40 protein-coding genes and 1 tRNA gene are annotated in these 43,968 nt (G+C 69.2%); 19 read left to right on the top strand and 22 right to left on the bottom strand.

Features of this window, described 5'->3' with window-relative positions:
• Positions 1 to 1,935: sensor histidine kinase (locus tag QSG27_RS08465; protein ID WP_306705102.1), on the top strand; the 1,935-nt coding region annotated here is incomplete at its 5' end.
• A 1-nt stretch (position 1,936) separates the two neighbouring features.
• On the opposite strand, the gene QSG27_RS08460 is transcribed toward QSG27_RS08465, so the two are convergent.
• From QSG27_RS08460 to QSG27_RS08450, 3 genes are all read right to left on the bottom strand, one after another.
• Entirely contained in the window at positions 1,937 to 3,313 is a 1,377-nt protein-coding gene (locus tag QSG27_RS08460; protein ID WP_306705100.1) for an NAD(P)/FAD-dependent oxidoreductase, read from the bottom strand.
• A 124-nt stretch (positions 3,314 to 3,437) separates the two neighbouring features.
• Positions 3,438 to 4,844 carry an ATP-binding protein gene (locus QSG27_RS08455; RefSeq protein ID WP_306705098.1) on the bottom strand — a complete coding sequence of 469 codons (1,407 nt, stop codon included), beginning with the start codon at positions 4,842 to 4,844 and terminating at the stop codon, positions 3,438 to 3,440.
• 1 nt (position 4,845) lies between these two features.
• Positions 4,846 to 5,571, bottom strand: a complete 726-nt coding sequence (locus QSG27_RS08450) for a response regulator (protein WP_306705096.1) — start codon at positions 5,569 to 5,571, stop codon at positions 4,846 to 4,848.
• A 187-nt stretch (positions 5,572 to 5,758) separates the two neighbouring features.
• On the opposite strand from QSG27_RS08450, the gene QSG27_RS08445 reads away from it, so the two are divergent.
• Positions 5,759 to 6,343, top strand: coding sequence for a Spy/CpxP family protein refolding chaperone (locus QSG27_RS08445; protein ID WP_306705094.1), 585 nt, complete (start codon positions 5,759 to 5,761; stop codon positions 6,341 to 6,343).
• Positions 6,344 to 6,418: 75 nt separating this feature from the next.
• Here QSG27_RS08445 and QSG27_RS08440 read toward each other — a convergent pair whose 3' ends face one another.
• Positions 6,419 to 7,441 carry an NAD(P)/FAD-dependent oxidoreductase gene (locus QSG27_RS08440; protein WP_306705092.1) on the bottom strand — a complete coding sequence of 341 codons (1,023 nt, stop codon included), beginning with the start codon at positions 7,439 to 7,441 and terminating at the stop codon, positions 6,419 to 6,421.
• A gap of 217 nt (positions 7,442 to 7,658) precedes the next feature.
• Here QSG27_RS08440 and QSG27_RS08435 point away from each other — a divergent pair, with 217 nt between their 5' ends.
• From QSG27_RS08435 to QSG27_RS08385, 11 genes are all read left to right on the top strand, one after another.
• On the top strand, positions 7,659 to 8,096 hold the full coding sequence (locus QSG27_RS08435) for a hypothetical protein (protein ID WP_306705090.1): 438 nt from the start codon (positions 7,659 to 7,661) through the stop codon (positions 8,094 to 8,096).
• A gap of 61 nt (positions 8,097 to 8,157) precedes the next feature.
• A complete protein-coding gene (gene tsaE, locus QSG27_RS08430) occupies positions 8,158 to 8,676 on the top strand; it encodes a tRNA (adenosine(37)-N6)-threonylcarbamoyltransferase complex ATPase subunit type 1 TsaE (RefSeq protein ID WP_306705088.1) in 519 nt (172 codons plus the stop codon).
• Positions 8,673 to 9,686, top strand: coding sequence for an aminoglycoside phosphotransferase family protein (locus QSG27_RS08425; RefSeq protein WP_306705086.1), 1,014 nt, complete (start codon positions 8,673 to 8,675; stop codon positions 9,684 to 9,686). Before tsaE ends, QSG27_RS08425 begins: the two co-directional genes overlap by 4 nt.
• A 2-nt stretch (positions 9,687 to 9,688) precedes the next feature.
• Positions 9,689 to 10,474: a nucleotidyltransferase family protein gene (locus QSG27_RS08420; RefSeq protein ID WP_306705084.1), complete on the top strand. Its 786-nt coding sequence runs from the start codon at positions 9,689 to 9,691 to the stop codon at positions 10,472 to 10,474.
• Between the two features lie 186 nt (positions 10,475 to 10,660).
• Positions 10,661 to 13,639: a double-strand break repair protein AddB gene (gene addB, locus QSG27_RS08415; protein ID WP_306705083.1), complete on the top strand. Its 2,979-nt coding sequence runs from the start codon at positions 10,661 to 10,663 to the stop codon at positions 13,637 to 13,639.
• A gap of 90 nt (positions 13,640 to 13,729) precedes the next feature.
• Positions 13,730 to 17,200, top strand: coding sequence for a double-strand break repair helicase AddA (addA, locus tag QSG27_RS08410; RefSeq protein WP_306705081.1), 3,471 nt, complete (start codon positions 13,730 to 13,732; stop codon positions 17,198 to 17,200).
• Between the two features lie 211 nt (positions 17,201 to 17,411).
• The gene (trxA, locus tag QSG27_RS08405; protein WP_014238663.1) at positions 17,412 to 17,735 is read left to right on the top strand and encodes a thioredoxin TrxA; all 324 of its coding nucleotides are present in this window, start codon (positions 17,412 to 17,414) and stop codon (positions 17,733 to 17,735) included.
• Positions 17,736 to 17,828: 93 nt separating this feature from the next.
• Positions 17,829 to 18,725 carry a transcriptional regulator GcvA gene (gene gcvA, locus QSG27_RS08400; protein WP_306705072.1) on the top strand — a complete coding sequence of 299 codons (897 nt, stop codon included), beginning with the start codon at positions 17,829 to 17,831 and terminating at the stop codon, positions 18,723 to 18,725.
• Between the two features lie 107 nt (positions 18,726 to 18,832).
• Entirely contained in the window at positions 18,833 to 19,030 is a 198-nt protein-coding gene (locus tag QSG27_RS08395) for a DUF1127 domain-containing protein (protein WP_306705070.1), read from the top strand.
• A gap of 88 nt (positions 19,031 to 19,118) precedes the next feature.
• Complete coding sequence (locus QSG27_RS08390; protein ID WP_306705068.1) at positions 19,119 to 19,655, top strand: low molecular weight protein-tyrosine-phosphatase; 537 nt, start codon at positions 19,119 to 19,121, stop codon at positions 19,653 to 19,655.
• Between the two features lie 94 nt (positions 19,656 to 19,749).
• Positions 19,750 to 20,886, top strand: a complete 1,137-nt coding sequence (locus QSG27_RS08385) for a HAMP domain-containing protein (RefSeq protein WP_306705066.1) — start codon at positions 19,750 to 19,752, stop codon at positions 20,884 to 20,886.
• Here the strand turns inward: QSG27_RS08385 and QSG27_RS08380 are convergent.
• Together QSG27_RS08380 and QSG27_RS08375 are read right to left on the bottom strand one after the other, a co-directional pair.
• Complete coding sequence (locus QSG27_RS08380; protein WP_306705064.1) at positions 20,855 to 22,834, bottom strand: glycosyltransferase family 2 protein; 1,980 nt, start codon at positions 22,832 to 22,834, stop codon at positions 20,855 to 20,857. The genes QSG27_RS08385 and QSG27_RS08380 overlap by 32 nt on opposite strands.
• Positions 22,834 to 24,045, bottom strand: coding sequence for an HlyD family secretion protein (locus QSG27_RS08375; RefSeq protein ID WP_306705062.1), 1,212 nt, complete (start codon positions 24,043 to 24,045; stop codon positions 22,834 to 22,836). The genes QSG27_RS08380 and QSG27_RS08375 overlap by 1 nt, the downstream gene beginning before the upstream one ends.
• A gap of 195 nt (positions 24,046 to 24,240) precedes the next feature.
• Between QSG27_RS08375 and cobB the strand changes: the two genes are divergently transcribed.
• Together cobB and QSG27_RS08365 are read left to right on the top strand one after the other, a co-directional pair.
• Complete coding sequence (gene cobB / locus QSG27_RS08370; RefSeq protein WP_306705060.1) at positions 24,241 to 24,990, top strand: Sir2 family NAD+-dependent deacetylase; 750 nt, start codon at positions 24,241 to 24,243, stop codon at positions 24,988 to 24,990.
• A complete protein-coding gene (locus tag QSG27_RS08365) occupies positions 24,987 to 25,586 on the top strand; it encodes a uracil-DNA glycosylase family protein (protein ID WP_306705058.1) in 600 nt (199 codons plus the stop codon). Before cobB ends, QSG27_RS08365 begins: the two co-directional genes overlap by 4 nt.
• Position 25,587: 1 nt before the next feature.
• Here QSG27_RS08365 and QSG27_RS08360 read toward each other — a convergent pair whose 3' ends face one another.
• Positions 25,588 to 25,941 carry a metallopeptidase family protein gene (locus QSG27_RS08360; RefSeq protein WP_306705056.1) on the bottom strand — a complete coding sequence of 118 codons (354 nt, stop codon included), beginning with the start codon at positions 25,939 to 25,941 and terminating at the stop codon, positions 25,588 to 25,590.
• A gap of 167 nt (positions 25,942 to 26,108) precedes the next feature.
• On the opposite strand from QSG27_RS08360, the gene QSG27_RS08355 reads away from it, so the two are divergent.
• On the top strand, positions 26,109 to 26,411 hold the full coding sequence (locus tag QSG27_RS08355) for a 4a-hydroxytetrahydrobiopterin dehydratase (protein WP_306705054.1): 303 nt from the start codon (positions 26,109 to 26,111) through the stop codon (positions 26,409 to 26,411).
• A 58-nt stretch (positions 26,412 to 26,469) separates the two neighbouring features.
• Here QSG27_RS08355 and modD read toward each other — a convergent pair whose 3' ends face one another.
• From modD to QSG27_RS08330, 5 genes are read right to left on the bottom strand one after another with little or no spacing between them, the layout of a single operon-like run.
• Complete coding sequence (gene modD, locus QSG27_RS08350; protein WP_306705052.1) at positions 26,470 to 27,297, bottom strand: ModD protein; 828 nt, start codon at positions 27,295 to 27,297, stop codon at positions 26,470 to 26,472.
• A 23-nt stretch (positions 27,298 to 27,320) separates the two neighbouring features.
• Entirely contained in the window at positions 27,321 to 28,313 is a 993-nt protein-coding gene (locus QSG27_RS08345; RefSeq protein WP_306705050.1) for a magnesium transporter CorA family protein, read from the bottom strand.
• Complete coding sequence (folD, locus tag QSG27_RS08340) at positions 28,310 to 29,218, bottom strand: bifunctional methylenetetrahydrofolate dehydrogenase/methenyltetrahydrofolate cyclohydrolase FolD (protein WP_306705048.1); 909 nt, start codon at positions 29,216 to 29,218, stop codon at positions 28,310 to 28,312. The genes QSG27_RS08345 and folD overlap by 4 nt, the downstream gene beginning before the upstream one ends.
• Complete coding sequence (locus tag QSG27_RS08335) at positions 29,211 to 29,555, bottom strand: DUF167 family protein (RefSeq protein WP_306705046.1); 345 nt, start codon at positions 29,553 to 29,555, stop codon at positions 29,211 to 29,213. The genes folD and QSG27_RS08335 overlap by 8 nt, the downstream gene beginning before the upstream one ends.
• Entirely contained in the window at positions 29,555 to 29,839 is a 285-nt protein-coding gene (locus QSG27_RS08330) for a YggT family protein (protein ID WP_306705044.1), read from the bottom strand. The genes QSG27_RS08335 and QSG27_RS08330 overlap by 1 nt, the downstream gene beginning before the upstream one ends.
• A 194-nt stretch (positions 29,840 to 30,033) precedes the next feature.
• On the opposite strand from QSG27_RS08330, the gene QSG27_RS08325 reads away from it, so the two are divergent.
• Positions 30,034 to 30,109, top strand: a tRNA-Ala gene (locus QSG27_RS08325).
• Positions 30,110 to 30,156: 47 nt separating this feature from the next.
• Positions 30,157 to 31,794, top strand: coding sequence for a site-specific integrase (locus QSG27_RS08320; protein WP_306705042.1), 1,638 nt, complete (start codon positions 30,157 to 30,159; stop codon positions 31,792 to 31,794).
• A gap of 9 nt (positions 31,795 to 31,803) precedes the next feature.
• Here the strand turns inward: QSG27_RS08320 and QSG27_RS08315 are convergent, their stop codons facing one another.
• The 9 genes from QSG27_RS08315 to QSG27_RS08275 all read right to left on the bottom strand — a co-directional run bounded on the left by QSG27_RS08315 (position 31,804) and on the right by QSG27_RS08275 (position 42,836).
• The gene (locus tag QSG27_RS08315; RefSeq protein WP_306705040.1) at positions 31,804 to 32,721 is read right to left on the bottom strand and encodes a restriction endonuclease; all 918 of its coding nucleotides are present in this window, start codon (positions 32,719 to 32,721) and stop codon (positions 31,804 to 31,806) included.
• Positions 32,721 to 33,461, bottom strand: a complete 741-nt coding sequence (locus QSG27_RS08310) for a M48 family metallopeptidase (RefSeq protein WP_306705038.1) — start codon at positions 33,459 to 33,461, stop codon at positions 32,721 to 32,723. The genes QSG27_RS08315 and QSG27_RS08310 overlap by 1 nt, the downstream gene beginning before the upstream one ends.
• Positions 33,462 to 33,465: 4 nt before the next feature.
• Complete coding sequence (locus tag QSG27_RS08305; protein ID WP_306705036.1) at positions 33,466 to 36,489, bottom strand: type I restriction endonuclease subunit R; 3,024 nt, start codon at positions 36,487 to 36,489, stop codon at positions 33,466 to 33,468.
• Positions 36,490 to 36,513: 24 nt separating this feature from the next.
• The gene (locus QSG27_RS08300) at positions 36,514 to 37,773 is read right to left on the bottom strand and encodes a restriction endonuclease subunit S (protein ID WP_306705034.1); all 1,260 of its coding nucleotides are present in this window, start codon (positions 37,771 to 37,773) and stop codon (positions 36,514 to 36,516) included.
• Positions 37,770 to 38,792: a virulence RhuM family protein gene (locus QSG27_RS08295; protein WP_306705032.1), complete on the bottom strand. Its 1,023-nt coding sequence runs from the start codon at positions 38,790 to 38,792 to the stop codon at positions 37,770 to 37,772. The genes QSG27_RS08300 and QSG27_RS08295 overlap by 4 nt, the downstream gene beginning before the upstream one ends.
• A gap of 7 nt (positions 38,793 to 38,799) precedes the next feature.
• Positions 38,800 to 40,299: a type I restriction-modification system subunit M gene (locus QSG27_RS08290; protein WP_306705030.1), complete on the bottom strand. Its 1,500-nt coding sequence runs from the start codon at positions 40,297 to 40,299 to the stop codon at positions 38,800 to 38,802.
• A gap of 109 nt (positions 40,300 to 40,408) precedes the next feature.
• Positions 40,409 to 40,855, bottom strand: coding sequence for an IS1096 element passenger TnpR family protein (locus tag QSG27_RS08285; protein ID WP_306705028.1), 447 nt, complete (start codon positions 40,853 to 40,855; stop codon positions 40,409 to 40,411).
• Positions 40,856 to 40,891: 36 nt separating this feature from the next.
• A complete protein-coding gene (locus QSG27_RS08280; RefSeq protein WP_306705027.1) occupies positions 40,892 to 41,779 on the bottom strand; it encodes a hypothetical protein in 888 nt (295 codons plus the stop codon).
• Between the two features lie 31 nt (positions 41,780 to 41,810).
• A complete protein-coding gene (locus QSG27_RS08275; protein WP_456062064.1) occupies positions 41,811 to 42,836 on the bottom strand; it encodes an EamA family transporter in 1,026 nt (341 codons plus the stop codon).
• A gap of 147 nt (positions 42,837 to 42,983) precedes the next feature.
• Here QSG27_RS08275 and QSG27_RS08270 point away from each other — a divergent pair, with 147 nt between their 5' ends.
• Entirely contained in the window at positions 42,984 to 43,319 is a 336-nt protein-coding gene (locus tag QSG27_RS08270) for a hypothetical protein (RefSeq protein WP_306705023.1), read from the top strand.
• 6 nt (positions 43,320 to 43,325) lie between these two features.
• Here the strand turns inward: QSG27_RS08270 and QSG27_RS08265 are convergent.
• A partial coding sequence (locus tag QSG27_RS08265; RefSeq protein ID WP_306705021.1) for a DUF6538 domain-containing protein occupies positions 43,326 to 43,968 on the bottom strand: 643 nt, incomplete at its 5' end.

Raw genomic sequence — 43,968 nt, 5'->3', positions numbered from 1 at the left:
CCGGGAAACGGCGCCGAACCCGCGGGCCACCAGGACGTCGTCTGGCTGGAGGACATCACCGACCGCTGCGCCGAGCAGGACGGCCTGACCCGCGGGCGGCAGGACGCCGAATCGGCGCTGGCCGAGCTGCGCGCAGCGGTGGACGCCCTGCCGCTGCCGGTGTGGCTGCGCGGCGCCGGGCTGACGCTGTCCTGGTGCAACCGCGCCTACGCCCGCGCCGTGGATTCCGAACCCGCCGCCGTCCTGGAAGGTGGCAGGGAGCTGGCCGCGGGCGGCGGCGGGCGCGCCCTGGCGGAGCGGGCGCGGGACAGCGGGGTCGCCCAGTCGGAGCGGATCTCCGCCGTCATCGGAACGGAGCGGCGCCTTCTGGAGGTGACCGAGGCCCCACTGCCCGCCCCGGACGGCAACGGCACGCTGGTCGTCGGCTACGCGCTGGACCTCACCGCGGTGGAGGAGATGCGGGGCGAGCTGAACCGCCACCTCGCCGCCCACGCGGAGGTGCTGGAGCGGCTGGGAGCGGCCATCGCCATCTTCGGCGCCGACACGCGGCTGACCTTCTTCAACCAGGCCTACGCCCGTCTGTGGGACCTGGAGGAATCCTGGCTGCGCAGCCAGCCCACCCATGGCGAGATCCTGGAGGAGCTGCGCACCCGCCGCCGCCTGCCCGAATACGCCGACTACCAGAGCTACAAGCGCGAACGGCTGAGCCGCTACACCCGCCTGCTGGAGCCGGTCGAGGAGCTGATGCACCTGCCGGACGGCACGACGCTGCGCAGCCTCGCCGCCCCGCACCCGCTGGGCGGGCTGATGCAGATCCTGGAGGACGTGACCAACACGCTGGCTCTGGAGTCCTCCTACAACACGCTGATCGCCGTGCAGCAGGAGACGCTGGACAATCTGGCGGAGGGCATCGCGGTGTTCGGCGGCGACGGGCGGCTGAAGCTGTCCAACCCGGCCTTCGCCCGCATCTGGGACCTGCACGACGACGACCTGCTGGGCGAGCCGCACATCTCCGGCCTGTTCGAGCACATGCGGCCCTTCCTGGAGAATGGCGGCGACTGGGACAGCCTGAAGGACGAGATGATCGGCGCGACGCTGGAGCGCGCCGTGCGCTCGGGCCGGCTGGAGCGGGCGGACGGGTCGGTCGTGGAGTTCTCCACCCTGCCGCTGCCCGACGGGGCGGTTCTGAACAGCTATCTGGACGTCACCGACGGCGCCCGGCTGGAGCAGGCGCTGCGCGCCTCGAACGCCGCGCTGGAGGCCGCCGACCAGTTGAAGAGCGAGTTCATCGCCAACGTCTCGCACCATCTGCGCAACCCGCTGAACGGCATCATCGGCTTTGCCGAAGTGCTGGCGAACCAGTATTTCGGGGAGCTGAACCCGCGGCAGCTCGACTATGTGAAGGGCGTGCTGAACGCCGGCGAACGGCTGCTGGAGCTGATCGACGACGTGGTGGACATGACCAGCCTGGGGGCCGGGGTCACCACGCTGGACCGCGCGGCGGTGGACGTGCACGACCTGCTGGAGACGGTGGGCGAGCTGACCCGCGAATGGGCGCGGCGCGAGGGGCTGCGGCTCGACCTCTCCATCCCGCCGTCGCTGGGCGTGGTGGAGGGCGACGCCCGGCGGCTGAAGCAGGCGCTGTTCACCCTGGTCGTCGGCGCCATCCGCCATCCCCCGGCGGACCGGCGCATCCTGCTGTCCGGCGAGCGGACCGCCGGCGCCCTCCTGCTGACCGTGGGCAGCGGCGCCGGGCCGGGCGAGGCCGCCATGCCCTCGCGCTATGACCGCAACGACCCGCGCGGGGCCGCGGCGCTCGGCCTGTCGCTGGTCCGCAACGTCATGGAACTGCACGGCGGGCGGCTGGAGGTCGAGGAGTGGGTTGGCAACGGCACCCGCTTCCGCTGCATCCTGCCGCTTCCGCCCGCCTCCTGATTCACCCCTGGCCGCGCTTCATGTCCGGAAAGGGCCGCGGATCGAAGGGTTCCGCCTCCCGCCCGTGGGGTGAGGTGACGGCCTCCGCGACCGGGGCCGGGCGGTCGGCGGTGATGAGCCGCGCGCCGCGCTGGTAGGTGGCCCAGCGCCACAGCCACTGCATGGTGACCAGCATCCGCTTCTGGAAATTCACCAGAAGATAGACGTGGACGACGGCCCACAGCAGCCAGGCGAACCAGCCCTTCAGCCGGTGCCTCCCGAAGTCGAAGACGGCGGCGCTGCGCCCGACGATGGCGGTGTTGCCGCGGTTGCGGAAGCGGAAGGGCGCCAGCGGCTGGCCGCGCAGCAGGCTGGCCTCCAGCCCGCCGCCCAGATGCTCCCCCTGCTGCTTGGCGACCTGCGCCAGTCCGGGCAGCGGCTTCCCGTCCTCACCGGCCAGCGCCGCCGTGTCGCCCAGCGCGTAGACGTCCGGCGCGCCCGGGACCGACAGGTCGGCGTTGACCGGGATGCGCCCGCTGCGGTCGGTCTCCACCCCCAGCCAGGACCCGGCGGGCGACGCCTTGACGCCGGCGCCCCACACGATGGTCCCCGCCGGGATGAAGCGCCCGCCGACCGTCGCGCCCTCCGGCGTGATGCCCTCCACCGCCTGCCCGGTCAGCACGACGACGCCCAGCTCCTCCAGCTTGCGCCGGGCGTAGTGGCCGAGATCCTCCGGGAAGCCGGACAGGATGCGCGGCCCGGCCTCCACCAGCAGCACCCGGGCGGTGCGCGGGTCGATGCGGCGGAAGTCGCGGGCCAGCGTGTAGCGGGCCAGTTCCGCCACCGATCCGGCCATCTCCACCCCGGTGGGGCCGCCGCCGACCACGATGGTGGTCATCAGGGCCTTCCGCCGGGCCGCGTCCCCGGATATCTCCGCCTGCTCGAAATTCATCAGCAGCCGGGCGCGGATCCGGCGGGCGTTCTCGATGGTCTTCAGGCCGGGGGCGATCTCCGCCCAGTCGTCGTGCCCGAAATAGCTGTAGGAGGAGCCGGTCGCCAGCACCAGCCGGTCGTAGGGGACGACGCTGCCGTCGGCCAGTTCCACCTGTCTGGCCGCGCGGTCGATGCCGGTCACCTCCCCCATCACCACGTCGATGTTGGGGTGGCGGCTGAGGATGCGGCGGATCGGCTCGGCGATGTCGGCGGGCGACAGGGCGGCGGTCGCCACCTGATAGAGCAGCGGAACGAACAGGTGGTAGTTGTTCCGGTCGATGACGGTGACGCGGATGTTCGTGCCGCCCAGGGCCTCCGCGCAGGCCAGCCCGCCGAACCCCGCGCCGACGATCACCACATGGGGACGGCTGTCCAGGGGGGCTGGGGTGCGGTCGATCCGGGGCATGGCGGCGGTCTCCGGTCAGGACGGTCCTCCACCGATAACCGCCGGCCCGCCGCCGGTGTTGCGGCGCATGATCCCTTCTCCCCAGAGGGGCGAGGGCTTTCGTCCCTCGTCCGCCCCCCTTGAGTCACCGCGGCAGGGTCACCGTCACCCGCAGGCCGCCTTCCGGGCGGTTCGCCAGGGCGATGTCGCCGCCATGGCCGCGCACCACCGTGCGGGCGGTGGCCAGCCCCAGCCCCACCCCGCCGGTGTCGCGGGAACGCGAGCGCTCCAGCCGGTAGAAGGGGGCGAAGACCTTCTCGAACTCGGCTTCCGGGATGCCGGGGCCGTTGTCGTCGATCTCCACCCGCAAGTCGCCCCCCTGACGCCCGTCGCCGGGCCGCAGCCGCACGGTGAAGCCGCCGCCATAGGCGATGGCGTTGTCCATCAGGTTGGCGAAGGCGCGGCGCAGGGCCACCGGGCGCCCGTCCACCGTCGCGTGCGCCGGCCCTTCGTAGGCGGCCCCGTGCCCGGCGTCCACGCGGTCGTCGCACAGGCTCTGCAGAAGGTCGGCGAGGTCGAGCGGGCCGCGCGGCTCGTGCTTCGCGTCGTCGCGGGCGAAGGCCAGCGTGGCGTTGATCATCGCCGCCATCTCGTCCAGGTCGGCCAGCATCTTGCGCTGCATCTCCGGGTCCTCGACCAGCTCGGCGCGCAGGCGCAGGCGGGTCAGCGGGGTGCGCAGGTCGTGGCTCATCGCCGCCAGCATCTGGGTGCGGTCGGCGACGAAGCGGGCGAGGCGCGCCTGCATCCGGTTGAAGGCGCGGGTGGCCGCGCGCAACTCCTTCGGGCCGGCCTCGGGCAGGGGCGGCGCCTCGCCGTCCACGCCGAGCCGCTCCGCCGCGTCGGCGAAGCGCGCGATGGGGGCGGTCATGCGGCGCGCCGTCCAGACCGAGACCAGAGCCACCGCCGCCACGATGCCGGCCATCCACAGGACGAAGCGCAGCAGCCGGAACGGCCCCTCCAGCGGGTCGCCGCCGACGAACGTCAGCCAGGACCCGTCGCCCAGCTGCACCGACAGCCGGACGTCGGTGCCCCAGCGGTGCTCCTCCACCGGGAAGGGGCCGGGCATCGGGCGCTCCCGCCGGACCTCCACCACCACGGCGCGGTCGGAGTCGTTCAGCTCCCCGCGGATGGCGCGGCGCAGCCGGTCGAAGGGGAAGCCGTCCCGCCGGTTGGCGAAGCGGGGCGTCTCGGTCTTCCACTCCACCCGCAGCACGGGGTCGTCGATCGCCTTCACCAGCCGCCGCCGGTCGTCCGGCGGGGTGCTTTCCACGAGCTGGACGATGGCCGTCACGCGCTGCACCAGCACGCGCATGCTGTGCGCCGGCGGGCCTTCGGGCCGGTCGGTCAGATAGACCAGCGCGCTGACCGCCTGGGTCAGCAGCAGCGCCAGCACCACCGTCAGCACCAGCCGGGAGGCGATGCTGTCCGGCAGCCAGCGCCGGGCCACCAGCAGGCGGCTTTTGCGGGCAGCCCCCAAGCGGGAATGGGTCATCTCAGCCTCCCGTCACCGCCGGGGTGAAGAGATAGCCGCCGCCGCGCACGGTCTTGATCATCGTGGGGTCCGCCGGGTCGGGCTCGATCTTGCGGCGCAGCCGGCTGACCTGCACGTCCACGGAGCGGTCGAAGGGCACCGCCGAGCGCCCGCGGGCCAGATCGAGGAGCTGGTCGCGGGTCAGCACCCGCTGCGGATGCTCCACGAAGGCGACCAGCAGGTCGTATTCCCCGGCGGAGAGCTGCACCAGCACCCCGTCCGGCGAGCGCAGTTCCCGCTTGGCGAGGTCGAGCGTCCAGCCCTCGAAGCCCAGCGTCTTGCCCGCCGCCCCGCCGGCCACCGGCGGCCCGGAGGAGCGGCGCAGCACGGCCTTGATGCGGGCCAGCAGCTCGCGCGGGCTGAAGGGCTTCGCCAGATAGTCGTCGGCGCCCATCTCCAGCCCGACGATGCGGTCGGTCTCCTCGCCCATGGCGGTCAGCATGATGACCGGCGTCTGCGCCGTCTCGGGCGTGGCGCGCAGGCGGCGGCACAGGCTCAGCCCGTCCTCCCCCGGCATCATCAGGTCGAGCACGATCAGGTCCACGCGCGCGCTGTCCAGCGTGCGCATCATCTCCGCCCCGTCCTTGGCCCCGGTCACGCGGAAGCCGTGCCGCGTCAGGAACTGCGAGAGGAGGGTGCGGATTTCGCGGTCGTCGTCGACCACCAGAAGGTGAGGTGTGCGGTCCATGGCGCCCATGATCCGACGGGCGCGCGCCGGGGTGAAGAAGAAATGTGTAACGCCACGTTACGGGCGGCCCGGCTGTTACACAGCGTTACCAAATGACGGAAGGCCGGACATCAACCGGATACGTTGACGGCCCATGATCGGGTCATCGGGAAGGCGACAAACACCTTCGATCACAAGGAGCATCCCCATGAAACGCGCTATGATGACCACCGCCGCGCTGGTTCTCGGCCTCGGCCTCGCCGTGCCGGTCTTCGCCCAGCAGCAGCCGGGTCCCGGCGCCGGCCCCGGCGGGGACCATGGCCGCCACTTCTCCCGCATGTGCGAGGACCAGGACGCCCGTCTGGCCGGCATGCTGGCCTATGCCGAGAAGAAGCTGAACATCACCGACCAGCAGCGCGCCGCCTGGACCAAGTTCGCCGACACCGCGAAGGCGAGCCAGAAGCACACCCAGGATCTGTGCACCAAGTACAAGGACCAGCCCATGCCCGCCGCCGCCCCGGCCCGGCTGGAGCGGATGGAGGCCATGATGTCGGCCCGCCTCGCCCAGCTTCAGGAGGTGCGCCCGGCGCTGACCGACCTCTACGCCCAGCTCACCCCGGACCAGCAGAAACAGGCCGACCGGTTCCTGAACCGCGCCGGACGCGGCATGGGCGGCGGCATGGGTGACGGAATGGGCGGCCACCACGGCATGCGCGGACACGGCCCCGGTCCGATGCACGGCGAAGGCCCCGGCCAAGGTCCGGGTCCCGACAAGGCCCCCCGCGGCGGCTGATTTCATGCCTCCCGTCAGCCGCTGACGGAGCGGGCCGCCGGTTCCCCCCGGCGGCCCGTTTCCGTTCGGGACCGCTTACTCGGCGCCCGGAACACCCTTGGAGGTGGAGTATTCGAAGTGCAGCGCCTCGCCCGGATGGACCAGCGGGTGGATGGCGTGGGCCGCCTGCGCCGCCTCGGAGAAGCCGCAGAGGATCAGCTTCAGCTTGCCGGGATATGTGGCGATGTCGCCGATGGCGTAGACGCCGGGGGCGCTGGTGGCGCAGCCGGGCAGGCTGACGCCGATGTGGCTGCGCTCCAGGTTCAGGCCCCAGTCGGCGATCGGCCCCAGATTCATCGACAGGCCGAAGAAAGCCAGCAGCGCGTCGGCGGGCAGGTCCTTCTCCTCGCCGTCCAGCGTGGCGACGCGCACGGCGGAAAGCTGGCCGTTCTCGCCCACCAGCCCGGAAAGCTGGTAGGGCACCACCATCTCCACCTTGCCCTCGCGGACCAGCGCGTCCATGCGGGCGACGCTTTCCGGGGCGGCGCGGAACTTGGGCCGGCGGTGGACGACATAGACCTTCGCCGCCACGTCGGCCAGCGACAGGGTCCAGTCCACCGCGGAATCGCCGCCACCGGCGATCACCACGCGCTTGCCGGCGAAGTCCTGCTTGCGGCGGACCATGTAGAAGACGGACGTGCCCTCATACTGCTCCAGCCCGTCCAGCGGCGGGCGGTTGGGGCCGAAGGCGCCGCAGCCGGCGGCGATGATCACCGCCCGGGTGTCGATCCGCGTGCCGGTGCTGGTCTCCACCAGCCAGCGCCCCTCGTCCGTGCGGGTCAGCTTCTCGACCTGCTGGCCCAGATGATAGGTCGGGTTGAAGGGGGCGGCCTGCTCCGCCAGCCGGTCGATCAGGTCGGCGGCCTCGATGGCGGGGTGGGCCGGGATGTCGTAGATCGGTTTTTCCGGGTACAGCGCCGTGCACTGCCCGCCCACCATGTCCAGCGCGTCCACCACATGGCATCGCATCTTCAGCATGCCGCATTCGAACACGGCGAAGAGACCGACGGGGCCGGCGCCGACGATGACGACGTCGGTGCGATGGACGGTGTGCGACATGGGACGCGCTGCCTTGTGCAAACAGGGGGAACGATGAAGCCTTCAATTGTCCGGTTTCGCGGCCACGGTCAACCCCCCGCTCCCGCCCGCCATGCGATAAGCGAGGAGGCCCACGGCGCAAAAAGGGCGCGGTTCCGCCGATTTCCTGCTGGGCGCGCGGTGGCGGTGGAGTAGAATTTGCGCGTTTCCCCGGGCCGGAGCGGCCCCCGATGAAGGAATGGCGATGAAGGAACTGCGCTGCCTTGTGTTCACCGACCAGGAGGTGGTGAAGGCCGTGCTGGACCGCCGCCGCCGGATGCGGGAACCGCTGCCCAACGGCACGGTCGGCAAGGTCACCCACCGTCCCGGCCAGCCCGGCGGCGGCGGGGTCGAAACCGAAATCCAGGTGACCGGGGACGATGGCGACGACCGGAGCATGATCCTGCACGAGGCGGAGGTGGCGGCGGCGCTGGTGGCCTACTGCATGGGGCGCAAGATCCCCCTGCCCGTCGAATCCGACAAGATGCTGTACCTCATCAACGGCGCCCTGACGCTGATGATCACCATGAATTTCAAGAAGCCCCCGCGCCTGGTGGAGGACCGTCCGGAGATGGCCGAGCCCGCTCCCGCGCCCGCGCCGGGTCCCGTGCCGCGCAAGGCCACCTCGCGCCGCTGACCCTGGCGACCGCGTTCCCAAGTCCGCGTTCCCAAGTCCGCGATCCCAAGCATCCGCTGCCATGACCCCATCGACCGACATGACTCCGACCGATTCGACCCCCGGCGCACGCGCCGTCGCGCTGCCCGGCGAGGCGGCGACCGCCGCGCTGGCCCGCCGTCTGGCCGCGGCGCTGGCGCCCGGCGACCTCGTGGCCCTGCGCGGCGACCTGGGCGCCGGCAAGACCGCCCTGTCCCGTGCCCTGATCCGCGCCGTGACGGAGGAGGATGCGGAAGTGCCCTCCCCCACCTTCACGCTGGTGCAGACCTATGACACGGACATCGGTCCGGTCTGGCATTTCGACCTCTACCGCCTGTCCGGCCCCGACGAGGTGACGGAACTCGGCTGGGACGAAGCCCGCACCGAGGCCGTTCTGCTGGTGGAATGGCCGGACCGGCTGGGTCCGCTGCTGCCCGCCGACCGTCTCGACATCGAGATGGGCTTCGCCGGCCCGAACGGGCGCCGCGCCCGCCTGACCGGCCACGGCGCCTGGGAGTCGCGGCTGGACACGCTCGACCTTTCCGGGCTGGACCGGCCATGACCGAGCGCGCTTCGCAGATCGCCGCCTTCCTCGCCCGCCACGGGCTGGACGGGGCCAAACGGGAGCCGCTGGCCGGCGACGCCTCGGCGCGCCGTTACGAGCGCGTAACGACGCCGGACGGCGGTACGGTGATCCTGGTGGACACCCCCGCCCCGGCGGAGGATCTGGCACCCTTCATCGCCATCGGCGCGACGCTGGACCGGCTGGGCTTCTCGGTGCCCGCCATCCTGGCGGCGGAGGTGGAGGCGGGCATCGCCCTTCAGGAGGATTTCGGCGACGGCACCCTGACGCGCCTGCTGAACGCGGGGGAGGAGGCGCGCCCGCTCTATGAACTCGCGACCGACGTGCTGGTCGAGCTGCACCGCCGCTTCCCCGTGGAGGAGGCCGCCCGCCTGGACCTGCCGCTCTACGACGCGGCCCTGTTCACCCGGCAGGTCGCCCTGTTCGCCGACGTCTACATGCCCGCGGCGACCGGCAGGCCCCTGTCGGACAAGGACCGTGCCGACTTCGAAACGGCCTGGAACGCGGTGGTGCCGGGGGCTTGCGCCGGGCCGCAATCGCTCCTGCTGCGCGACTATCATGTGGACAACGTGATGCGGCTGCCCCGTCCGGGCCTCCGCGCGGCGGGGCTGATCGACTACCAGAGCGCCGGGCTCGGTCCCGTCGCCTACGATCTGGTGTCGCTGCTGGAGGACGCGCGCCGCGACCTGCCCGCCGGACTGGAGGGCGTGCTGCTGGACCGCTACCGGGCGGCCTTCCCGGACCGCGACGGGGACGCCTTCCGCCGCTCCTACGCGGTGCTGGGCGCGATCCGGCACACCCGCATCGCCGCGATCTTCGTACGGCTGGCGTTGCAGCGCCGCAGGGGCTATCTCCTTCACCTGCCGCGCGTCTGGCGGCTTCTGGAAGGCCAGCTCGCCAAGCCCGAACTGGCCCCGGTCGCCGACTGGTTCGCCCGCCATCTGCCGCCGGGAACCCGCGCGGAGCTTGTCGTTCCGGAGCCGGATTGATTATGTCGCCTGTGTCGAAGAAGCCCTCTGCCAAGAAGACGCCCGCCCCCTCCGCCGCCGCCCCGCAGAAGGCCATGGTGATGGCCGCCGGGCTGGGCCTGCGGATGCGCCCGCTGACCCTGGAGCGCCCGAAGCCCCTGATCCCGGTGATGGGCAAGCCGATGCTCGACCACGCGCTCGACCGGCTGGAGGAAGCCGGCGTGACCGCCGCCGTGGTGAACAGCCATTACAAGGGCGGGATGATCGCCGCGCATCTGGCGGAGCGGACCGCCCCGGCCATTGCCCTGTCGCCGGAAGACACGCTGCTGGAGACCGGCGGCGGCGTGAAGAAGGCCCTGCCGCTGCTGGGCGGCGATCCGGTCTATGTGGTCAACGCCGACATCCTGTGGCTGGACGGCCCCTCGCCCGCGCTGGGGCGGCTGGCCCGCCACTGGGACCCGGAGGCGATGGACGCGCTGCTCCTGCTGATGGCGACCACCAAGGCGGTGGGCTACGAGGGGCGCGGCGATTACCACATGGACCCGCTGGGCAAACTGACCCGGCGCGGCGAGATGGAGATCGCCCCCTTCGTCTACGCCGGCGTCCAGATCGTGAAGCCGGGGCTGTTCGCGGAAGACACACCCGACGGCGCCTTCTCCACCAACCGTATCTGGGACCGCGCGCAGGAGGCCGGGCGCCTCTACGGCCTCGCCCATGACGGGCTGTGGTTCCACATCGGCACCCCCGACGCGCTCGCCGAGACGGAAGAGCTGCTGTCGATGAGCGACGTGTCGGTGGTCACCACCTGACAAGGTTCCGGCAGGGGGTTGGCGGGGATTTTTCACCACAAAGACACAAAGGCCCAAAGACCGTCACGAAGGCGCATCAATCCGTGATCGAAGCGGTCTCGGATTTGAGAAGGTCTTTGTGAAAATCTTTGTGTTCTTTGTGCCTTTGTGGTGTCGTTTCCCGACGATTGCACCACCGGGACGACGATGACGAGCAGCGCGGAGCCGAAGGTTTACTCGATTCCCACCGGCGTGTCCTTCGTGGACCAGCTTGCCGCGGGGATCCTGGACCGCGTGGGGAACGACCCGCTGGCGCTGGCCGGGGTGACCGTCCTGCTGCCCACCCGCCGCTCCTGCCGCTCGCTGCGCGAGGCGTTCCTGCGCCGCTCCGGCGGGCAGCCGATGCTGCTGCCGCGCATGAGCCCGCTGGGCGAGCTGGACGCCGCCTCCCTCAGCCTGACGACGGCGGAGGAGCTTCCCGGCATCCCGCTGGAGCTGCCCGATCCGATCAGCGGGCTGAAGCGCCAGATGATGCTGGCCCGGCTGATCCTCCAGGCGGCCGGCGTGTCGGCGACCACCGCGCAGGCGGTGCGGCTGGGCGCCGACCTGGGGCGGCTGATCGACGCGGTGTGGACGGAGAACGTCGCCTTCGACCGGCTGGCCTCCCTGGTGCCGGAGGATTACGCCCAGCACTGGCAGGTGACGCTGGAATTCCTGAAGATCGTCACCGAGCACTGGCCCATCATCCTCGGCGCCAGCGGGCAGACCGACCCGGCGCAGCGCCGGAACCTCGTTCTGGAGACGCAGGCGGCGCTGTGGCGGGCGGAGCCGCCGCAGGGGCTGGTCATCGCCGCCGGCTCCACCGGCTCCATCCCGGCCTCCGCCGACCTGCTGGCGGTGGTCGCCGCCCTGCCGCAAGGGGCCGTCGTCCTGCCCGGCCTGGACCTGGAGGCCGACGAGGCCAGTTGGGAGGCCATCCGCGCCGACGAATCGCACCCGCAATACGGCCTCGCCCATCTGCTGGACCGTCTGTCGGTCCGCCGCGCCGCCGTCCGCCGCTGGAACGACGCGGAGGAGCCGCGGGCGGCCCGCGCCCGCCTGCTGGCCGAGGCCATGCGCCCCGCCGCCACCACGGAAAGCTGGCGTGCGCTGGAGGGGCTGGACGAATCGGCCCTGGACGGCCTGACCCGCATCGACGCCCCGACCGCCGAGGAGGAAGCGTCGGTCATCGCCCTCCTGATGAGGCACGCGCTGGAAACGCCGGGCCGGACGGCGGCGCTGGTCTCCCCCGACCGCAACCTCGCGCGCCGGGTCGCCATGGCGCTGACCCGCTGGGGCATCGCGGTGAACGACTCGGCGGGCCAGCCGCTGGTCCACACCGCGGTCGGCACCTATCTGCGGCTGACCGCCGAACTGGCCGCCAGCCGCGCCCACCCGCTGGCCCTGCTGGCCCTCGCCAAGCACCCGCTCGCCGCCGGGGGGCACGAGCCGGCGGAGTTCCGCCGCGCCGCCCGCGCGCTGGAGCGCACCGTCCTGCGCGGCCCCCGCCCGGCGGAGGGCTTCGCCGGCCTGATCGCCGCCCTGAAGGCCGCCGACCGCTTCGAGACCAAGGACCAGCAGGCCTTCCTGCTCGGCTGGCTGGCCGACCTGGAAAAGCTCGCGGCACCCTTCATGGAGGTGCTGTTCGGCGAGGCGCCCCTCGGCGACCTCTTGCGGGCGCACATCGCCTTCGCGGAAAAGCTGGCGTCCCGCACCGGCGCGGAGGGTTCGGAATTCCTCTGGCGGCAGGACGACGGCGAGGAGGCGGCGACCTTCGTCCACGAATTGCTGGAGGCGGCGGACGGCTTCCCCGCCGTTCCCGGCACCGATTATCCGGCGCTGCTCGACGCGCTGATGGCGATGCGCCCGGTGCGCCCGCGCTTCGGCCTGCACCCGCGCCTCTACATCCTCGGTCCCATGGAGGCGCGGCTTCAGCATTTCGACCTGCTGATCCTGGGCGGGCTGAACGAGGGGACATGGCCGCCCGACCCCGGCGCCGATCCCTGGATGTCGCGCCCGATGCGCCGGGATTTCGGCCTGCCCAGCCCGGAACGCATGGTCGGCCTGTCCGCCCACGACTTCACCCACGCCTGCGGCGCGGAGGCGGTGGTGCTGACCCGTGCGGAGCGGGTGGACGGCACGCCGACCGTCCCGTCGCGCTGGCTGTTGCGGCTGGAGACGGTGCTGCGCGCCCTGAACCTCGACGGGCGGATCGAACTGGCCGGGGAACCCTGGCTGGCCTGGGCGCGTGGTCTGGACGAGCCGGACGCCGTGCGCCCGGTCGCCCCGCCGGAGCCGCGCCCGCCCGTCGCCGCCCGCCCGCGCAAGCTGTCGGTCACCAAGATCGAAAAGTGGATGCGCGACCCCTACGCCATCTACGCCGAGCATGTGCTGCGGTTGCGCAAGCTGGACCCCATCGCCGCCGATCCCGGCGCCGCCGACCGCGGCCAGTTCATCCACGCGGCCCTCGACGCCTTTGTGAAGGAATATCCCGGCCCGCTGCCCGACGACGCGCTGCACCGGCTGCTGGCGCTGGGGCGCGAGTCCTTCGGCCCGCTGCTGCACAGCCATCCCGACGTCTGGGCTTTCTGGTGGCCGCGCTTCGAGCGCATCGCCGAGTGGTTCATCGGGCTGGAGCGCGACCGCCGCCGCACCCTGAAGCCGCTCGCCACCGAGGTGTCGGGCGAATTGACGCTGACCGGCCCCGCCGGCCCCTTCCTGCTGACCGCCAAGGCCGACCGAATCGATTCGGGGGGCGAGGGGCTGGTCCTGATCGACTACAAGACCGGCACCCCGCCCTCCACCCGCGAGATCGAGCTGGGCTTCGCCCCGCAATTGCCGCTGGAGGCCGCCATCGCCGAGGCCGGCGGCTTCGCCGGGGTCGCCCGGAACCGAGTCGCGGAGCTGGCCTTCTGGCGCCTGTCCGGCGGCGACCCTCCGGGCGAGGAGAAGGCGGTGAAGGGCGACCCGGCGACGCTGGCTGCCGAGGCCCGCGCCGGGCTGGAGGAGCTGATCCGCCATTTCGACGACCCCGCCACCCCTTACCGCTCCTGCCCCCGCCCGGCCATGGCCCCGCGCTACACCGACTACGCCCACCTCGCGCGGGTGCAGGAATGGTCGGCGGGCGGCGATGGGGGTGAGGGGTGATGACGGGAAACCATTGCCCCCTCCCCGACCCTCCCCCGCTGCGCAGCATGGGGAAGGTGGGGGCAACGCCTCACACATGACGACCCGCCCATGACCGTCCTCGACTTCCCCGTCCGCGAGTTGCCGCTCGACCCCAACGTGGCGCAGCGCAACGCCTCCGACCCGCTGTCGTCGGTGTGGGTGGGCGCCTCCGCCGGGTCCGGCAAGACCAAGGTGCTGACCGACCGCGTGCTGCGGCTGATGCTGTCCGGCACCGCGCCCGCGCGCATCCTCTGCCTGACCTTCACCAAGGCGGCGGCGGCGGAGATGTCCATCCGCATCAACCGCACCCTGGGCATCTGGGCCACCCTGCCCGACGAGGCGCTGGAGGACCGGCTCGCCGACCTGTGCGGCGAGCGCCCCAGCGCGGAAACCCGCACCATCGCCCGGCGGCTGTTCGCCCAGGTGGTGGATTGTCCGGGCGGCATGAAGATCCAGACGATCCACGCCTTCTGCCAATCGCTGCTGCGCCGCTTTCCGCTGGAGGCCGGCCTCGCCCCGCATTTCGAGGTGATGGATGAGCGGACATCCGCCGGCCTGCTGACCGAGGCGCGGGACGAGGTGCTGCACGCCGGGCGCGCCGCCCCCGACAGCCCGCTCGGCAAGGCCATGGCCCGGCTGACCGCCGACCTGAACGCGGAGGAGTTCGCGGACATCCTGGCCGAACTGGCCAGCGAGCGCGGGCGCATCCAGCGCCTGTTCGAGAGCTTTCACGGGCTGGACGGCGCGGTGGACGCGGTTCACGACGCGCTGGGCGTGCCGCCGGGCATCACCGAGGCCGCGATCCTGCGCGACGCCTGCGCCGACGACGCCTTCGACGTTCCGGGCCTGCGCGACGCCTGCCGGGCGCTGTCCACCGGCAGCAAGACGGACGAGGAGCGCGGGATCGGCATCCAGGGCTGGCTGGACGCTGCGGACAGCCGCGTCCGTGCCTTCCAGATCTACGCCCGCCATTTCCTGACGGCGGAGGGCAGCCAGCGCAAGACCCTGATCACCAAAAAGCCGGCAACCGCCTTCCCCGCCGCCCTGACGGCGCTGGAGCGCGAGGCGGAGCGGCTCGTTTCGCTGATGAAACGGGTGAAGTCGGCGGGGGTCGCTGCCTCCACCACCGCCCTGCTGACGCTGGCCGAGGCGCTTCTGCACGCCTATGACGCGAAGAAGAAGGCCAAGGCGCTGCTCGATTACGACGACCTGATCCTGTCGGCCAACGCCCTGCTGCGCGGCAAGGACGGCGTGCCCGCGGTGCCCTGGGTGCTGTTCAAGCTGGACGGCGGGCTGGACCACATCCTGATCGACGAGGCGCAGGACACCAACCCGGAGCAGTGGCAGGTCGTCGGCTCCATCGCCGAGGAGTTCTTTGCGGGGCTCGGCGCCCGCGACGGCGGCGAGGTGACGCGCACCGTCTTCGCCGTGGGCGACGAGAAGCAGTCGATCTTCAGCTTCCAACGCGCCGACCCCGCCGAATTCGCCCGCATGCGCCGCCATTTCCAAACCCGCGCCAAGGCCGCCGAGCGCGACTGGCACGCGGTGGAGCTGGACATCTCCTTCCGCTCCACCGCCACCGTTCTGCAGACCGTGGACGCGGTGTTCCGGCTGGACACGGCGAAGGATGGTGTCGCCTCCGAAACGAGCCCGGTGATCCGCCACCGCGCCTTCCGCCGCGGCCATGCCGGGCTGGTCGAGCTGTGGCCCCCGGTGAAGCCGGCGGAGGCCGCCGACCCGCCCGCCTGGGCGCCCCCGGTGGAGCGCGAGGCCGCCGATTCGCCGTCGGCCCGGCTGGCCGCGGTCATCGCCGACACCATCCGCGGCTGGACGCAGAGCGGCGAGCCGCTCGAGTCGCGGGGCCGTCCGATCCAGCCCGGCGACGTGATGGTGCTGGTCCGCCGCCGCACCGCCTTCGTGACGGAGCTGGTGCGCGCCCTGAAGGACCGCGCCGTTCCGGTGGCCGGCGTGGACCGCATGGTGCTGACCGAGCAGTTGGCGGTCATGGACCTGATGGCGCTGTGCGAGTTCCTGCTGCTGCCGGAAGACGACCTGACGCTGGCCACCGTCCTGAAGGGGCCGCTGATCGGGCTGACCGAGGAGCAGCTTTTCGACCTCGCCCACGGGCGGCGCGGCACGCTGTGGCGGGCGCTGGTGGCGAAGGCGGAGGACGACCCGGCCTACCGCCCGGCCCGCCGCTATCTGGGTGCCCAGCTCGCCCGCACCGACTTCCTGGCGCCCTACGAGCTGTTCGCCGGGCTGCTGGCCGCCCCCTGCCCGGCGGACGCGGACGGGTCGGGCCGCCGCGCCCTCCTGAAGCGGCTCGGCCCCGACGCGCAGGACCCGCTGGACGAGTTCCTGGCCGTATGCCTGGCCTTCGAGAAGACGGAGCCGCCCTCCCTCCAGAACTTCCTGGCCTGGCTGGCGGCCAGCGAGGCGGAGATCAAGCGCGAGCTGGAGCAGGGCGGCGGGCGCGTGCGCATCATGACGGTGCACGGCTCCAAGGGGCTTCAGGCGCCCATCGTCTTCCTGCCCGACACGCTGGGCACGCCGACCCAGAGCCCGCCGATCCTCTGGCCGGACGAGGGCAGCGCCGTGCCGCTCTTCGCCGCCCGCCGCTCCCAGGAGGACGCGCTGTGCGCCGAGGCCCGCGCCCGCGCCAACCGCCGCCGCGACCAGGAGTACAGGCGCCTGCTGTACGTCGCCCTGACCCGCGCGGAGGATCGGCTGTACGTCTGTGGGTACCAGGGGAAGAAGGAGCCGTCCGACGCCTGCTGGTACAAGCTGGTCGAGGCCGCGATGGGGGAGATCGGCGTCCCGCACCCCTTCGATTTCTCCACCCTCTGCCCGGACGGCTGGAGCGGCGAGGGCTGGCGCCTGGCCGATCCCCAGACCGCCGTGCCGAAGCCGGACGGCGCCGGGGCGGGCCGCGTGCTGGAGACGCAGGCCGCGCCTCCCTGGCTGACCGCTGCCGCACCGGAGGAGCCGGAGCCGTCCCGCCCCCTCACCCCCTCCCGCCCGGACGGCGACGAGCCGGCGATGCGCTCGCCGCTGGGCGAGGACGACGGGGCGCGCTTCAAGCGCGGCCTGCTGATCCACCGGCTGATGCAGACCCTGCCCGACCTGCCGCCCGACGCGCGGGAGGCCGCCGCCCGCCGCTACCTCGCCCGCCCCGCGCACGAGCTGACGGCGGAACGCCAGGACGAGATCGCCCGTGAAACGATGCGCGTCCTGACCGACCCGCGCTTCGCCCGGCTGTTCGGCCCGAACTCCCGCGCCGAGGTGGAGGTGGTCGGTCTGGTGACCGGGCGCGCCCTGTCGGGCCGGGTGGACCGTCTGGTGATCGAGGACGACGCGGTGTGGATCGTGGACTACAAGACCAACCGCCCGCCGCCCGTCCGGGCGGAGGACGTGCCGCCGGTCTATGTCCGCCAGATGGACGCCTACCGCGCGGCGCTCAGCGCCATCTACCCGGCCAAGCGGGTCCGCTGCGTCCTGCTGTGGACGGACACGCCGGCGCTGATGGAATTGCCGGAGTAGTCCGGGGCCGATAGTCCGTTTCCGGAACTTTTCACCCCCCGCGGCGTTGCACGGAGCGGCGGAATGGGTTGACGAGGCTGCATTCGCGCCCCGGCTTGACCAGTGAGGGGGCTCGGTCCTACATTTTGCCAAATTCCACCGATGAGGGATGGGTCCGCCGCCGGTGGAAAATCGGCGCGGCGGTGCCCCTGAACCCAGGCATAGAGGTCACATGAGCGATCCCATCAAGGTCACCGACGACAGCTTCGAGCAGGACGTGCTGAAGGCCGACGGTCCGGTCCTGGTCGATTTCTGGGCGGAGTGGTGCGGCCCCTGCAAGATGATTGCTCCCGCGCTCGACGACCTCGCCAAGGAGTATGGCGGCAAGGTCACCGTCGCCAAGCTGAACATCGACGACAACCCCGGCACCCCGACCAAGTATGGCGTGCGCGGTATCCCGACGCTGATGCTGTTCAAGAACGGCAACGTCGCCGCCACCAAGATCGGCGCCCTGCCGAAGACCGCCCTGTTCACCTGGGTCGACGAAGCCCTCTGAGCCAAGCGGTTCCCGGACGATCGAAAAGCCCCGCCCCTTCCGGCGGGGCTTTTTGTTTGCGCGCCCTTGCGGCCTGTCGGAAACTGGCGGGCCATGGCCTACCGCCTCCCGCCCCTCAACACCCTGCGCCTGTTCGAGGCCGCCGGCCGCCACCAGAGCTTCAAGGCGGCGGCGGAGGAACTGCATCTGACCCCCAGCGCGGTCAGCCACGGCATCCAGACGCTGGAGGACTGGCTGGGGGTGGAGCTGTTCCTGCGCGGCAACCGCAGCCTGTCGCTGACCCCCGCCGGCCAAGCCTATCTGCCCCGCGTGCGCGACGCCCTGCAGGCGCTGGCCCTGGCGACGGAAAGCGTGCCGGGACGCGCGCCCAGCGGGCGGCTGTCGGTCAGCGCCGCCCCGACCTTCGCCCTGCGCTGGCTGATCCCCCGCCTGCCCGCCTTCCGGGAGCGCCACCCGACCATCACCGTGGAGCTGGACACCGCCCACCGGGTGGTCGAGTTCCCGCGCGACGGCATCGACGCCGGCATCCGGCTGGGCCGCGGCACCTGGCCCGGTCTGGCCGCGCTGAAGCTGCTGGAGGAGGACCTCGTGCCGGTGGCCGCCCCCGCCCTGGCCGCGCGCATCGCCACCCCCGCCGACCTCGCCGCGGCCCCCCTGCTGCACGTCGCCGACGTGTCGGAGGATTGGACCGCCTGGGCGGAGGCCGCGGGCCTGCCGCCCTCCGCCCTGGGCGACGGGCTGAAGCGCGGGCTGCGGCTCGACGCGATCCATATGGCGGTGGACGCCGCCGTGCGCGGGATGGGCGTCACCATCGGACGGCGCCCGACCGTCGATCCGGAACTGGCGTCCGGCCAGCTGGTCGAGGTGATGGGGCCGCGCCTGCGCGCGAAGAGCGCCTATTGGCTGGTCACCGCCCGCGACAGCCTGCGCCGCCCGGAGGTCGCCGCCTTCCGCGCCTGGATGCGGGCGGAGTTCGCGCAGGGACGCTGAGCGGACTCGGGTGAATTCCGCTCACCCGGCGATGAGAAGGTCCCGTTTGCCGGGGCGGTCGAGGCGGCCCGATGCTTGGTGCTCCATCGGACCCGCCGGAGGCCACCATGACCCTTCACGCCCTCCCCCGCACCGCCCCGTCACCGGCGCACCGCCTTCGCGCGCTGCTGGGCTGGATCGCCAACCTCCGTGAACAGAGCCGCCAGCGCGCCGCCCTGCTTTCCCTTTCCGAGCGCGAGTTGCGGGACATCGGCATCACCCGCTACGACGCGGTGACCGAGGCGCGCCGGCCCCTCTGGCGCTGAACCCGCCCGCCGGAACGCCGGAACGCCTTGCCGAAGCCGCGGCAGGTGGTGGATAAGGGCAGCCGGTCCCCGTCACTCCGGCATTCCCATGACCCGGCACCCGCAAGCCCTGTCCGTTCTCTTCGTGTGCACCGGAAACATCTGCCGGTCCCCCACCGCGGAGGGCCTGTTCCGCGCGCATCTTCGCAAGGCCGGGCTGGACGGCCGGGTGTCCGTCGATTCGGCCGGAACGCACGGCTACCATGCCGGCGAACCGCCGGACCCGCGCTCCATCGAGGCGGCGCGCCGGCGGGGCGCCGATCTCTCGCCCCTGCGTGCGCGGCAGGTGAGCGCAGCGGACTTCGAGCGGTTCGACCTGATCCTTGCGCTCGACCGGGGCCACCTCGGGCAGCTCAGGCGCATGGCCCCGCCCGGAAGGCACGACCGGCTGCATCTCTTCCTGGATTTCGCGGCGGGCCTGGAAGGACGCGACGTGCCGGACCCCTATTACGGGGACGAGGCGCTGTTCGCCCAGGTGCTGGATCTGATCGACACCGGGGCGCGGGCGCTGCTGGCGGAGGTCGGGCGCCGGCTTGACCGGGACCCCGCCGGGGCGGCGGGCGGCGATCCGGTTAACCGGATCTAGACGTCTGCCGGCCACACTCGCACGCAGAGATTTCCTGCCGACGAGAGGTCCGGCCATGACGGGGCGGCCAAAATCCCTTGGAACCATTCTCCGGTTGGGGCTTCTTGGTCTGTGCCTCGCGCCGAGCACCCTGGTCGGCCTCTACGCGAGCGGCCATGTCGGGGAGCGGGTCCGCTCGGAAGCCACCGAGCATCTGCTGGACGTCAGCGCCCAGATCGCCGGCATGCTGGACGTGGGCATGCACGAGCGCTGGCGCGACATGACGCTGGTCGCGTCGATGATCAACGCCCAGGGCTCGCTGGACCGTGCGGACGACCTGCGCGACCAGTTCGAAACCCTGAAGCGCAACGTGCCGATCTACGCCTGGATCGGCGCGGCGGAAACCGATGGCCGGGTGGTGGCGAGTTCGCAGCGGCTGCTCGAAGGCGCCGACGTGTCGGCCCGCCCCTGGTTCCGCGCCGGCACGCAGGCGCCTTTCGCCGGGGACCTGCACGAAGCGCTCCTGCTGGCCCGGACGCTGCCGCCCAACCCCAACGGCGAGCCGCTGCGCTTCGTCGACATCGCCATGCCCCTGGTGCGCAAGGACGGCGTGCCGCTGGGCGTGCTGGGCGCCCATCTCAGCTGGTCCTGGGCCAACGAGGTCGCCGGGTCCGTGCTGGGGCGCAGCGGCGGCGGCAAGCCGGACATGGACGCCTTCGTGCTGAGCCGCGAAGGGGTGGTGCTGATGGGTCCCCAGGATTTGCAGGGCCGCAAACTCGAACTCGCCAGCGTGCGCGCCGGCGTGCAGGGCGTGGCGAAGAGCGTCCAGGAGGTCTGGCCGGATGGGCGGACCTACTTCACCGCGGTGTCCCCCACGCGCGGAGAGGGCGACTATCGCGGGCTCGGCTGGGTGGTCCTGGTCCGCCGCGACGCCGACGCCACCCTGGCCGACGTCTCGGCGCTCCAGCACCGCATCCTGTTCGCGAGCCTCGCGGCGGCGCTCGCCGCCCTGATGGCCGGCTGGGTGTGGGCCGGGCGCCTGTCGCGCCCGATGCAGGCGCTGGCCGGGGCCGCCCGGCGGCTCAGCCAGGGCGACCTCGCCACGCCGGTGCCGCCCACCCGGGCCTTCGCCGAGGCGACAAGCCTGTCGGCCAGCCTCGTCCGGCTCTCCATGACGTTGGACGCGCAGCGGACACCCGCGGCGACAGTCGAGAAGCCGGTCAGCGCGTCGCGCGAGCCCGCAGCCCCGTGAGGATCTTCTCCAGGCTGATCGACGGGGCGGCACCGCTGTAGCGTCCGGAATAGAGCTTGCGGATCATGCGGTCGCGCACCTCCGCATCCTCGGCGAAGCGCAGGGTGAGAGCGCCCTCCTCCTGCCCGACCAGCGTGGCCAGCACCGGGCCGACCCCCTCGATGTGGACGAGGAGCGGGGAGCCCGGCGCGGCGTCGAGCGCGCCCCACACCCGCAGCCCGCCGAGCGAGATGTCCAGGACCCGCAGGCGGCGCGTCCGGCCGGCGGACTCCCGGCCGATGACCTCGATGTCGGCCTGCTCGTCGGTCCAGAAGCGCTCGTCCTGCCGGTAGCGGGGCAGTTCCACGCAGACCGCCATCGCCAGGGCCAGAGCCGCCAGATTGTAGAAGCTCCAGAACAGGACGATGATCTTGCCGTCGCCGGCACCGCCCTGGGGGGCGTAGTCGGCCAGACCGGCATAGATCATGCCCCCGGCGGTCGCCGCGGCCAGAAGGCCGAAGCGGCGCATGATGCCCCATTGGACGGTCACCCGGTCGCGCTGCCCGCCCTTGGCCGTGACCTTGAACTTGTGCCCCTTCGGCTTGACGAGGCCGACCGCCACCGCTTGAACGATCTCGAACATCGTCAGCATCTGGCTGACGTCGTGCAGCAGCGGGATGATCTGGCCGCGGGTGGTCCAGTTCAGGGCGACCATCGCCGCGATGAAATAGGGCAGGAAATAGGCGATGATCTCCGGCGCCGTGGCGTTCACGATGCTGATCCCGAACCACCAGTAGAGAATCGGCGCGAAGAAGCAGGCGAAGCGGAACGGGAAGGTGACCGCCCAATAGAGAAAGGAATCGATCAGGCCGATCCGGTCGATCAAACTGAGGTTGTGCTTCGAAAAGGGGCCGGTCGGGCCGCGGAAGATCTGGATCATGCCGAGGCACCAGCGCCCGCGCTGGGTGATGTATTCCTTCAGCCCTTCCGGCGCCAGACCGTCGCTCAGCCGTTCGTTGAGGTACACGGTCCGCCAGCCGCGCTCCTTCAGGCGGATGGTGACGAGGAAATCCTCCGTCACGCTGTCCGTCGGGAACCCGCCGATGGCCTGAAGCCCCTCCCAGCGCATCATCGAGGAGGTGCCGCAGCAGAAGGCGATGCCCCAGGCGTCGCGGGACGCCAGCAGATGGTCGAAGAAGAAGCGCTGCTCGTCCGGGTAGGCTCGCCCGATCCGCAGGTTCGACTGGATCGGATCGGGGTTGAAGAAATGCTGCGGCGTCTGCACCAGACCGACCGACGGGTCGTGGAACAGCGCCAGGGCGCGGGTGACGAAGTTGGCGTGCGGCACGAAGTCGGCGTCGAGCACGACCACGAAGTCCGGCGGCCGGGGCAGCGTCGCCAGATGCTTCAGCGCGTGGTTGATGTTGCCCGCCTTGGCGTGGCTGTTGTCCGGCCGCTCCAGATAATGGCAGCCCTTGCGCGCGCACAGATCCCGCAGCCAGTCCCGCTTGCCGTCGTCCAGCACCCACACCCGCAGGCGCGGATGCTCGATGCCCATCGCGCCGGCGATGGTGCGGGCCAGGATCGTCTCGTCCTCGTTGTAGGTGGCGATCAGCACATCCACCTGCGGCGGCTCTCCCGGCTGCCACCAGCCGGCGTGCGCGTCGGCCTCGCCGCTGCGGTTCTTGACGCGGGAGAGCAGGATGAAGGCCAGCGTCGAGCTGACCGTGGTCGCCGCCTCCAGCAGGGCGAACGCCCAGGCGCCGATCGCCTCGACGCTGAAGGCCAGGGGCGGGATCGACTCGGCGAAGCGCCAGGCGACGTAGCGCCAGCCCAGCAGGATGCAGAGACCGAACAGCACGACCCGCACCCGGCTGTCGTCCGGGCGGCAGAAGGGCAGGACCGCGAGCGCCGCGCCGCAGACCAGGAGGGCCGGCGCGAAGCTCGCCTCGAAAGGCGAGAGCACCATCAGGACAGCCCCAGCCAGGAGCCGGCGGTGCGCAGCAGCTCGCGCGGCGAGCCGGAGAAGACCACCTTGCCCGTCCGTCCGACGGCGCAGCCGGCCTCCGCATCCTTCAGCAGGTCCGGGATCGCCAGCGCCACGTCGAAGCGCTTCAGATGCTCCGCACCCGGCGCGATGGCGAGGTTGTTGTAGACGGTCGCGGCGCCGGAACCGGCCAGACGGAGCACCTGCCCGCTGAACACCCGGTTGGTGCCGGACAGCCGGAACTGCGCGGGGTCGCCCACCTTCAGGCGGTTGTAGTCGCTTTCCGCGACGCTGGCCGTGACCATGACGGTGGAGCAGTCGAGCAACCGCAGGAGGTCCTGCCCCTTGCGCGCGTATTCGTCGTTGCCGAGCGGCGCCTCCCACACCAGCCCGTCCACCGGGGAGGTCAGGAAGGCGTCGCGCAGCTTGGCCACCCGCTGGCGTTCGAGCGCGATCTGCTCCCGGATCTTCGTCAGGCGCTGGGTGCGCTCCTGAAGGTCGGCGGAAAGCTCGGCCAGACGCAGGTCCAGCTCCTGGGCGCGCTGGCTGGAATAGGGCGTGTCGTTGTAGGAGTCGCCGAGGAAGGTTCCGTTGGTGGCCGCTTCCAGCTCGGTGCGCAGGATGTCGAGGCGGGCCGTCGCGGCGCGGATGTTCAGGCTGTTCACCTCGTGCGCGGCCTGGGCCTTGTCCAGCATCGCCACCGACTGGACCCCGTTGTTCCTCAGCTCCTCCGCGCGTTTCAGGGCGGCGGTGGATTCGACCGACTGCGCCCTGGCGCTGGAGAGCAGGGCCTGCTGTTCGTCGATGCGGGCCTTCAACTGGCGGATCCGCCCGTCGCGGTACGCCTCGGTGCGTTCGCGCAGCGCGGCGGCGCTCGCCGTGGTGCTGGCGACCTGCGCCTGGATGCGCACGATGTCGGTGTCCAGCGCGCCGGCCACGCGCTCCAGGTCGAACAGGCGGGCGTCGTCGGCGCGGACGTCCGTCAGGCTGCCGAGCGTCTGGCCCCGCTGCACCCGCTCTCCGATGGCGCGCGGTTGCAGCGAAAGCTGGCCGTCGATGGGAGCGCGCACCACGGCGACGCGCGCGTTGACGACCGCGTCGGAACTGACGACCGCGACGCCTTCCGTCAGGACGATGTAGCCGGCCACCCCGGTGAGCGCGAGGCCGGCGGCGAGCTTGAAGAGTTTGCGCATGACGGAGGATGCCCTTAAGAAAATTAAAAGCACTGGGCATTTAAAGCATTGAGTTGCTAAAATTTTGTTATCGACCCACCTTCCGGACGTGATCCTGCCGTCATGACCGCCGGACCGGAAGCAACGTCCTTCGGGCATCCCGGTTTTGTTATCGGATCATCTCCCGTTCCTGTTTCCCGAACCCGCCAGGGCGCCATGACTATCGCCAACCACCTGAAGCCGGCCAATCGCCTGACGCCGACGGACTCCATCGTCATCCTGACCGGGGCCGGCATTTCCAAGGAATCCGGCCTGGACACCTTCCGCTGCGCCGACGGCATCTGGGCCAAGGTCGATCTGGAGGACGTCGCCACGCCGGAGGGCTTCGCCCGCGACCCGGCGCTGGTCCACCGCTTCTACAACGACCGGCGGCGCGGCCTGCTCGACCCCGCGGTGCAGCCGAACGCCGCCCACGCCGCGCTGGCGGCGCTGGAACGGCGCTGGAAGGGCGAGTTTCTGCTGGTCACCCAGAACATCGACGACCTGCACGAGCGCGCCGGATCGCAGGCGCTGATCCACATGCACGGGGAGCTGACGGCGGTCTTCTGCGGCCACTGCGGCCACAAGGTGGAGCGCTGGACCGGCGACCTGTCGGTGGAGGACGTCTGCCCGTCCTGCATCCGCAAGGGCGGCATGCGCCCGGACGTGGTGTGGTTCGGGGAGATGCCCTACCAGATGGAGCGGATCCACCGGGCGCTGGGCGCCTGCGACCTGTTCCTGTCCATCGGCACCTCCGGCAACGTCTATCCCGCCGCCGGCTTCGTGGCGGAAGCGCGCAACGCCGGCGCCCTGACGGTGGAGCTGAACCTGGAACCCTCCGCCGGCGCCAGCCTGTTCGCGGGAAGCGTCAACGGCCCGGCGACCGAGGTCGTCCCGGCCTTCGTGGACGAGTTGCTGAGCCTTTGAGCGACGATCCGGACGATCTGAAGACACTGTTCGAGCAAGCCCGCGCCTGCCGGCTGTGCGCGGCGGCCCTGCCGCACGGCTGCCGCCCGGTGCTGCGCGGCAGCCCGTCCGCCCGCCTGCTGATCGTCGGGCAGGCGCCGGGCGCGCGGGTGCACGCCACCGGCATTCCCTGGAACGACCCGTCCGGCGACCGGCTGCGCCAGTGGCTGGCCATGGACCGCGCGGCCTTCTACGACGAGAGCCGGATCGCCATCGTGCCCATGGGGCTCTGCTACCCCGGCACCGCGCCGAAGGGCGGCGATTACCCGCCGCGCCCGGAATGCGCCCCGCTCTGGCACCCGCCGCTGCGCGCCGCCCTGACCGGGGTGCGGCTGACCCTGCTGGTCGGCAGCTACGCGCAGGCCTATTACCTGGGCGACCGCCGCCGCCGGACGATGACCGACACGGTGGCGGCGTGGCGGGACTGTCTGCCGGAGTTCCTGCCCCTGCCCCACCCGAGCTGGCGCAACACCGCCTGGCTGAAGAAGAACCCCTGGTTCGAGGCGGAGCTGGTGCCCGCGCTGCGCCGCCGCGTGGCGGAGGCCCTGGACGGGTGACTCACCCCTCCATGGATTCGATGCGCTCCATGTCCTCGTCCGACAGGCCGAAATGGTGGCCGATCTCGTGTATCAGGACGTGGCGGACGATGGCGAACAGATCCTCGCCCGTCTCGCACCAGTAATCCAGGATCGGGCGGCGGTAGAGGAAGATCATGTCCGGCCCGCTGCGCAGGTCCGCGACGCTCTGCCGCGTCATGTCGACGCCCCGGTAGAGGCCCAGCAGGTCGAAGGGGCTTTCCAGCTCCATCTCGCGCTCGGTCTCCTCGTCGGGGAAGTCCTCGACCTGGATCGCCAGATTGCCGATGGGGGCCAGAAGCTCCCGCGGGATGGTCTCCAGCGCGTCCTCGGCCATCCGCTCAAGGTCGGGCGTGGAAGGGGGAACACTGTGGGTGTGTGCCGGTTTGCGCATCATACGGGGGAAGGTAGCGCCGCTTGCCGCCCAGGCCAAGCGGCGGTAAACCGGGAGGCAGGATTGATCACACACGATCCGATCCGCCAAACCATCGAGAGGGGAAAGCCATGTCGGACAAGCTGGTGGGCGCCAAGCGGCAGACCGCGCTGAAGGAGCTGCACGGCTGGGCGGAGGTGCTGGAGCGCGACGCGATCCGCAAGACCTACCATTTCCCCGACTTCCCCACCGCCTGGGGCTTCATGAGCCAGGTCGCCCTGCTGGCGGAGCGGGTGGACCACCATCCGGAATGGTTCAACGACATGGGCCGGGTGGAGATCATCCTGTGCACCCGCAACGCGGACGGCCTGACCCAGGCCGACGTCGATTTCGCCCACCGTGTGGACCAGATCGCCCCGCGCCACGACCGCTGAGGGCGTGGAAGCCGAAATTCCCTCTCCCGCCCCGGGAGAGGGGTTGGAACCCTGGCCCTCAGGCCGGTTCCAGAACCACCTTCACGTCCGCCGGGCGCCCGAAGAAGGGGGCGGTGGTGACCAGCAGCGGGCAACCGGCGGCGGCGTAGGCCGCCGCGTTGTCCTCCGTCACGCCGCCCGCCGCCGCGATCACCGGCGGGCGCGGCAGGCCGCGCGTCGCCTCGACCACCGCGCGGGCCTCCTCCGGCGTGCGCTTCTCCAGTTGCAGCACGTCGGCCCCGGCGCGGGCGAAGGCGATGGCGTCCGCCACCGTATCGACCTCCACAACGATCTTCTTTTCCGGCGCCCGGCGGCGCAGGTCGGCGATCCACGCCTCCGGCGGACCGGACAGGAAGGCGCGGTGTTCGGCGAAGACCAGGATGGTTTCCGACAGGCCCAGCCGGTGCATCACCGCCCCGCCGGCCAGCACCGCCTTGACCGACAGCTCCTTGGCGCCGGGAAAGTTCTTGCGGGTGCAGGCGACGGTCACGCCGGGGGCGGCCTCGACGATGCGGCGGGCGCGGGTGGCGATGCCGGAGGCGTATTCGACCAGCGTCTGCGCCACCTTCCAGCCGCGGTGCAGCGCGCCCGCCGGACCGTGGCCTTCCAGGAAGGGCGCTCCGGCCTCCACCGCCGTGCCGCTGGGCCGGACGGAGGTCACCGTCCCGCCGGCCTTTTCGATCAGGCGGGCGGCTTCCTCCGTCCCGGCCAGCACCATGGCGCCGCGCGCCTTGAAGAGGATGCGCGCCGGGGCGGCGGCGATGCCCAGAGTGTCGGTGGTCAGGTCGCCGTAGGGAACGTCCTGGGCGAGAAGCGCGTCGAGCGCGGCATCGGACAGGACGATCATCGGCGGTTCCCTTCGTCGTGCTGTCAAAGCCACCCGCGGCGGCGGAAGTACCAGAGCGGCACCACGGCGGACAGCACCATCAGCACGATGGCCATGGGATAGCCGAAGTCCCAGTCCAGCTCGGGCATGTTGTGGAAGTTCATGCCGTAGGCGGACGCGATCAGCGTCGGCGGCATCAGCGCCACCGAGACGACCGAGAAGATCTTGATGATCGCGTTCTGCTCGATGTTGATCAGGCCCAGCGTGGCGTCGAGCAGGAAATTCGCCTCGTGCGCCAGGAAGCCGGCATGCTCGTTCAGGGACCGCAGGTCGCGCGTCAGGGTCTTCAGCGCGGCCTTCTGCTCCTTGGTCAGCCGCCCGGCGGCGACGGAGGACAGGAAGGCGACCAGCCGGTCCAGCCCGGCGAGGCTGTCGCGCACCTTGTGCGTCAGGTCGCCGGCCCGCCCGATGCCGCGCAGCACGTCCTGCAGCTCGTCCGGCTTCTTGGCGGCCCGCCCGAAGCCCTTGGCGTCCAGCGAGTCGGTGAAGATGCGCGACGACAGCCCGTCGATGCGGGCGCCGATCAGCTCCAGCACGTCGGCCACCCGGTCGATCACCGCGTCCAGGATGCCCAGCAGCGCGTCCTCCGCGCTGGCCAGCAGCTCCGGCTGGCGGCCGGTGCGCGCGGCGAAGGTGGCGACGGAGCGCGGTTCGGTGAAGCGCACCGTGATCATGTGCCGGGGGGTCAGGACGAAGGTGATCTCGCCCTGCTCCGGGTTGGGCGTATCGGCCCGCGCGATCACGGAGGAGGTGAGGTAGACGGCTTCCCCCTCCGTGTAGAGCTGGCTCGACGCCTCGATTTCCTTCATTTCCTCGCGCGTCGGCAGGTCGCAGCCGGTGACGGCGCCGACATGGGCGCGCTCCGCCTCGTCGGGGCGGAGAAGGTCGATCCACACCGTGTTGGGCGGAAGCGGGTCGCCGAGGGCGAGCGGTTGCTCGACCACGCGACCGCCCACCCGGGCGTGGACCGTGATCATGCAAGGGCCTCGGCCGGGACCGGCGCTCCGGCGGCGCGGCAGGCGGCGGCCAGGGTGTTCAGCATCAGGCAGGCGATGGTCATCGGCCCGACGCCGCCCGGCACCGGGGTGATGGCGCCGGCGACCTTGACGGCCTCGTCGTAGGCCACGTCGCCGACCAGCTTGGTCTTGCCCGGCTCGGCCGGGTGCGGGATGCGGTTGATGCCGACGTCGATGACCACGGCGCCCGGCTTGATCCAGTCGCCGCGCACCATCTCCGGACGGCCCACCGCGGCGACCAGGATGTCGGCCCGCCGGCATTCGCCGGGCAGATCCTGGGTGCGGGAATGGGCGACGGTGACCGTGCAATCCTGCTGGAGCAGCAACTGCGCCATCGGCTTGCCGACGATGTTGGAGCGGCCCAGCACCAGCGCCCGCTTGCCCTTCAGATCGGCGCCCAGCGTGTCGCGGATCAGCAGCAGGCTGCCCAGCGGCGTGCAGGGCACGATGGCGCCGGGGCTGCCGGTCGCCAGCAGGCCGGCGTTGACGACGTGGAAGCCGTCCGCGTCCTTTTCCGGGACGATGCGGGCCAGCACCTTCTGGGTGTCGATGTGCCTGGGCAGGGGAAGCTGGACCAGGATGCCGTGCACCGCCGGGTCGGCGTTCAGCCGGTCGATCAGGGCCAGCAGCTCCGCCTCGCCGAGGTCGGCGGGCTCGTGGTGGTCGAAGCTGTTCATGCCGAGGTCGGCCAGCGCCTTTTCCTTGGACCGGACATAGACCTGGCTCGCCGGGTCCTCGCCCACCAGCACGACGGCGAGGCCGGGGGTGACCCCATGGCTGGCCTTGAGGGCGGCCACGCCCTCCGCCACGCGGGCGCGCAGCCCCGCGGCGAACGCCTTGCCGTCGATGATCTTCGCCTCAGCCATCGCTGTTCCCCGTATCACAGCTTGCAGGTTTCACCAGCGCCGTCAGCCGGCGCATCAGGTCGGCCGGATCGCCGGCCACATGGACAATCTTGTTCCGGTCGGTGGCGCCGGCCACCACCGTCAGGCTGGTCTTCGGCAGTTTCCACGCCTTGGCCAGCAGCTTCACCACCGCCTCGTTCGCCTTGCCGTTCTCCGGCACGGCGGTCACCGTCACCTTCAGGGCCGTTCCTCCGGACGCGGTGGCGGCCAGCCCGGCGATGGCGTTGCGCGACGCCTTGGGCGTCACCCGCAGGGCCAGCCGAACGCCGTCCGCGACGGCTTCGAAAGGCCCGGCCATCAGAATCGCGGCCAGTACTCGGCCAGCAGGTTGCGGACGAAGAAGATCAGCAGGATCAGCACGATCGGCGACAGGTCCAGACCGCTCATGTTCGGCAGGACGCGGCGGATCGGGCGCAGCGCCGGCTCGGTGATGCGGTAGAGGAAGTCGCCGATGACATAGACCGCGCGGTTGCGGGTGTTGACGACGTTGAAGGCCACCAGCCAGCTCAGCACCGCCGAAGCGATGAGCAGCCAGACATAGAGGCTGAGAACGGTGTCGATCAGCAGGTACAGCGCAATCATGCCCGGCCCGTCCCTTTATTGTCCGATTTTGCGGGGCACCCTAAGCACAAGCGGCGAGTGCTGTCCAGTGCCGCGCGGCGGGCTGCCGCCATCCCCTTCCGCGATCCGCCGATGCCCGCAAACGGGCGCGTTCAGAGGGCTTGACAGGTTCCCTCCGCATCACCATTATCCGCCGCACGCCGGTGACGGTGTGTGGGGCCGTAGCTCAGCTGGGAGAGCGACGCGTTCGCAATGCGTAGGTCGGGAGTTCGATCCTCCTCGGCTCCACCATTACTCATGTTCCCATTGATTTTGCTGGGAAATCCGCCCCGACCGGGGTGTCGGACCCGGTGTGTGACACCGCCCTGTCGCACACGGCGTCGGCCGAATCGCCTTCCTCCCCTCCAAAATCCGCCGTTTCCGCCCGCCCTGGGTGTCGCACATTCCTGTCGCCCAAGCGGCGTCCCACGGGGCTGTGGCTGCGGGGAGCCGTGTGGCAGTTCCGAACCCGCGTCCCGGCCAACCTCCAGGCGGTGCTGGGCCGGACCCACATCAACCGCTCCCTCCGGACCAGCCGCTACCCCGACGCCATCCGGGCGGCCCGCCGGATCGCCTTCGAGATCGAACAGGAATTCGACGCGGTTCGCGGGGGCACCGGAAGCGATCCGACCCACGCCGCGTGCGACAGGGCCTGTCCGCCGCCCTCCGTCCCCTCGGTGGCGGCCGACGCCGTCCTGCCCGATCCCACCGGCCCGGCCATCCACATCGACCTGGATCTGCTGGCCAGCCGCATCGCCGAAAAACTCCAGGCTGCCCAACCGGTCGCCGCGGAGACGGCTGTCCCCGCCGCCGAGCCCGCCAAGGCGAAGACCATCCAGCAGGTTTACGACGCCTACATGGCCGATCCCGGCGTCATCCGGTCCGGCAAAACCGTCCTGGCTTACGAGACGGTGTTCGGCCTGCTGATTGAGATCATTGGCCAGGACACGCCGGTGTCCGACATCGGACGGGAGACCTGCCGCGAGGTCATGGACACCCTCCGGTCGCTACCCCCCAACTCGACCAAGCGGTATCCGAACCTGACCGCCCGTGAGATTGTCCAGAAGACCCGCAACGCCGGCAAGGCATCTGGCCTCAGCCCCGCGACCGTGAACGGCTACATGACGAAGCTGTCCGCTCTTCTGACCTGGGCGGTGAACGAAGGCTTCATCGACCGGAATCCCGCAAAAGGGCTTGGCGTCGTGGACACCACCAACCGCAAGGACAAGCGGCAGCCGTTCACCCCGAAACAGCTTCAAGCCATCTTCACCGCCCCGCTCTACACCGGCTGTCAGGACGACGACTACGGCTACGCCAAGCCCGGAGAGGCCCGTCCCCGGCGGGGACGCTTCTGGGTACCGCTGATCGGCTTGTTTTCGGGCATGCGGCTCAACGAGATCTGCCAGATGAACACGGAGGATATCCGGGTGATCGACGGCACCCTGTGCTTCGTGGTCACGGCCGAGGCGATCAAGGGGACCGACGATAAGCGACTCAAGACCGGCAGCAGCGAGCGGGTCATCCCGGTCCATCCGACGCTGCTCGCGGCGGGATTCGAGGAATACGTCAGCGAGCAGCGGCGGAAGAGGAACGCCAAACTGTTCCCCGAACTACTTCCGGCAAAAACCGGATATTACTCCGACGTATTCTCGAAGTGGTTCCGCCGCTTTCTTCAAAAGGCGGGGGCATCGGCGGGCCGGACTTGCTTCCACAGCTTCCGCCACAATTTCCGCGACGCTCTCCGGGAAGCTCGGGTTGACCGTGAACTTGCCCTGGCTCTTGGCGGTTGGGCCGGCGACAACGGCGACATGGGCTCCGAAAGTGCAGAGTTCTACGGCCGGGGGTTCCGGGCATCCACATTGCTGACGGCAATCTCCAAAGTCCAATACCCTGAACTGGACCTTGGTCACTTGATGATCGCTTCCTCCCCGGCATAGGCCCGGCTGCTATTCGAAGAAATCCTCGTCCACACGCTTGATGTGCAGGGTCTCTTCGATCCGGCAGCCGACCTCGTGCCGGATCATCAGCTTGGCCAGTTGGATGCCGTCGATCAGCACGATGCGGGTGCCGAGCCGGTCGGCCGTCTCCCTGGCTGAGGCGGTGAAGGCGGAGGTGGTGACGAATAGCCCCTTGGTCGCCTTGAACAGGTTCAGGCTGCCGAAGAAATCACGGATCGCCCCGGCTCCGACGCTGTTCCCGTCGGCGTACCGCTTGGCCTGGACATAGACGCGATCCAGCCCAAGCGGGTCCTGGTCGATGATACCGTCCACTCCATCGTCGCCGGACTTACCGACCAGAGCCTTGTCGAGTTCCGTCACCGACCCGCCGTAACCCATGGTGATCAGCAGGCGAACGACGGTCTTCTCGAAAAAGGCTGGCGTCCCGGACCGCACCCGCTGGAGAATCTCCTCCGCCAACGACGCTTCAATCCGCAAATGGGCCTGCCGCATCACCTCATCGGGGGTCAGCGGACTCTCGGCAACCGAAAGCACGACCTCGGCCGCCTCGGCTGTCCCAGCCTCGCCGTCGCGGAAACCTTTGAAGCTCGGGAATTGCTCCAGGAATCGGATGGTGATCTTCTCCGGCGGCGACTTCAGCACGTTCCGGCCCTCCGGGGTGATGCGGAAGTGAGCCCGCCGAGTCATTTCGACCAACCCGGCCTTGTTGAGGTAGCTCTTCGCCCAGTGGACCCGGTTGGCGATGGTTGTCTGCCGACCTGACGGCAGAATTCGGGCTCGCTCCTCGTCGGTCAAGGCAAACGCATCGGCAAGCTGGTCCACCACATCGCCGATGCGGACTTCGCCACCCGCGGCGGCGGTCTTCAGGACGGGGAGCATCAGGGTCTGGAAATCGGGAATGGCCATCAGGTCGGCTCCACGCGTCGCAACGTCAGGAAATGTTCGTTCTGGTCCAGCCACGCCTTCCTGGCCTCCCAGTCCGGCAGGATGGTTCCGACCAATCCCCAGAAGGACCGGTCGTGGGTGCGGTGCCGCAGGTGGCAGAGTTCATGGACCACCGCGTATTCCAGCACCGTCCGGGGGGAGAAAACCAACTGCCAGTTCAGGTTCACGACACGGTCGATCCCGCAGCTTCCCCAGACGTGCTTCTGGTCCTTGACCCGGACATCCTTCGGCTTCAGCCCATTCGGCTCGCCGTGCCGGCGGACGAGGTCGGCGACATCCTGGCGGAGCCGTTTCCTCAGCCACAGCCGCAACGCCGATTCGATCAGGTCGTCGTGGGAGGCGGGAGCCACCGACCGGGGGCAGCCGACCAGGAAGCCGTTGCGGTAGGCCACACTCACCAGCGTGTCGTCGCACGGCTCCACCCGCAGTCGCATGAGCCGGCCGCGATAGGGGATCTTGGCCCCGCTGATGAACCGCCGGACGGCGTTGGAACGGGCCATCCGCTCGGCCATGTGGCGGGTCTGCTCGTAGAGCCACGCCCGGCGGCGGTGGAGCACCCCGGCAATCTCGTCCTCGGTGGCGGCGGTGGGCACGACCACCTCGACGCTGTCCGGCGTGACGGTGATGCGTGCCCGCGTCGCCGCGTCAGAGCGATGCAGGACATAGGGAATCTCGACACTGCCGACCGTCAGCATGGGCATGGGATCAGACCTTGGCGAACTGCTTGAGGGCGAATTCCTCGACCTGTTCGGAGACCTCCTTGAGGTTCCCCAGGCCGAACTCGTGGGCCAAGCCGCGGACCTGCTGCCGCAGCGATCTCCGCAGCCCCTCCTTTTCCTGCCACAGTCGCGGGGCGGTCGCATCATCCTCGTAGAGGGCGGCGATCCGCTCCGCCAGCCCGTCCGCCCCGTCACCGGCGTCGAAGGCCAGAAGGACCTGGAGGACGCCATAGGCCCCCTGCGACATCCCGGCGTCCTCATGGGCGGTCGCCTCGGCTTCCAGGTCCTTGGCGAGGTCTTCCGCCATCTTCAGCGTGTCGGCCCAGGAAAGCTGGGCACCCTCCAGCTTCTCCAGCAACTCCCGCAGCCGGTCGGAGAATTTCCCGTACTGGTGGGCGTTCTGGCCCAGCCTCTCATAGACCACCTTGCGGAGTTCGGCGGTTTTGCGGATCGCCGCCGTCTTGAGCTCGTCCTCCGTCTTGCCCTCGGTCTCGAAATCCTCCCAGAATTCCGGGTCCGTGATGTGCCGAAGCTTCACCGTCACGCTCAGCCCGGTGGCGTCGAGGTGGCGTTCCAGCATGTCGCGGATCTTGCGGCTGTAGGACCGCTGGTCGAACGCCTCCCGCTTCTCGATGGCCTGGGTGGCGTACCGGAGGAAGGCATCGACCCATTTCAGATCGGCGGTGAACTCCAGCACGCAGGGGTCCGGACTGACGGCCGCGTACAAGGCAATGAATTCGCGGGCCTTGTTGCGGAATTCGATCCACTGGGTCTCGTCGGGTTTCAGGCGGGCGACAAGCTGGTCGAACTCGGCCTTCAAGCCCTCCTTGTCGATCCGCCCGCCGGCCCGCTTCACCCCTTTCATCATGTGGAGCACCGCGGCGTGGGCGGCCCGAAGCTGGTTGCGGAGGTCGTCGAGGTCCCGCATGGCGTTGCGGACATCGTCGGCCCGGTAGGAGGCCAGAGCCTTGTCCAGATGGGCGGACACGCCGATGTAATCGACGATCAGACCGTTCCGTTTCGCCGCATCGGCGACCCGGTTGGTGCGGGCGATGGCCTGGAGCAACCCATGCTCCTTCAGCGGCTTGTCGAGATACATGACGGATTCCACGGGAGCGTCGAACCCGGTCAGCAGCTTGTCGCAGACGATGAGGAAGTCCGGCCGGACACCCTTCTTGCCGAACGCCTTCTTCACGTCGATCTCGGCCTTGTCGCTCAGGTAATGGGCCACAAGACCCTCGCGGATCGACTGGGTGTACGCGTCCTCGCTGATGTGCTGGTCCGTCTGGGCGGAGGAGTAGACGCAGGCCGACATGCCCGCCGCCATCGCCTGGGCGTCCTTGATTGGCATGCCCTCAGAGGCCAGATCCTCGGCGATGACCGCATCCAAGGCCCGCTTGTAGAGGATGACCGCCTCGCGGTCGAAGGTGACGATCTGGGCCTTGAAGCCGTCGGGGCGGGCGTATTCCTTGAAATGGGTCCAGATGTCATAGGCGATCAGGGCGATCCGCTTCGGGTGCTTGACCAGATCGGCGACGGTCACGCCCCGCTTCTTCAGTTCCGTCAGCTTGTCGTCCGGCAGGTCGGCGAACCACTGGTCGAACAGGATGTCGATCTTGGCCTCGTCGACATGCCAGTCGGTCTTGCGGCCGGTGTAATAGATCGGCACCGTCGCCCCGTCGGCCACGGCGTCATCGATGCCGTACTTGTCGAGATAGCCCTCGCCGACCACGCCGAAGTTGGAGTAGGTGTCCTTGTCGTCCTTCTTGATCGGCGTGCCGGTGAAGCCGAAGAAGCGGGCGTCGGGCAGCGTCTTCCGCAGGAAGGCCCCGAGATCTTTTTCCTGGGTGCGGTGTGCCTCGTCCACCATGACGATCCAGGTGGCGGAGTTCGCGACCGCCTCTTCCGACCCCTGGAACTTGAAGATGGTCGAGAGGGCCATCAACCCGTCCGTCTTGCCATCCATCAGGGTCCGCAGATCACGGATGCTGCCGATGTCGGTCGGGTTCGGCAGGCCGCAGGCGGTGAAGGTGGTGGTGATCTGGGTGTGCAGATCCACCCGGTCGGTCAGCACCAGGATGTTGGGGTTGGTCAGTTCAGGGGAGTCCACCGTCCGGTGGGTCTTCAGCTTCAGGGCGGCGAAGGCCATGGTCAGCGACTTGCCCGACCCCTGGGTGTGCCAGACCAGCCCCCGGCGATGCCGGTTCTCCACCACCCGCTCGACGATCTTGTTGACCGCCCGGAACTGCTGATAGCGGCACATCTTCTTGACGATGCCCTCCTCCGTCTTCTCGAAGACCACGAAATGGGCGATCAGGTCGAGCAGGCGGGACGGCTCCAGCAGGCACCACAGCCCCTTGGACAACTCGTCGGTGAAGTCGGACTCCTGCCGGGGCCACGGGTCCCGCCACGCCGCGAAGAACTTCGACGGGCTGCCGGTGGAGCCGTAGAGGCAGTTGGTGCCGTCGGTGACGATGTTGAAGACGTTGGACAGAAACAGCCGGGGGATGTCCCGCTCATATTGCCGGATCTGGTCGAACGCCTCGCCGGTCTTGTCCTTGTGATTGATCGGGCTTTTGCACTCGATCACGACCACCGGGATGCCGTTCAGGTGAACCACCACATCGGGAATCCGGGTCCGTTCGGCCTTGACGCGGAACTGGTGGGTGACGGTCAGCCGGTTGTTGGCCGGGTTGGCGAAATCGACCACCCGCAGGGTCCGCCGCGTCGCCTCCCCCTGCACTGACCGGCTGAAGTCGCCGCGGAGCTTTTTGAGCCACGCTTCGTTGTCGGTGACCGACACGAGGTCGGTATAGGCGGCCTGGGCGTCGACCAGGGAGACGCCGTTGATCCTCTGGATGGCCTCGACGAGGTGGGGATGGAACAGCACCTGATTCTCGCCGTCCCGCAGACCGGCATGCTCCTCCGGCGGAACGAAGCGGTAGCCCATGGCCTCAAGGCAGGCGATGGTGGGTTGCTCGGCGAGGTGCCATTCCATGCCTTGGGCCACGGTGCTGCTCCCTGTGGTCGTGCGTTATAAAGCGGAGGATAAGGCGTCGGCGGAGACCCGCTTCCGGCCGGTCAGGAGGTCGGACATGAGGGCGGATTTGGTCTGTTCCAGTTGAGCCAAGGTGTCCGAAGCCGACCGCTCCGCGAGGGAGTATGCGGCGACCTGCTGGACAATCCTTTCCTGCTCTTCCTTCCCCGGCAACAGAACCGGGAAATCCTTGACCTGCGTGGAGTTGATCGAAGCAAGATTCGTGGTCCGCTTCGCACAACCCAAGAAGTAGTTTTTCCCATGGGCCGATGCGGTCAAAGCCGCCAGGAACTCCGACACGAGAAGGTTCGGATTGGGGCGAACTGCAAAGACATGGTTCTGGTGCAGGCACACAGGCACTTGTCCTTTCCAAATATCGCCTCGGCCAAGCTTGTCGAAGTCCCCGCCTTCAGTCATCAGTACATCTCCGGAGCGGAGGCTGTACCGCTCGACCTGTGCTGCCGAGATCGTAATGGTCTTCAACTCCGTGAGGTCGATGTAACCGTCTTGGACATTTGCAACTCTCAGATAGGGGAGTTCTACCGGGTCCTGAATGTCCTTTTTGCCTTTGGCAACTCCGGTCTGAACCTGGGCAACGGTCCTGAGCGGCACGATTTTCCAGTCCTCGGGAATCGAGCCAAACTCGGTCTGCTTGAAGCGGGTATGTCCGATTCCCTTGGTCAACAGACAGTTCAGAACGGCTTGCTTGACCATGCGGGTTTGCTCGATGACCGCCTGCGTCGCAGTTATGGCCTCGTCCACGCTGCACAAAACTTTGGAAATGAGGCGTTGCTCAGCAAGAGGAGGAGCCTGAATTTCTATGTCATCAAAGACCGCATTCGGAACTCGCTGACGGCCTGTTGTACCCGCCATTCGAGCAATCGCGGGCCTTCGGATCAGAGTGCTTCTGGCAAGATGATACAAATACCTGCTGTCACTTAGTCCTTGACGTGGCCCGAAGACGATGAATTCAGTCGATCCCTTTGCAGAGACTGATTTTGGCAGGCAGTCAACGTAAGCGATTTTACCATTTTCGGTACAAGGAGTGATCCGGGCGAAGAGTGTGTCGCCGTTGCGGAAGCATGAACCACCGCTTCCCGCCTCTCTCTCTTGAAGGTATTGAATCTGTGAGCCGTGAGTGGGCACCGCCGCCATTTCCACGAACGGCACCCGTTGTCCCTTCTTCAACGGCCGTTTGGGATTGATCTCCGCAAACTCCGAAAATGGCAAGGATCGCCACCCCTCCGGCCCCCTCATCGCCCGCTCCCCTTCCGGGTCTTCGACATCTCGTCCTGGATTGCCTTCAGTTCCTCCAGGTCCGCGGCATCGGCGGCGATGGCGTCCTGCTGCTTCCGCTGCCTGTCGAACTCATCGTAACGGTCGTGGGCGATGCGTTTCATGGCGTCATGGCTGATGCGGCCGTTGCCGTTGAGGAGCGGCCGTTCGTTGAAGGTGATGAAGCGGTCCACATAGGCCCGCCAGTCGTCCAGGGTCAGGTGCTGCCGCTGGCTCACCCGGTCCTCGGCATAGTCGAGGAACATGGTGACGATGCGGTTCAGTTCGGTGATCTCCCCGGCGGCGAGGTAGTTCTTCGCCACGATCACGTCGGCCTTGCGGACGCGGGCACCGGTCCAGCTTTGCAGGTTCATGTTGGGCTTGCCGGGATCGGACCGGTCCACCACCAGTTCGGCGGCGGTGTGGCCGGTGACGGCGTGCAGCAGCTTGTTCTGAACCTCGGCGAAGAACAGGGCCGCCGCCCCATGGTCGTCACGGTAGTCCTGCGACAGGGCGAACAGGTCGCGGATCTTCTGGTAGAACCGCTTCTCCGACGCCCGGATGTCGCGGATGCGTTCAAGCAGTTCGTCGAAATAGTCCCAGCCGCCGGGATTCTTCAGGCGTTCGTCGTTCATGACGAAGCCCTTGACGAGATACTCGGCCAGCGTCGCCGTCGCCCATTGCCGGAACTGGACGCCCCGCGGCGAACGGACGCGGTAGCCGACGGCCAGGATCATGTCCAGGCGGTACAGCTTGATGCTCCGGGAAACCTGCCGCCGCCCCTCGGTTTGAACTGTCAAATTATCTTTGACAGTTGCCTCCGCTGCCACCTCGCCCTCGGCGAGGATGTTGCGGATGTGGTGGCTGATGGCCTGCTTCGAGGTCTGGTAAAGCTCCGCAATCTCGATCTGATTCATCCAGACGGTGCCGTCCAGCTTGGTCAGCCGGAACTGGGCGGACCCATCGTCGGTCCGATAAAGAATGACTTCGCCTTCCGACATGATGTCCTCACTCCCCATCCGGCAGGTAGCCGAGTTCCCGCAGGAACCCCATCATCCGGGTCTCGGCGGCGTCCCGCTGCTCCCGCAACTCCAGGAGCTTCTGGACCTCCTCAGCCACATCCAGGTCCTCCTCCTCCTCGGTCAGGTGGACGTAGCGGCTGATGTTGAGGTTGTGGTCGTTGCTGGCGATCTCCGCCATCGGCACCACGCGGGCGAGGCGATCCACATCGGCATAGTCGTGATACGCCTGGGCGAGCGTGGCGACGTTGGCGTCGGACAGGTGGTTCTGGGCCTTGCCTTCGATGAACTGCTCGGCCCCGTTGACGAACAGCACCTTGCCCTTGCGGTTCTTCGGCTTGGACTTGCGGACGATCAGGATGCAGGCGGGAATCCCGGCCCCGTAGAACAGGTTGGGGGCGAGGGAGATCACCGCCTCGATCAGGTCGTCCTTCAACAGGCCCTCGCGGATGCGGCCCTCGGACCCGCCACGGAACAGGATGCCGTGGGGCAGCACCACCCCCAGCATGCCGTCCTGCCGCAGGCTGGCGACCATATGCTGCACGAAGGCGAGGTCGCCGTAGGATTTGGGCGGGCAGCCGTAGCGGTCGCGGCCGAACCGGTCGCCCTTGCTCCAGACCTCATGGCCCCAGTCCTTCAGGGAGAAGGGCGGGTTCGCCAGCACGCGGTGGAAGGTGCGGATCGCCTTGGTGCCGTCGCCGGTCAGATGCTTCGGGTCCAGCAGCGTGTCGCCACGGGCGATGTCGAAGTCCTGGATGTCGTGCAGGAACAAGTTCATCTGGGCGATGGCCCAGGTGTTCAGGTTCCGCTCCTGCCCGAACAGCGACAGGCTGCGGGCGTTCCTGCCCTGCCGTTCCAGGTGATGGACGGCCTCCAGCAGCATGCCGCCGGACCCGCAGGTGGGATCGTAGATTGACATGCCCCCTTCGGGTCGCAGGCACTCCACCAGCAGCCGCACCACCATCTTGGGGGTGTAAAATTCGCCGCCCTTTTTGCCGGAATCGTCGGCGAACCGCTCGATCAGATATTCGTAGGCTTGCCCCAGAACGTCCGGCTCCACGTCGGCGTTGCGGAGGCGATGCCTCTCGAAATGCTGGAGCAGCTTCTCAAGCGACGCATCGGGAAACCGTTCCTTGTTGTTGAAGTCCACATCCTGAAAAACGCCTCGCAGGCGGTGATTGGCGTCTTCGACAGCGTGGAACGCGGCGTTCAATTGTTCGCCGATGTTGGTGGTGTGCTTTCGCACGTCTTTCCAGAACCGCCCCTCGGGGATGTGGAAGCGGTGCTCATCCGGATCGGCGGCCAGAGCGGTGTCGCCGTATTTGGCCAGCCGCTCCTCGTACTCCTCCTCCCAAACGTCGCAGAGCCGCTTGTAGAATAGCAACCCGAAGATGTAGTGTTTGAAGTCAGCCGCATCGATGGCCCCACGGAGGATATCGGCGGCCCGCCACAGATGGGATTCAAGCTGGTCCAGGGTCAGAACGGCCATCACAAACCCAGCGTCTCTTCAAAAGTGTGCAAGTCGGCGGCACTCTATCAGACCGGGTGCGGCAGGCAACGGCGATGACCGGGAACGGGGCTGCGGTGGGATGGCCGGCTCAGTCCTCGTCAAAATCATCGTCGGGGTCCGGGTACTGAGGCGGGGCCTTACCGACCGACGCGACCACCCTCGGGTAGCGTTTGCGTGGCTCCCGCTCGCCGAGGGCCAGGACCTCGACCCGGAAACGCCACTCGTCCCCGTAGTCGAACAGGAACGTCATCGCCTTCCCAACCTTCGGGAACGCCTGAACCACCGTCGTCTTCTTGACGCTGAGGGAGTCGCCGCCCTCGCCCATGTCGGCGAAGAGTTCGTACCGGGGCTTGGCGTCGTAGATGTTGCCGGTGAGCTTGGGGAAGAACCCGAAGGCGTGGTCCAGGTCGAAAGCGTAGGCCCGGACGATGGCCTCGGCGAGGTCGTAGAGGGAGCGGTCGCTCAGGATCTCGATGTCCCGGTAGAGCTTGGGCCGAAGGGCGGCCCGGACGATGTGGGTGGCGGCTTCGGCCATGATGCTGTCCTTCTGTCGGTGCGGCGGCCCGCCGCGTCACGCCTGCGGCAGGCTTTCCCGGATGTCGGGGACGCCGGCCAGGAAGATGGCGTCGGGCTGGTGGTTGACGTAGGCGAGGAAGATGTACTCGTTCCAGTGGTTGGCGGTCGGGCCGAACTTCAGCAGAGTTTCGGCGTCCACGGCTTTCCGTCCGCCGGCCGCGGTCATTCGGGCGACCTCGCGGCCGATGTAGTCCAGGAACCGCTGCTCCGTCCCGTCCAGCACCGCGTAGGGCGTCGTGACCACCACATGGTGGCCGATGTCCGGGATCGGAGGGGGCAGCAGGCGGGCGTACCAGAGTTGGCCGGTTTCCCCGAGATACCCCGTCGCCGAATGGCACCGCAGGACCTGCTGGGTCACGATGTCCTTCAGCAGCACCAGCGGGCCGCCCAGGCCCCCGTCCAGGCCCATGTGGACGTAGAATCCCATGCGGGACTCCTGCATCGGCCGGACGATGTCGGCGATCCAGGCCGGCATGCCGGTGGTCTCCGCCACCCGTAGGATGCAGGTCCCCATGGTCTCCCGGCTGGACCCGAACTGGAGGTCGAAAAAGGCCCACAGGTTGAAGTGGCTCGCCGTCAGGGGGCTGATCGGCGGGCCTTCCGGCACATACTCGTCCTCGGCCTTCGCCACCGCCTTGGCGTACCCCTTCGCCTCGGGCATGGCGGAGATCGCCTCGGCGAACATCGACACCAGCGTCAGCCCCTGGGCGTAAAAGGCGAAGGCCGGATCGTAGCCCTGCTCGACAAGGTCCTTGAAGCGGCTGCCGTCGAGACTGGCCTCAACGGCACGCTCCCGGCTCGCCCGAAACGCGGACAGGTCGATGACATTCGAGCGGATCTGGGTCGCCACCTTCCGGGCGATCTTGTCGGCGACGCTTCCCATGGGGGCTCCTGCTGTCGGTTTGGCCCACGCCTCAGTGCGTGTGGACGTGGTGGGCATCGGGGAAGTGGGCGTGCCGGTGTCGTAGTCGGCCGTGACGATGCTTGTGGGTGTGCGGTTCGGTCACCGGGCCGTCGTGACCGTGCTGGTGATGCTCGTCGTGGACGTGTGGGTGATCGTGTTCGATCTCGTCGTGGACATGCTCATGGTCGTGGTCCTCGGTCAGGTGCAGCCAGACGCCGATCCCCATCAGGACCGCCGCGGCGATCAACCCGGCCGTCAGCGGTTCTCCGAAAATCAACAGGGAGGTGATGCCTCCGACAAAGGGGGCCGTGGAGAAATACGCTCCGGTCCTGGCGGTGCCGATGTGCCGCAGGGCGATCACGAACAACACGAGGCTGACGCCGTAGCCCAGCAGCCCGACCAGCATCGCCGCCGCCGTGGTCGGCACGGCGGGCAGCCCGTCGCCAACGGCCAAGGCGATGCCGACGTTGACGCTGCCGGCAACCAGCCCCTTGATCATGGCGATGTCCACGGGATCTGCCAGCGAGACCTTGCGGGTCAGGTTGTTGTCCACCGCCCACATCAGGCAAGCCGCGGCGACCGCGGCCGGTCCCCAACCATCGACGATGTCCACCGCTCCGCCCCAGGACAGCACCACGGCTCCCGCCACGATGGCGACCATTCCGGCGACGAGCCGCCGGTCGAAGCCTTCCTGGAAGACGAACCACGCCAGCAAAGCGGTAAACACCCCTTCCAGATTGAGCAGGAGCGAGGCGGTCGATGCCGATGTCGCCGTCAGGCCGAACATCAGCAGCACCGGTCCGGCGACACCACCGGCAAAGACGGCGGCCAGCAACCAGAACCACTCGATGCCGTGGATGCTCCGCTCGTTCCGCTCCTGCGAGGCTGACAGCCCACGGGCCAGCCGAACCAACCCCAGGCCGATCCCGGAGCCGAGATACAGCAGGCCCGCCAGCATCCAGGGCGACAGGTCGTGGACCAGGAGCTTCGCCAGCGGCGTGCTGATGCCGAAGAGCACCGCGGCCAGAATGGCCATCGTCGAACCTGCTTGTGCCATAGGAGCTTCGCCCGTCCGGTAGCTGGAAACGTCCACCCGACCGAACCTGATGGAGATGCCCAACGCTGTCCAGCCCATCGGTTGCCTACAAAATCCGGATTTGAAGGCAACCGGAGTGGAGCGGGTGTGGAGGAACTCGGGCTGGCCATAAAGACCATGTCGGCCGACATGGAGCGGCGATTCGAAGAAGAAGCGGAAGGGGCGTGGCTACTGGTACTTCAGGGTTATGAGGGCGGCCACCGCTACAGCCGCTACGCCGGCCCCGCCAACGCTCCGGAAATCGCTGCCCGCGTTGAGCGGTTCCGCGACCTCAAGGCGGACTTCACCGGGCGACGGCGGATGGTGTCGGCACTCAAGGCCGCCGGGCTGCTGCCGCCGGACGCCTTCATCCAATGCGTCCCTTTTCTTCGGAACACCTGCGGATATTCAGGTATGCGGGCCTTCATCACGGCCACAGTGTGACATCGTTCAGGCAGGTCGAATGGAAGCCGCCTCTTTGGCAACCTGTTGGGCAGCCTGGAGTTTTTCGGCGATGCGGCTGGCCAGCAGATCCAGGTCGATGTGGATGGCCGGGCCGGTGGGATTGGGCAGGACGGCCTTGGCCGCCACCGAGGGGACGGGAGGCGGTCGGCAGGCCCTGTCGCACGCGGCGTGGGCCGGGTCGTCCCCGGTGCCCCCGCGGGCCGCCTCGAATTCCTGCTCGATCTCGAAGGCCACCCTGCGGGCCGCCCGGATGGCGTCGGGGTATCTGCTGGTCCTGAGGGAGCGATTGATGTGCGTCCGGCCCAGCACCGCCTGGAGGTCGGCCGGGACGCGGGTTCGGAACTGCCACACGGCTCCCCGCAGCCACAGCCCCGTGGGACGCCGCTTGGGCGACAGGAATGTGCGACACCCTGGGCGGGCTGAAACGGCGGATTTTGGCGAGGATGGAGGCGATTCGGCCGACGCCGTGTGCGACAGGGCGGTGTCACACACCGGGTTCAACGCCCCGTTCGGGGCGGATTTCCCAGCCAAATCAATGGGAACATGAGTAATGGTGGAGCCGAGGAGGGACACGTTGTAGCTCCGTCTGGTCGGGACGGCGATATTGTCCGTCACTGGCTTCGGGCGG

The organism is Azospirillum isscasi, assembly GCF_030849505.1.
Taxonomy (GTDB): domain Bacteria; phylum Pseudomonadota; class Alphaproteobacteria; order Azospirillales; family Azospirillaceae; genus Azospirillum; species Azospirillum isscasi.
Note: the sequence above shows the minus strand (reverse complement) of the source record. Positions and strands in the feature narration are given on the sequence as shown.

What these genes read in the sequence shown, in the direction of transcription:
- QSG27_RS08460 (WP_306705100.1), bottom strand. Translation starts at nt 3,313, where the DNA reads ATGCCCCGGATCGACCGCACCCCAGCCCCCCTGGACAGCCGTCCCCAT.
- QSG27_RS08455 (WP_306705098.1), bottom strand. Translation starts at nt 4,844, where the DNA reads ATGACCCATTCCCGCTTGGGGGCTGCCCGCAAAAGCCGCCTGCTGGTG.
- QSG27_RS08450 (WP_306705096.1), bottom strand. Translation starts at nt 5,571, where the DNA reads ATGGACCGCACACCTCACCTTCTGGTGGTCGACGACGACCGCGAAATC.
- QSG27_RS08445 (WP_306705094.1), top strand. Translation starts at nt 5,759, where the DNA reads ATGAAACGCGCTATGATGACCACCGCCGCGCTGGTTCTCGGCCTCGGC.
- QSG27_RS08440 (WP_306705092.1), bottom strand. Translation starts at nt 7,441, where the DNA reads ATGTCGCACACCGTCCATCGCACCGACGTCGTCATCGTCGGCGCCGGC.
- QSG27_RS08435 (WP_306705090.1), top strand. Translation starts at nt 7,659, where the DNA reads ATGGCGATGAAGGAACTGCGCTGCCTTGTGTTCACCGACCAGGAGGTG.
- tsaE (WP_306705088.1), top strand. Translation starts at nt 8,158, where the DNA reads ATGACCCCATCGACCGACATGACTCCGACCGATTCGACCCCCGGCGCA.
- QSG27_RS08425 (WP_306705086.1), top strand. Translation starts at nt 8,673, where the DNA reads ATGACCGAGCGCGCTTCGCAGATCGCCGCCTTCCTCGCCCGCCACGGG.
- QSG27_RS08420 (WP_306705084.1), top strand. Translation starts at nt 9,689, where the DNA reads ATGTCGCCTGTGTCGAAGAAGCCCTCTGCCAAGAAGACGCCCGCCCCC.
- addB (WP_306705083.1), top strand. Translation starts at nt 10,661, where the DNA reads ATGACGAGCAGCGCGGAGCCGAAGGTTTACTCGATTCCCACCGGCGTG.
- addA (WP_306705081.1), top strand. Translation starts at nt 13,730, where the DNA reads ATGACCGTCCTCGACTTCCCCGTCCGCGAGTTGCCGCTCGACCCCAAC.
- trxA (WP_014238663.1), top strand. Translation starts at nt 17,412, where the DNA reads ATGAGCGATCCCATCAAGGTCACCGACGACAGCTTCGAGCAGGACGTG.
- gcvA (WP_306705072.1), top strand. Translation starts at nt 17,829, where the DNA reads ATGGCCTACCGCCTCCCGCCCCTCAACACCCTGCGCCTGTTCGAGGCC.
- QSG27_RS08395 (WP_306705070.1), top strand. Translation starts at nt 18,833, where the DNA reads ATGACCCTTCACGCCCTCCCCCGCACCGCCCCGTCACCGGCGCACCGC.
- QSG27_RS08390 (WP_306705068.1), top strand. Translation starts at nt 19,119, where the DNA reads ATGACCCGGCACCCGCAAGCCCTGTCCGTTCTCTTCGTGTGCACCGGA.
- QSG27_RS08380 (WP_306705064.1), bottom strand. Translation starts at nt 22,834, where the DNA reads ATGGTGCTCTCGCCTTTCGAGGCGAGCTTCGCGCCGGCCCTCCTGGTC.
- QSG27_RS08375 (WP_306705062.1), bottom strand. Translation starts at nt 24,045, where the DNA reads ATGCGCAAACTCTTCAAGCTCGCCGCCGGCCTCGCGCTCACCGGGGTG.
- cobB (WP_306705060.1), top strand. Translation starts at nt 24,241, where the DNA reads ATGACTATCGCCAACCACCTGAAGCCGGCCAATCGCCTGACGCCGACG.
- QSG27_RS08360 (WP_306705056.1), bottom strand. Translation starts at nt 25,941, where the DNA reads ATGGCCGAGGACGCGCTGGAGACCATCCCGCGGGAGCTTCTGGCCCCC.
- QSG27_RS08355 (WP_306705054.1), top strand. Translation starts at nt 26,109, where the DNA reads ATGTCGGACAAGCTGGTGGGCGCCAAGCGGCAGACCGCGCTGAAGGAG.
- modD (WP_306705052.1), bottom strand. Translation starts at nt 27,297, where the DNA reads ATGATCGTCCTGTCCGATGCCGCGCTCGACGCGCTTCTCGCCCAGGAC.
- QSG27_RS08345 (WP_306705050.1), bottom strand. Translation starts at nt 28,313, where the DNA reads ATGATCACGGTCCACGCCCGGGTGGGCGGTCGCGTGGTCGAGCAACCG.
- folD (WP_306705048.1), bottom strand. Translation starts at nt 29,218, where the DNA reads ATGGCTGAGGCGAAGATCATCGACGGCAAGGCGTTCGCCGCGGGGCTG.
- QSG27_RS08335 (WP_306705046.1), bottom strand. Translation starts at nt 29,555, where the DNA reads ATGGCCGGGCCTTTCGAAGCCGTCGCGGACGGCGTTCGGCTGGCCCTG.
- QSG27_RS08330 (WP_306705044.1), bottom strand. Translation starts at nt 29,839, where the DNA reads ATGATTGCGCTGTACCTGCTGATCGACACCGTTCTCAGCCTCTATGTC.
- QSG27_RS08315 (WP_306705040.1), bottom strand. Translation starts at nt 32,721, where the DNA reads ATGGCCATTCCCGATTTCCAGACCCTGATGCTCCCCGTCCTGAAGACC.
- QSG27_RS08310 (WP_306705038.1), bottom strand. Translation starts at nt 33,461, where the DNA reads ATGCCCATGCTGACGGTCGGCAGTGTCGAGATTCCCTATGTCCTGCAT.
- QSG27_RS08300 (WP_306705034.1), bottom strand. Translation starts at nt 37,773, where the DNA reads ATGAGGGGGCCGGAGGGGTGGCGATCCTTGCCATTTTCGGAGTTTGCG.
- QSG27_RS08295 (WP_306705032.1), bottom strand. Translation starts at nt 38,792, where the DNA reads ATGTCGGAAGGCGAAGTCATTCTTTATCGGACCGACGATGGGTCCGCC.
- QSG27_RS08290 (WP_306705030.1), bottom strand. Translation starts at nt 40,299, where the DNA reads ATGGCCGTTCTGACCCTGGACCAGCTTGAATCCCATCTGTGGCGGGCC.
- QSG27_RS08285 (WP_306705028.1), bottom strand. Translation starts at nt 40,855, where the DNA reads ATGGCCGAAGCCGCCACCCACATCGTCCGGGCCGCCCTTCGGCCCAAG.
- QSG27_RS08280 (WP_306705027.1), bottom strand. Translation starts at nt 41,779, where the DNA reads ATGGGAAGCGTCGCCGACAAGATCGCCCGGAAGGTGGCGACCCAGATC.
- QSG27_RS08275 (WP_456062064.1), bottom strand. Translation starts at nt 42,836, where the DNA reads ATGGCCATTCTGGCCGCGGTGCTCTTCGGCATCAGCACGCCGCTGGCG.